This is a genomic window from Candidatus Merdisoma sp. JLR.KK006 (genome assembly GCF_036941035.1).
Classification (GTDB): domain Bacteria; phylum Bacillota; class Clostridia; order Lachnospirales; family Lachnospiraceae; genus Laedolimicola.
Genome location: NZ_JAYMNS010000021.1, coordinates 1 through 57,671 on the forward strand (window position 1 = coordinate 1; position 57,671 = coordinate 57,671).

The 57,671-nt window shown below is 46.0% G+C and carries 50 protein-coding genes and 4 pseudogenes (1 of these 54 running past the window's edge); 8 read left to right on the forward strand and 46 right to left on the reverse strand.

The window, feature by feature from the left end; translation table 11 throughout:
• The 6 genes and pseudogenes from VSQ61_RS15175 to VSQ61_RS22855 all read right to left on the reverse strand — a co-directional run.
• Positions 1 to 537, reverse strand: a pseudogene (locus VSQ61_RS15175) (PD-(D/E)XK nuclease family transposase); the annotation flags it as partial.
• A gap of 727 nt (positions 538 to 1,264) precedes the next feature.
• Entirely contained in the window at positions 1,265 to 1,735 is a 471-nt protein-coding gene (locus VSQ61_RS15180) for a DUF3021 domain-containing protein (protein ID WP_334345239.1), read from the reverse strand.
• Positions 1,736 to 1,745: 10 nt separating this feature from the next.
• A complete protein-coding gene (locus VSQ61_RS15185; protein WP_334345240.1) occupies positions 1,746 to 2,186 on the reverse strand; it encodes a LytTR family DNA-binding domain-containing protein in 441 nt (146 codons plus the stop codon).
• A 284-nt stretch (positions 2,187 to 2,470) separates the two neighbouring features.
• Entirely contained in the window at positions 2,471 to 3,088 is a 618-nt protein-coding gene (locus VSQ61_RS15190; RefSeq protein ID WP_334345241.1) for an SMI1/KNR4 family protein, read from the reverse strand.
• A gap of 170 nt (positions 3,089 to 3,258) precedes the next feature.
• Complete coding sequence (locus VSQ61_RS15195) at positions 3,259 to 3,705, reverse strand: DUF6756 family protein (RefSeq protein WP_334345242.1); 447 nt, start codon at positions 3,703 to 3,705, stop codon at positions 3,259 to 3,261.
• Between the two features lie 17 nt (positions 3,706 to 3,722).
• Positions 3,723 to 3,887 (reverse strand): annotated as a pseudogene (locus VSQ61_RS22855) (polymorphic toxin type 47 domain-containing protein); the annotation flags it as partial.
• 108 nt (positions 3,888 to 3,995) lie between these two features.
• Here VSQ61_RS22855 and VSQ61_RS15200 point away from each other — a divergent pair.
• A pseudogene (locus VSQ61_RS15200) lies at positions 3,996 to 4,115 on the forward strand (IS110 family transposase); the annotation flags it as partial.
• 83 nt (positions 4,116 to 4,198) lie between these two features.
• Here the strand turns inward: VSQ61_RS15200 and VSQ61_RS15205 are convergent.
• The 6 genes from VSQ61_RS15205 to VSQ61_RS15230 all read right to left on the reverse strand — a co-directional run bounded on the left by VSQ61_RS15205 (position 4,199) and on the right by VSQ61_RS15230 (position 10,031).
• The gene (locus VSQ61_RS15205; protein WP_334345243.1) at positions 4,199 to 4,405 is read right to left on the reverse strand and encodes a hypothetical protein; all 207 of its coding nucleotides are present in this window, start codon (positions 4,403 to 4,405) and stop codon (positions 4,199 to 4,201) included.
• Positions 4,384 to 6,258, reverse strand: coding sequence for a M56 family metallopeptidase (locus tag VSQ61_RS15210; RefSeq protein WP_334345244.1), 1,875 nt, complete (start codon positions 6,256 to 6,258; stop codon positions 4,384 to 4,386). Before VSQ61_RS15210 ends, VSQ61_RS15205 begins: the two co-directional genes overlap by 22 nt.
• A gap of 74 nt (positions 6,259 to 6,332) precedes the next feature.
• Positions 6,333 to 6,719: a BlaI/MecI/CopY family transcriptional regulator gene (locus tag VSQ61_RS15215; protein ID WP_334345245.1), complete on the reverse strand. Its 387-nt coding sequence runs from the start codon at positions 6,717 to 6,719 to the stop codon at positions 6,333 to 6,335.
• Positions 6,720 to 7,028: 309 nt separating this feature from the next.
• Positions 7,029 to 7,553, reverse strand: coding sequence for a nitroreductase family protein (locus tag VSQ61_RS15220; protein ID WP_334345246.1), 525 nt, complete (start codon positions 7,551 to 7,553; stop codon positions 7,029 to 7,031).
• 307 nt (positions 7,554 to 7,860) lie between these two features.
• A complete protein-coding gene (locus VSQ61_RS15225; protein ID WP_334345247.1) occupies positions 7,861 to 9,027 on the reverse strand; it encodes a hypothetical protein in 1,167 nt (388 codons plus the stop codon).
• A 152-nt stretch (positions 9,028 to 9,179) separates the two neighbouring features.
• Complete coding sequence (locus VSQ61_RS15230; protein ID WP_334345248.1) at positions 9,180 to 10,031, reverse strand: ComEC/Rec2 family competence protein; 852 nt, start codon at positions 10,029 to 10,031, stop codon at positions 9,180 to 9,182.
• A gap of 486 nt (positions 10,032 to 10,517) precedes the next feature.
• On the opposite strand from VSQ61_RS15230, the gene VSQ61_RS15235 reads away from it, so the two are divergent.
• Positions 10,518 to 11,147: a DUF4317 family protein gene (locus VSQ61_RS15235; protein ID WP_334345249.1), complete on the forward strand. Its 630-nt coding sequence runs from the start codon at positions 10,518 to 10,520 to the stop codon at positions 11,145 to 11,147.
• A 45-nt stretch (positions 11,148 to 11,192) separates the two neighbouring features.
• Here the strand turns inward: VSQ61_RS15235 and VSQ61_RS15240 are convergent, their stop codons facing one another.
• From VSQ61_RS15240 to VSQ61_RS15280, 9 genes are all read right to left on the reverse strand, one after another.
• Positions 11,193 to 12,461 (reverse strand): metal-dependent hydrolase family protein, encoded by a 1,269-nt coding sequence (locus VSQ61_RS15240; protein WP_334345250.1) that lies wholly within the window; start codon positions 12,459 to 12,461, stop codon positions 11,193 to 11,195.
• 184 nt (positions 12,462 to 12,645) lie between these two features.
• Complete coding sequence (locus VSQ61_RS15245; RefSeq protein WP_334345251.1) at positions 12,646 to 14,838, reverse strand: S9 family peptidase; 2,193 nt, start codon at positions 14,836 to 14,838, stop codon at positions 12,646 to 12,648.
• A gap of 17 nt (positions 14,839 to 14,855) precedes the next feature.
• Positions 14,856 to 16,382 carry an AbgT family transporter gene (locus VSQ61_RS15250; RefSeq protein WP_334345252.1) on the reverse strand — a complete coding sequence of 509 codons (1,527 nt, stop codon included), beginning with the start codon at positions 16,380 to 16,382 and terminating at the stop codon, positions 14,856 to 14,858.
• Positions 16,383 to 16,827: 445 nt separating this feature from the next.
• Positions 16,828 to 17,730 (reverse strand): ROK family protein, encoded by a 903-nt coding sequence (locus tag VSQ61_RS15255; protein WP_334345253.1) that lies wholly within the window; start codon positions 17,728 to 17,730, stop codon positions 16,828 to 16,830.
• 123 nt (positions 17,731 to 17,853) lie between these two features.
• Positions 17,854 to 18,174, reverse strand: a complete 321-nt coding sequence (locus VSQ61_RS15260; RefSeq protein ID WP_334345254.1) for a PTS sugar transporter subunit IIA — start codon at positions 18,172 to 18,174, stop codon at positions 17,854 to 17,856.
• 31 nt (positions 18,175 to 18,205) lie between these two features.
• Positions 18,206 to 19,522, reverse strand: coding sequence for a PTS sugar transporter subunit IIC (locus VSQ61_RS15265; RefSeq protein ID WP_334345255.1), 1,317 nt, complete (start codon positions 19,520 to 19,522; stop codon positions 18,206 to 18,208).
• Between the two features lie 36 nt (positions 19,523 to 19,558).
• Positions 19,559 to 19,873, reverse strand: coding sequence for a PTS sugar transporter subunit IIB (locus VSQ61_RS15270; protein ID WP_334345256.1), 315 nt, complete (start codon positions 19,871 to 19,873; stop codon positions 19,559 to 19,561).
• Positions 19,874 to 19,950: 77 nt separating this feature from the next.
• Entirely contained in the window at positions 19,951 to 21,387 is a 1,437-nt protein-coding gene (locus VSQ61_RS15275; protein ID WP_334345257.1) for a 6-phospho-beta-glucosidase, read from the reverse strand.
• A 266-nt stretch (positions 21,388 to 21,653) separates the two neighbouring features.
• Complete coding sequence (locus VSQ61_RS15280; RefSeq protein WP_334345258.1) at positions 21,654 to 22,412, reverse strand: MurR/RpiR family transcriptional regulator; 759 nt, start codon at positions 22,410 to 22,412, stop codon at positions 21,654 to 21,656.
• A gap of 158 nt (positions 22,413 to 22,570) precedes the next feature.
• Between VSQ61_RS15280 and VSQ61_RS15285 the strand changes: the two genes are divergently transcribed.
• A complete protein-coding gene (locus tag VSQ61_RS15285) occupies positions 22,571 to 23,299 on the forward strand; it encodes a MurR/RpiR family transcriptional regulator (protein WP_334345259.1) in 729 nt (242 codons plus the stop codon).
• A 258-nt stretch (positions 23,300 to 23,557) separates the two neighbouring features.
• On the opposite strand, the gene VSQ61_RS15290 is transcribed toward VSQ61_RS15285, so the two are convergent.
• The 3 genes from VSQ61_RS15290 to VSQ61_RS15300 all read right to left on the reverse strand — a co-directional run bounded on the left by VSQ61_RS15290 (position 23,558) and on the right by VSQ61_RS15300 (position 25,177).
• Entirely contained in the window at positions 23,558 to 23,890 is a 333-nt protein-coding gene (locus VSQ61_RS15290; RefSeq protein ID WP_334345260.1) for a putative quinol monooxygenase, read from the reverse strand.
• An 87-nt stretch (positions 23,891 to 23,977) separates the two neighbouring features.
• Positions 23,978 to 24,895 carry a diguanylate cyclase gene (locus VSQ61_RS15295; protein WP_334345261.1) on the reverse strand — a complete coding sequence of 306 codons (918 nt, stop codon included), beginning with the start codon at positions 24,893 to 24,895 and terminating at the stop codon, positions 23,978 to 23,980.
• Between the two features lie 90 nt (positions 24,896 to 24,985).
• Positions 24,986 to 25,177, reverse strand: coding sequence for a hypothetical protein (locus VSQ61_RS15300; protein ID WP_334345262.1), 192 nt, complete (start codon positions 25,175 to 25,177; stop codon positions 24,986 to 24,988).
• A 208-nt stretch (positions 25,178 to 25,385) separates the two neighbouring features.
• On the opposite strand from VSQ61_RS15300, the gene VSQ61_RS15305 reads away from it, so the two are divergent.
• Positions 25,386 to 25,592: a DUF378 domain-containing protein gene (locus tag VSQ61_RS15305; RefSeq protein WP_334345263.1), complete on the forward strand. Its 207-nt coding sequence runs from the start codon at positions 25,386 to 25,388 to the stop codon at positions 25,590 to 25,592.
• A 97-nt stretch (positions 25,593 to 25,689) separates the two neighbouring features.
• Here the strand turns inward: VSQ61_RS15305 and VSQ61_RS15310 are convergent, their stop codons facing one another.
• From VSQ61_RS15310 to VSQ61_RS15320, 3 genes are all read right to left on the reverse strand, one after another.
• Entirely contained in the window at positions 25,690 to 26,922 is a 1,233-nt protein-coding gene (locus tag VSQ61_RS15310) for an RtcB family protein (RefSeq protein WP_334345264.1), read from the reverse strand.
• 171 nt (positions 26,923 to 27,093) lie between these two features.
• On the reverse strand, positions 27,094 to 28,317 hold the full coding sequence (locus tag VSQ61_RS15315; protein ID WP_334345265.1) for a C-type lectin domain-containing protein: 1,224 nt from the start codon (positions 28,315 to 28,317) through the stop codon (positions 27,094 to 27,096).
• Positions 28,318 to 28,631: 314 nt separating this feature from the next.
• A complete protein-coding gene (locus tag VSQ61_RS15320; protein WP_334345266.1) occupies positions 28,632 to 30,227 on the reverse strand; it encodes a DUF6531 domain-containing protein in 1,596 nt (531 codons plus the stop codon).
• A gap of 259 nt (positions 30,228 to 30,486) precedes the next feature.
• Here VSQ61_RS15320 and VSQ61_RS15325 point away from each other — a divergent pair, with 259 nt between their 5' ends.
• Positions 30,487 to 30,693, forward strand: coding sequence for an alpha/beta-type small acid-soluble spore protein (locus VSQ61_RS15325; protein ID WP_160567303.1), 207 nt, complete (start codon positions 30,487 to 30,489; stop codon positions 30,691 to 30,693).
• Positions 30,694 to 30,885: 192 nt separating this feature from the next.
• On the opposite strand, the gene VSQ61_RS15330 is transcribed toward VSQ61_RS15325, so the two are convergent.
• From VSQ61_RS15330 to VSQ61_RS15345, 4 genes are all read right to left on the reverse strand, one after another.
• Complete coding sequence (locus tag VSQ61_RS15330; RefSeq protein ID WP_334345267.1) at positions 30,886 to 31,332, reverse strand: PHP domain-containing protein; 447 nt, start codon at positions 31,330 to 31,332, stop codon at positions 30,886 to 30,888.
• Between the two features lie 13 nt (positions 31,333 to 31,345).
• Positions 31,346 to 32,776 carry a 6-phospho-beta-glucosidase gene (locus VSQ61_RS15335; protein WP_334345316.1) on the reverse strand — a complete coding sequence of 477 codons (1,431 nt, stop codon included), beginning with the start codon at positions 32,774 to 32,776 and terminating at the stop codon, positions 31,346 to 31,348.
• A 51-nt stretch (positions 32,777 to 32,827) separates the two neighbouring features.
• Positions 32,828 to 34,723: a beta-glucoside-specific PTS transporter subunit IIABC gene (locus VSQ61_RS15340; protein WP_334345268.1), complete on the reverse strand. Its 1,896-nt coding sequence runs from the start codon at positions 34,721 to 34,723 to the stop codon at positions 32,828 to 32,830.
• Between the two features lie 136 nt (positions 34,724 to 34,859).
• Positions 34,860 to 35,693 carry a PRD domain-containing protein gene (locus tag VSQ61_RS15345; RefSeq protein ID WP_334345269.1) on the reverse strand — a complete coding sequence of 278 codons (834 nt, stop codon included), beginning with the start codon at positions 35,691 to 35,693 and terminating at the stop codon, positions 34,860 to 34,862.
• Positions 35,694 to 36,077: 384 nt separating this feature from the next.
• Between VSQ61_RS15345 and VSQ61_RS15350 the strand changes: the two genes are divergently transcribed.
• Both VSQ61_RS15350 and VSQ61_RS15355 read left to right on the forward strand, forming a co-directional pair.
• Entirely contained in the window at positions 36,078 to 37,322 is a 1,245-nt protein-coding gene (locus VSQ61_RS15350) for a WYL domain-containing protein (RefSeq protein ID WP_334345270.1), read from the forward strand.
• Entirely contained in the window at positions 37,309 to 38,319 is a 1,011-nt protein-coding gene (locus tag VSQ61_RS15355) for a WYL domain-containing protein (protein WP_334345271.1), read from the forward strand. The genes VSQ61_RS15350 and VSQ61_RS15355 overlap by 14 nt, the downstream gene beginning before the upstream one ends.
• Positions 38,320 to 38,422: 103 nt before the next feature.
• Here VSQ61_RS15355 and ftsZ read toward each other — a convergent pair whose 3' ends face one another.
• The 11 genes from ftsZ to VSQ61_RS15410 form a co-directional block, all read right to left on the reverse strand.
• The gene (gene ftsZ, locus VSQ61_RS15360) at positions 38,423 to 39,586 is read right to left on the reverse strand and encodes a cell division protein FtsZ (RefSeq protein WP_334345272.1); all 1,164 of its coding nucleotides are present in this window, start codon (positions 39,584 to 39,586) and stop codon (positions 38,423 to 38,425) included.
• 233 nt (positions 39,587 to 39,819) lie between these two features.
• Entirely contained in the window at positions 39,820 to 40,647 is an 828-nt protein-coding gene (locus tag VSQ61_RS15365) for a cell division protein FtsQ/DivIB (RefSeq protein ID WP_334345273.1), read from the reverse strand.
• A 279-nt stretch (positions 40,648 to 40,926) separates the two neighbouring features.
• Positions 40,927 to 42,168, reverse strand: a complete 1,242-nt coding sequence (murA, locus tag VSQ61_RS15370; RefSeq protein ID WP_334345274.1) for a UDP-N-acetylglucosamine 1-carboxyvinyltransferase — start codon at positions 42,166 to 42,168, stop codon at positions 40,927 to 40,929.
• Positions 42,169 to 42,273: 105 nt separating this feature from the next.
• The gene (locus VSQ61_RS15375) at positions 42,274 to 43,386 is read right to left on the reverse strand and encodes an FtsW/RodA/SpoVE family cell cycle protein (protein ID WP_334345275.1); all 1,113 of its coding nucleotides are present in this window, start codon (positions 43,384 to 43,386) and stop codon (positions 42,274 to 42,276) included.
• A gap of 132 nt (positions 43,387 to 43,518) precedes the next feature.
• A complete protein-coding gene (gene murD, locus VSQ61_RS15380; RefSeq protein ID WP_334345276.1) occupies positions 43,519 to 44,871 on the reverse strand; it encodes a UDP-N-acetylmuramoyl-L-alanine--D-glutamate ligase in 1,353 nt (450 codons plus the stop codon).
• Between the two features lie 103 nt (positions 44,872 to 44,974).
• On the reverse strand, positions 44,975 to 45,931 hold the full coding sequence (gene mraY, locus VSQ61_RS15385) for a phospho-N-acetylmuramoyl-pentapeptide-transferase (RefSeq protein WP_334345277.1): 957 nt from the start codon (positions 45,929 to 45,931) through the stop codon (positions 44,975 to 44,977).
• A gap of 82 nt (positions 45,932 to 46,013) precedes the next feature.
• Positions 46,014 to 47,771, reverse strand: a complete 1,758-nt coding sequence (locus tag VSQ61_RS15390; RefSeq protein WP_334345278.1) for a peptidoglycan D,D-transpeptidase FtsI family protein — start codon at positions 47,769 to 47,771, stop codon at positions 46,014 to 46,016.
• Positions 47,772 to 47,935: 164 nt separating this feature from the next.
• On the reverse strand, positions 47,936 to 50,803 hold the full coding sequence (locus tag VSQ61_RS15395) for a hypothetical protein (protein ID WP_334345279.1): 2,868 nt from the start codon (positions 50,801 to 50,803) through the stop codon (positions 47,936 to 47,938).
• A gap of 130 nt (positions 50,804 to 50,933) precedes the next feature.
• On the reverse strand, positions 50,934 to 52,985 hold the full coding sequence (recG, locus tag VSQ61_RS15400; RefSeq protein ID WP_334345280.1) for an ATP-dependent DNA helicase RecG: 2,052 nt from the start codon (positions 52,983 to 52,985) through the stop codon (positions 50,934 to 50,936).
• Between the two features lie 12 nt (positions 52,986 to 52,997).
• Positions 52,998 to 54,659 carry a DAK2 domain-containing protein gene (locus VSQ61_RS15405; RefSeq protein ID WP_334345281.1) on the reverse strand — a complete coding sequence of 554 codons (1,662 nt, stop codon included), beginning with the start codon at positions 54,657 to 54,659 and terminating at the stop codon, positions 52,998 to 53,000.
• A gap of 24 nt (positions 54,660 to 54,683) precedes the next feature.
• Complete coding sequence (locus VSQ61_RS15410; RefSeq protein ID WP_334345282.1) at positions 54,684 to 55,040, reverse strand: Asp23/Gls24 family envelope stress response protein; 357 nt, start codon at positions 55,038 to 55,040, stop codon at positions 54,684 to 54,686.
• Positions 55,041 to 55,302: 262 nt separating this feature from the next.
• Here VSQ61_RS15410 and rpmB point away from each other — a divergent pair, with 262 nt between their 5' ends.
• Positions 55,303 to 55,488, forward strand: coding sequence for a 50S ribosomal protein L28 (gene rpmB, locus VSQ61_RS15415; RefSeq protein WP_160567313.1), 186 nt, complete (start codon positions 55,303 to 55,305; stop codon positions 55,486 to 55,488).
• 618 nt (positions 55,489 to 56,106) lie between these two features.
• Here the strand turns inward: rpmB and trmD are convergent.
• The 4 genes and pseudogenes from trmD to rpsP form a co-directional block, all read right to left on the reverse strand.
• Positions 56,107 to 56,788 (reverse strand): annotated as a pseudogene (gene trmD, locus VSQ61_RS22970) (tRNA (guanosine(37)-N1)-methyltransferase TrmD); the annotation flags it as partial.
• Positions 56,788 to 57,297 carry a ribosome maturation factor RimM gene (gene rimM, locus VSQ61_RS15425; RefSeq protein ID WP_334345284.1) on the reverse strand — a complete coding sequence of 170 codons (510 nt, stop codon included), beginning with the start codon at positions 57,295 to 57,297 and terminating at the stop codon, positions 56,788 to 56,790. The pseudogene trmD and the gene rimM, both read right to left, overlap by 1 nt.
• Before the next feature lie 63 nt (positions 57,298 to 57,360).
• Positions 57,361 to 57,591, reverse strand: a complete 231-nt coding sequence (locus VSQ61_RS15430; protein WP_160563594.1) for a KH domain-containing protein — start codon at positions 57,589 to 57,591, stop codon at positions 57,361 to 57,363.
• A 78-nt stretch (positions 57,592 to 57,669) separates the two neighbouring features.
• Positions 57,670 to 57,671, reverse strand: partial view of a 30S ribosomal protein S16 gene (gene rpsP / locus VSQ61_RS15435; RefSeq protein WP_160563593.1) — a 2-nt sliver only. The gene runs 244 nt beyond the window's last position; only 2 of the gene's 246 nt are visible here; its start codon lies off the right edge, out of view; only part of the stop codon is in view: it crosses the right edge, with 2 bases visible at positions 57,670 to 57,671.

Consider the following 57,671-nt stretch of genomic DNA (forward strand, 5'->3'; position numbering starts at 1 on the left):
AAATTCCTTTGTACTGGTCTCAAAAAGCACAATTGTATAGACTGGTTTTACATCCCTGTAGCTGAACTTTTTTCTTCTTTTGCTTCTGACACGTTTATACTGACGCAGAAGCATATCAGATGAGTAACACGCACTGCGCTGTCCAGGAAACATATAGCCAATCTTCTGCACCTCCACATTTGCCAGACTTCCATCCTTAAGCTCCACCACCAAATCTGTAACCAGTAGAGAACATTCATCCGCAAGCCTGGTGGAATCGTTAGGAATCACCATGCGAATCCTCACCGGAAATCCCAGAAGCAGCGATAAAAGCTCGTCCAATCGCTCCGGTGTGCTTTCCGGATTCATAATCTCCTTAAAAAATCCGTCATAAAGCATCCGAATACCTCTCACACCCGTACACCAGTCCAAAAATTCTTCCTGCTGCTCTTCTGTCCAGGATGCAAACATCACCCGTAGACTGTCCTTCCTCCCTATTTCCTCCATAACCTCCTTCCGTTCCCGAATCATGGGAAAATACTCCTTCAAATCTGCCATACACCTTCTCCTTTCCGCTGCAATATTTTTTATACACATTTTGTCTCCATGGAACAAGCGGACATTTTTGAACTATAACCTTACCGGACGAAGTCCGCCAGCCCCGTAGGGGCATGCATTCATGGGATACCCGTAGGGTATACCTTACCGGACGAAGTCCGCCAGCCCCGCAGGGGCATGCATTCATGGGATACCCGTAGGGTCTACTTTTGTATCCGGCATATCCTCAGGCAGACAAAATCCGTTGCCTGAAAGAGACACAAAATGCATTATTCCTATTAGGGATACTTATCGGGTGTACCATTTCTTAGTTTGTTGAAAACCTCTCCGAACCGGAGACATTGACAAAAAGATATTTGACTGCAAAAGAATTGCAGATGGAAAAATATTCTTGTCCGTGGGTTTTATACTAGCACAAAATTTTACTTTCTGCAAGTACTAAATCAATTTTATTAACGGAATATTTGGGAGGAAGGTTACTGTTCACACCCATGGTGTTCACAGTAACGAATCCGGCCTATTTAAAGTTGCCTTACGGCAAGAGACCGGATTCCGACCCTGGTACTGTACTGGTCTGTGACCGTGCAGCGCAGTGCACGGTCCAGGAGTGAACAGTGACGGAGGAAGGTCACAATTTGCATCCATATCAGTTTTGAACTATTTTCATTCACTGCTGGTGCGAATTGTAACACTTCCGAGGGCATCTTTTCGGACACAACGATCACCATTACCCATCCCTGCCATCCTTCACCTGACACAGACAATCATTCATTTTCTTAACGGTCTGCCTGCCAATCAGAAATTGTATGACCCAGATAATCCCAAAGATAAAGACAAAAATTCCAAAATAGCTTAAAAATCCGCCTATGCTGTGCTCCATCCAATAGTTAAAGTAGGCAACAGGCATCATAACAATGGAAACAAGGAGAAAATAAATACCCGTCTGCTTCACAAGGCTCCATTCCTCCGCTTCCCATATAACGGAGCTCCCTCCAAAGCCTGCGCCCAGGATGCCGCAGAGCGCTGCCTGAAAAATAACTGCTTTAATCTCATTTCCCATCATCGCAATCAACTCCGGCTCACAGGGCACATAATAGCCCCTGGCCCATATGAGCGAAACAAAAATGCTGATTAAATATCCGATTGTAATTCCCAGCGGGAATCCCAAAGCCCCCCGTAAAAGGATCTTCTTTTTCATTTACTCCACCTCATATCCCTAATATTTTTTTGATTCTGGAAACATAGCGTCTGGAAGCATAGGTTGTAGTTCCATTGGAGAGACTGACGCAAATAGTACCTGTAAAGCTTAAATCAAAATGATCCACTTTTCTCAGATTAATAATCTCCGAATTGGAAATGCGGACAAACTGCCGGTCACCCAGCCGTTCTTCCAGTTCATAGAGCCGAAGCCGCAAAACATACTGGCCTTTTTCGGTCACTGCAAAGATTTTTCCGGCATCTGCATAGATCCGAATCAAATCCTCCTGATGAAGCACCTCTATCTTCTCATCTCTGCTGCCGGAGATAATCTGAGGCACATCCTCGGACAGCTTTTTTAATATGCGCTGAACCTCCTCTGTCATAGATGCGGTCATCAGGATTACCTTTGGTTCGGTATATGCACTGTCCATCTTAATTTCAACCTGCATAGGGCTCCCTCCTTTGTGACCTCATTATAGGAAAAATAGATTTTGCTTTCAATAGATTTGCTATAGTCGGTTGATATTGGGATATAAGTGGTAAAATGATGTATCTGAACAAAAGGGCACTGCCAGCTCTTTCATTTCCTCTGTAAAACGAATTGCTTCTTAAATCGAAAGCAGTTGCTACCTGATTCTTCTGTATTGTATAAAATCATTCCATTTGCCATCAATAAAAAATCCATGTACCCTTTTAGCAGCTTTATCGTTCTAAAATTATTTTTCGAATTCTTCTATTGGCAAATTCCACTCAAATGTACATTTATAATCATCTCTATAGCTTTTCCATATATAGGTTTATTTATATCAATGCCTTCTTCATTAACCCCCTGATACCAATCATAAATATCGACAAACAAAACTTTACTCCAATTTTCCAGTAAAAAATCTATAGATTTTGCTATAACTAAGCCATTCAAATTAATTCCAATATCAAATACATCATGTTCAAAAAAAACAATCATACCATTTCTTTTATCATAACAAAAAGCGTCACCATTAAGGAATTTAAATATCGGGTACCAATTTTTTATGTCATTTATCACTTTTTCTTGTTCTTCAATTAAATCATCCTCGATATTATCTATAATTTCACATATTTTTTCATGCTCTTTTAATAAATCTTCATATGGAACGAAATTTACAAAACCCTGTAATTTTTGCATACTGTTTTTCCAATAAATCAAAAATTTTTTATAAGTATTGTAAATGTGTTTTGTTTCATCAGATATACCAAATTTAAAAAACTCAAATGTATGATTCATTTTACATTCTATAACGTTCCTCTTCACAATTTCTATATTATTATCTTTATTACTAAGCTTTTTTAGCTCCATAAAATAATCAATCATAATACCTCCCAAACATCAATCAACGGTTCAAATGGTGGTTTGCTTCTTTCTGGCTCGCTGTTAAAAGTGTCTTTGTCTTTTTCTTCTTTCTACAATTCTTCAAATTACAATTAAATTTTTAATTAACTCCCAAAAATTAAAATTCTAAAATGTAACCTCAACTGAAACAATTATTCTGAGTCTATATTACCTCTTATTGTATTTATCCATTCTTCTGCAACTCCGCATCCATATAAAATATTATGATGATTAAAACATAATAGATATGAATATTGTTTATCAGTAATATAAAATTCAAAACCATATGTTTCTGACAAAATATAGTTTAAATCCTCACCTGATTGTACTAAAAACATTTCTTTTTCTTCTGCTTGATTAAAAAACATAACGCACTCATTATGTTTTACAAAATCTTTTATATAGCTCCATGCCATATCATCATTTAAAGTCTTATAATGAATAAATTTCTCCCATATCCAAGCACCTTTTTTATTTATATCTATATACTTTTTTAAAACTGAATCTAATACTTCCTTCCGTTCATTCAATCCAAGCTTTTTTATTTTCATTTCACTATTTTTTAATTCATCACAAATATGTGTTCCAATCTTGAACATATATCATTCTCCTCACATTACCTATTATACGGAACATCATCTATAAAAATATGTCCTCTTACAGCACCACCTGAATTTCTTTTTCCACCTGTTTGCCATCCAATATGTGGCACAGTAGCTGCATCTCTCTCTGGTAAATGACCAAGATCAATATTTACTTCTGCACTCCATTCCACCAGAAAAGATTTACCATTTTGTTACCATAAATATATCCATTTCTTTCGCTTTGCTCAAGACAAAAACGTAATGAAAATGGTTTCCCTGAGCGTATTTTTCTTTATAATTCTTCTTGTATGGAATCTACCGGTAAATATTGGATTTCAGTCTGCAACGTTTTAGAAAACAATTGTTCGATTATCCTTGCACATCCCAAATATGTTAAGGCTATCCGTGGTAAGAAAACTGACAAGAATCCTCCTGCTCAATATTTTTAAAAGCTCCTGTATCCTGGTATCCATTCATCTGTCAGTACGCACGACACAGGAGCATTGCATTACCTCCTGCCTTTTCCGTTCTGATTTCCCCTGTAGTTATTATGCGGCCTGTTTCCCCTCTGGTTGTTATTCCTGCTTCCGTTTCCATAATTTCCGTCTCGGCTATCTATTGGGGATTTCCATGCCACTTTCAGTCTCGGCTCCATGGGCTCCATATACTCTCTATATCGCATCTCCTCTTGGCCTAACTCAAATCCCAGTTCCATGGAATCTCATCAAAATATTCAAAAAATTCCTTGTTATCCCACACAGACACCGGACGGTAATCATAGTACACGCCATTTATTGCAAAATTCGGGCAGCTGTCCGTAGCAACTGACAATCGAACAACATTGCCGTCCGCCAGGGTCAGCGTAAGGCAGGCACACTCATTTCCGCAGTCCGCACCCCCGAATATATATTTCCCATTGGAAAACCAGTCTTCAAAGGTCTCTAACACCTCTTCTTCCGTTATGGTCTGGCTGTACGTGTTTCTGTCCGTAAACACACTGCACACATCCAGCCTTGCGGATATAATATTTTCTATCTTCGCAGCATCAAAGGATCGGTATTCCAGCTTTTCATCCAATATATTTTGAACATAATCACTCAGTTCCCCGCTTCGTATGAGATATTCCGCAAATCCCTCTGTTCCATCCTCATCATAATACAGATAATATCCGTCCTCAAAAGCCGTAAAGTGCCTGCTCCCATAAACAAGCCGCCACCCTGTCTCCTTCATGCCCTCCCATTTTCCGTCAAAGACCTCTCCTTCTGCGGGCAGCTCCTGAATAAGCTTCTTTAACTGCTCCTGCTCTCCCTTTTCAGGAATGTAGTAATAGGACAGGTAATCCCGCAGAACGGAGGGCTCTACCACGATGCATACCTCTCCCTCCTCCCTCTGCCGGGTTAAGATTACTTCTCTGTAATTCATATCATCTGGGTTCTGCGAAATCTCTCCCTGTTCCGTCTGGCCGCTTTCTTCTTTTTCCGTTTCCTCATTCTCGTCCTTTAAGCCCGCTTCATCCTCCCCGTATCCGTCCGTGAAGCTTTCCCCGGGCTCCGCCTCATATCCACCGGAATTTTCCGAAATTTCTGCCGCTTTTTCACCTGCCGGCGCTCCAAATGTACATCCGACAATATTTATGCAGATTATAAATAATAACAAAAGGGCAGAAACTTTTGTCCGGGGCTGTTCTGCTATCATTCGGATTCTCTTTTTCATCTCCTTTTTTCCTCCTGCCGCACTGGTGGCGCATCCCAACACCTGCATGGAAAAGGGCTGGCTTTGGGACTTTTTCGCTATTTCAATAAGTGCTTTTCCATATGGGAGATTATGTTCCTTTCCAATAAGCTTTAAGGTTCCCGCATCGCAGGCCAGCTCGCTGTCTCTTATGGCCGCCCATGCGGCAAGCCACACTAAGGGATTATACCAGTGAAGTACCACGCACATGCAGCGCACCAATGCCCAGATATGATCTCCATGCCTGTAATGGGTGTACTCATGAGCCATCACATAATTTCGCTGTTCCTTTGACAGTTCCATATTTTCCGGCAGATAAACAGCAGGGCTGAAAAAACCGAAAAGACAGGGGCTTGTGATTCCAAAAGCCTCATATATTGGAAGCCCGCCTCTCATTTTTCCAAGCCTCTTCCGGCTCCTTCTTAAGCCTCCGGCAAAGCACAGGCTGCTCCATACAAAGATACAGAAAAAGATTGCCGTTCCAATGAGCCAAATACTTCTGCATATTTGTGCGGCGTCTGCATTTGTTCTTATTCCTTTATCAATATTTCCTTCCTTTTCCCCCTGGAGATAAGCAGGTATCTCATTTTCGCTGCCGCTGTCTTCGAATGTTGAATGATCCACAAGGATATAGGACACACTCTGTTCCTCAATCTCATTTGTAAGATTCAGAATGCTCATATTGGATTCAAATTCCGGCAGAGGTACCAGTAGTTTGATTGCAGCCAAAAGCCATAACGCATATCGAATACATGGATTTACCCGTTTTTCTGACAGGCGTGAAGCAAACAAAACAGCTGCAATCAGAAGGGATGACGTTATGATGAAATCAATCATTTTCTGTCTCCTAATGTCTCAAGTGAATGTGCCTGTATGCTCATTTAAGACACAAAATCAAGATGGAAATTCTATTATTCATCTTTACCTTGTGACGCTTTTTCTAATATTGCATACAATTCACGAATATCGTCATTGGTTAAATTGTTATTTCTTATAAGTGTATTGAGCATCATGCTCACAGAGCCCTTATAAACTCTGTCAAGAAGGCTCTCTGTCTCTGTAATTGCCGCATCATCCCTGCTTACCTTTGGATAATACTGCTTTGCCTTTGCTCCCTCTTCATAAAAAATGATTTCTTTTTGTACCATTCGCCTCAGCAGGGTATTTACGGTACTTTTACTCCATCCGGGGTTTTCTTTCAATTCATGGTATAGCTGCATGATGGTTTTTGGATTACACTCCCACAATTTTTCCATGATAACCCATTCGCTTGGCTGCAGCATCATTACTTTTTTCATCTTTTTTCTGCTCCTGTGTTACTATTGTCAACCACTTATATACTAACCCTTTGCATTACTGCTGTCAACCATTATTTTATACAGAAAAAAGGCGGTTCTTCCCATACCGGAAAGATATCCGCCTCTGTGATACTTTACAACAAAAGATGCTTTTTTGCATAGCGGAAAACTAAGTTCAGGGATGCACCATGCGCCACTTCCGATTTTCATTTATGGTGGTGCGGCTAGGCGGCACATGTGGGTTTACAGTGAAAGATCCCTTCTTATCTGTTTTCCTTAGAAACCAATCTCATGATACAAAACAGCCCCTTAAAATATTTCCCGATGCACTTTCTCCATCGGCAGCTTTTCCAGCTCATATGCCGCCGGATGATCCTTAGGCATTCCCAGAGAAAGAATCGCCTCTAACCGATAGCTGCCGGGAAACTTAAGCAGCTCCCTTAAATATTCCTCAGTAGTTCTTCCTTCCGGCGCTTCACGAAGCCTTCCCTGAATCCAGCAGCTTCCCACTCCGAGACTGTCCGCCATCAAATGCATATTTGCCATTGCCACAGAACAGTCCTCCACCCAGACATCCGATTTTTCCTCATCTCCCAGAACAACAATTGCACAGTCAGCGGATGCAAGCATTTTGGAGCCTGCCACCCGGCACTCAGACATGATTTTTAAAGTCTCTTTATTCCTCACCACAATAAATTCCCATGGCCGGATCGCCTTTCCCGAAGCCGATAACAAGCCCGCCTGTAAAATGCCGGTTACCTTTTCTTCCGTCACAGCCTCCCCGGTATACGTTCTCACACTGCGCCTTTTCTGCATTACTTCTAACAAATTCATATAAAAAATCTCCTAATTTAGTTCTGGCAGTCCGCACCGAAATATTTACACAAGAGTTTTCAGTACGGAATTATCAACCGTTCTGGCACTGTTTTCGTACTACTGCCTTGTTGGTATCTCAAATATATCTGCTTTCAAGTCTATTACAAAATGAATTATCTGTCAAACAATAGCTTATATATTTAGCCAATCAGGGATCTGCTTGAAAACACATTTTTGTTTCTTAACTCTCATTAGCTGCATCACTTCAAAAAATAGTTGAAATATTTTCAGACACGATTCGCTCTTAATACGGCTTTGCCTGATTTTAATACTCAAAATCCTCCGGGGCCAGCAAAAACTCTTTCTGCTCCCCATGCTGCTCATACCAGGCATTGTGCTCGGCAATCCACTTCTCATGGTTCTCCACCCCGCATACGGTCCAGGCAAAGCCCATATTTCTGTCCGGGCAGTTCATGGGCACGATGCTGAAATAAACATCCAGACCGCAGCGGGCATCTCCCTTGGCGGTCACGCACACCTCCACAGACAAGGACGCCGCAAGTTCATAATCCGGCCTGAGCCGCATATAATCAAAGTTTAAGCCAGGCTCCAGCGGCAGATCCGGAAACCGGTAACGGTAGGCGTACCAGCCATTGGTCAGCCGGATTTTCTGAATGGGCTTTCTGGGATCGAAGCGCTGCCATTCCTCTTCTGCTTCCTGGCTGCCATTTGCACGCAGATGTACATCCGTAAAGGTCATCCGATCCTCCTCCACAAAGGGACCATAGATCATCAGCTCCACTCCCATGGAGGGACCTCCCCGGTTGATAAAAGACCACTGATATGGCTCGTCTACAAGAATGGGCCTGTCATAATAGCTTCTTCTCTCCAGGCACGGCATTCCCTCGGTAATCCGTTTGGGCGGCATATCTTTCCTGGCGAGATACATCACTTTGTCCGGTTCTCCTCCCGTCCCGCAGGCAGATGCAATCACAGCCGAGCCGTCAAAGCCCAGGGCATCTCCCAGATCCGCCAAAACATCCTCCGCAAACACACGCTCCTTTTCAAATATTTCCGCAAAATTCACGTCTTTCTTCCACAGGCCGGCCGCCTGCCACTTCTCCTGCTCCACCTGGGGCGGATCGCTTCCGTCATAGCTATGGCCCGCACGGGCATGTGTCTTTGTTCCATCTGTCGGATGAAAAAGCTCAAACTCCACAAAATCACTGTCACAGCAGCATGCCAAAAGGGTCTCTGCCTTATTTTTCTCCGCCAGCTTTTCCGCCAGACGGCAAATGGACGCCATATCTCCCGTCACCATCTGCCAGCCCTGCTCTCCAAAAAGATATTGGGAAAATGTCAGCTCCGCCTCCCTGGGATCCGAAACCGGCAGATACGCTTCCCCTTCCAGGCATTTTCCCAGATTGCCCAGAGTGTATTGATAGTTTGTACGATATTTGCGCAGCAGCAAGGCTGCAAAGGTTGTTCCCATGGTGATTCCTCTTTCTTTTTTCTCTGCTATGATTTCTATTGTAGCATAGGAAGCTGAATCTTTCTACTGACAATGTCCCCTATATAGCAGATAAATTAAAATCTCCTAAAAACTCTCCGTTTATTTACAAATCTAAATCCATATGAAATCCTTTACCCCTTTTCCTGGCGAATCTCCATTTTTTCCCCATCACACAGGCATGTAACGGTTCCCTGCGAGGTAAGATAAGTCTGAGCGCCCATCTGGCGAAGTATTCTGCGCACTTTATCATCTGCCGGCTCTTCCTCGGAGCAGGTGATAACAGCAACGTTCGGGGAAACTGCTTCCAGAAATTCCTCAGAGTTCTTTTCCTTTCTCCCATGGTGAGGGACCTTCAGAAGATCGTGCTCCAGCTCAAATTCAGGCTGATTCAGAAGCTCTTTTAAGCGTTCCTTCTCACAGTCACCGGCAAAAAGAAACCGCTGCTCTTTATAGGTCATACTGATTACAAGAGAGAAATCATTGTCCTCCTCCTCATATTCCTGCTTTTGAGGCGGATAAATAAGGCATTCCACTCCGTCAAAGGAAAGAATCCGAGTCTCTGTTACAAGCTCCGGCTGCTGTCCTGCCGCAGCAAGCGCCTCCTGGTATTCCGCATACTGGCCGCTGTCCGTCTCGTAATCCGGCTGAAAGATATGCTCTGCTCCCACTTCTTCCAGAACCCGATCCGCACCGCCTACGTGATCCTTGTCAAAATGGGTGATGACCATGTAGTCAAGAGACTTGTCATCCTGTTGCAGATAGGTAAGAATCACATCAGAGGTATCATCATAGCCTGCATCAATCAGCATGGAAGTGTTTTCTGTCTCAATCAGGATGGCATCGCCTTTTCCCACATCGAAAAAAGTGATTTTCAGATTCTCCTTTTCTTCGACGGGAGCGCTTCTTTTTTCGCATCCTCCTAAAAAAAATGTAAAAAGCAGAACAAATGCAACAGCTATTTTAACCTGGTTTTGTTTTCCCATTCCCTTTCCCCTTTCCTATATGGTTACAATTCATACCATACCAGATTTTATAAAGCTTTTATTTCACAAAATTCTTTCCGCTTATAGTATCATAGCATGAGAATTTTATTTTCTCAACGCTTTTAAAAATGCGGTAAAAGACAATTCTCACACCAGGTTATTGTTCACACCCACGGTGTTCACAGTAACGAATCCGGCCTATTTAAAGTTGCCTTACGGCAAGAGGCCGGATTCCGCCCCAGTACTGTACTGGCCTGTGACTATGCAACACAGTGCACGGTCCAGGAGTGAACAGTAATCAAACCAGACTTTGCTAAATTTTTATATAATTCCGCTCATAAAAAATATACCCAAATCCATACTTGCAATGTTATAATATCTGTGAAGTATTCCGGGGCGTCCCCCTTACGGAAAACAGATGGTGCGATTAATGAAAAAGGTTTTCTGCATTAAAACTTTTAATAAAAACGGGAAAGGTACATTGCTATGATTAACAGAGAAGATATGCTGGAGCTTACAAGGCGCATGACACCCGGACGGACATCCATGACAAGGATCGCCGGATGCTATGTAGATAAAGACGGAGATTTCGACGGAAGCTTCAATACCAATTTTCTGAAGCTTTCAGGTGCAGAAAAAGTAAAGAATCTGCAGCTTGCCAAGGCAGTTCCATTTTCCGGCACAAATAAAAATCTGAAGAAATATGAGTTTTCCCCCAATAGCCAAAAGCCCGGAACCCTGTGGCAGCTTCTTATGGCGCTTAAGGAATGCGGCCTGAAAAATGATGCGCTTATGGATACTTTTTATGATGTTGTTATGGAGCATTACCAGAGCAGTTCTCCATATGCCGTTTTGATGTTTCACGACCGATATGATATTCCTGCAAAGGCTTCTGACAAAGAGAGATTGTGGGAATCGGAGGAAATATTTGAATACCTTATCTGCGTTATCTGCCCTCTTGCGGGGGAGTATGAGCCGGGGGAACCGGAATGCGGATTTCTGTTTCCGGCATTTACGGATCGCTGCGGAGATCTGAACCATGTAAATGTGTTTCAAAGGAATCCGGATAAGCCACATGCGGAATTAACAGAAAAAATCCTAAATGTTTTCCGCTGAACAGTTGGATAAAGGGCTGCCGCTTTCATAAGGCAGCCCTTTTGGCTACTCCTCCACAGTCTCCGCAGGATAACTCTTCCCTTCCTTCATCACAAAAGCACAATCCAGCAATGCCTTTTTATCTGTCATCAGATCCCGTCTCCAGGCAGAGACATCCGCAAGCTTTCCGACCTCCAATGTGCCTATCTGATCTTCCAGCTGAAGAATCTCAGAGTTCGTCTTAGAAGCCGCCTTAAGAGCCGCAAATGGAGACATCCCGCTGCTCATCCAGGCTTCATACTCATATCCGCTTTCATAATTCTGATGATTTGCCACAAGGTCCGTTCCATAGCCTAAGCGAATCTTGCTGTGGCAGATAACCTCCCGGCCGGCCTTAAGCATATCCTTATAATATTCCAGCTTCCGCCTGAATTCCGGCTGCTTTTCTTTCATTTTCTCCCTGTCATAGTGAACGGCCTCCTCATAGGGACAGAAAGTGGGGACCAGATAAATTCCGGCCTCCTCTATCATAGCCGCCGTTTCCTCATTCATAAGGCTTCCGTGTTCCATGCCGTCGATTCCCATGCGAATCAGCTTCTGCATCAGCTCATTGGTATAAACATGTGCTGTTACCGTCTTTCCCAGTTCCTTGGCCGTTGTCATAATGGCCTTGAGCTCTTCGTCATTGAGCTGCTGTTGGATAGGATTATCATAAGGCGTAAAAAATCCTCCGGTAGCCATGATCTTTATAAAATCCGATCCGTACTTTACCTGCTCCCGAACCGCATTTACAAAGAAATCCTTTCCGCTGCCAATGGTTGGGGTCAGCTTCTGAAGCAGGCCGGACACTGCCGGATTCCTGGCAAAGCCCTGGCTTAGGTCTCCGTGGCTTCCGGCCGATGCCATGAACAAAGGAGAGGCAACAATCCGGGCCCCCTCTATATAACCGGCTTCAATAGCCCTCTTTACATCCAGCACTCCATATCCGCTGCTGGTAATACCGCCCGTATGGCGCACCGTAGTAAATCCCCGCTGCAATGCCTTTTTTGCACATCTGGCAATGGCCAGGGTCTTGGCCTCCTCTGTCTGGGAATATACTTCCTCGCGAATGGTGTGCCAGTCATAATAGTCCATATGCATATGGGCATCAATCAGGCCCGGTGTTACCTGATATTTTGTCAAATCGATAGTCTCTGCATGTTCCGGGACCGTCACCTGGGGACCTATCTCGGCTATCTGCTTTCCATCAATCAGAAGCTTCCATCCCTGTTTCCATTCCGCTGTAACTCCGTCATACAACGGCCCGCAAAGAATTACTTTATACTGCTTTTCCATTGCCATTACCTCCTATTAAAAGTCGCTTTGCGACAGCACTAAAGGGTAAAGCTGCTTTGACACACCGGTTATGAGAGAACCTTTTATTCGAAAAGCCCTCATAAAAGGTTCCTCTCGTGTGCCTTTGCAGCTTTACCGTCCAGCAGAAATTTTTTCTAAAAACACTTGACATTTCTTAACCGGACTATCTATCAAAACTGAATTCTTTCGGCGGTTCCTCCCCCAACAGATATTTCACAAAGAAATCCATCTTTCTTCGAATAAAATACATATCACTGGGTACATTATGGTTCATTCGGGGCAGAACCATCAGATCATAATCCTTATTGCACTCGTTGAGCTTATCGCACAGGCGCAGTGTCTGAGACATGGTTACATTATCATCCATCGCCCCATAAGCCAGAAGAAGCCTGCCCTCAAGGTTCCCTGCCAACGCCGTAATATCGCCTTGTTTGTACAGCTCCTCCTCATAAAGCCCGTAATACCGTTCTGTCCAGGAATGCTCATAAATTCTCTGATCATAATTTCCCGAAGATGCCACTCCCGCCTTGTAAAGCTTAGGATATTTGAGCATGGCGGAAACCGCGGCATAACCGCCGCCGGAATTTCCCCAGATCCCCACACGCTCCAAATCTATAAAGGGGAACTTCTTTTTTAATTCCGGCATACATGCCGCATGATCCGAAAGGCCGGCACAGCCATGGATATTGCGGTAGGAATGCTTATGAAATTCCATACCCCGGCCGGGTGTTCCTCTTCCGTCCAGAATAATTCCCACAAAGCCAAGCTGGGCAAATTCCTCAAGTCCCCCAAAAATCTCCCGATCCATACTATTGTCCCAGGTGAAATCTCTTGGCACATTGTAAAGCTGGGCGCCGCCATAGATATAATCAATCACCGGATAAGTCTTATCCGGATCAAAATCCGCCGGACGAAAAAGGATTCCACACAGATCCGTCACCCCATCCCCGGCTTTCACCGTAAATCGCTCCGGCATCTGATAGCCTGCGTTCATCAAAGCTGTCACATCCGCACGTTCCAGCTCCCGAACCAGAGAGCCGTCCGCCCGGCGCAGCAGGGTTACCGGCGGTAAATCTACTCTGGAATAAGTGTCCACAAAAGCATCCTCACCCATACTGACCGCATGTACCCCATCCTCCGGAGTCAAGCGCTTCAGGCCATTTCCGTCAAAGCCGATTACATATAGCTGGTAATAAAGGGGGTCAGAGCACTCCTTTGCATTATTTGCCATAAAATAAATCAGTTTCCTCTGCTCATCCACTTTTATAAGCTTCTGAACAATCAGGTTTTTTTCCGCCTTGCCGGCTTCTCTGAAAAGATCTGTCCCTCTCTCCAAAGAAACCTCTTCTTTTTCTAAATCAAACCGATACAAATGTGCATATCCGCTTTTCTCACTCTGCCAAAATGCATATTTCCTGTCCCTGGTAACAAAGTTGGAGAAAAGGTAGGTTTCGTATCCGTCCACCTGCCCAAAAGCTCCCAGGTTCAGAAAATCATTCGTTACCTCCCGAACCAGAAGCTTCGTTTTTCCATCCTTTGGACTTCCCAGGTAGAGCCTCCCCTCCTGAAATCCTCTCTTAATCCATGTAAAATAAAAAGCCGAACTGTCATCCAGCCATCTTACCCAGCTTCTGTCCTCATCTGTAAACAGCGGATAGAGAAAATCCGGTGCGTCCACGGCCCTTATTGTCTTTTCTTCCACATTTCCCACATACAGGGTATAATGAGGGATCTCCTCATCGGAATCCGTGGCAAAGGGACAGGGATATTCCCACAGCCCCGGCCGCAATTCTGAAGCGGAATCCCCATAGGAGGACAGAAGATACAGCTTCTTACAGGCTCTGCGATCCCCGCGGTAAGTAATAAAGTACTTTCCGTCTGGGCTCCAAAGCACATGGGGCGCCTCCGGCTGTCCGGCTCTTTTCACTGTAATCTGACTGTAAATATCAACATAACAGCCATACTCATTCAGCTCTTCCCCATCCCGGGTAAGCCGGATGATCTCTTTGCTTTTACGGTCAAGAAGCATCAAATTGTGATCCTCCGTAAACAGCGCATAGGCTCTGTCAGGGGAATAGGCCCTTTCTTCTTTCTTGTTATGGAGTTTTCTCCCTGTCTCCTGCTCATACCTTACTTCTTCCAAAGGGCCGTAAGTCTCCTTTGCCCATTCCCTGCCCGTTGCAGCATCTACCTGTACCCTCACCCTTTTCACACCCTCTTTGCCGGGTATCTGGCGCATATAGAAAAAACGGCTGCCGTCCACCCAGGTGATGGACGGACGGCCGTTCAGAACTGCGGTACGGGTATGCTGTGTCAAAAGCCGTCCTGCGGCTTCATATTTTGCATACATATCCATAGCTCACACCTCCGGATTTACAGAAAAACAGCTGCTCCCGGACCCAGCGGCAGTTTGAGCACGACCCAAACAATCAACTGAATAATCCATACCAGCAAAAATGCAATGGAGTAGGGGAGCATCATAGAAATCAGGCTTCCCATTCCAAAATCCTTGTCATACTTTTTCGCCATACCGATTGCAATGGGAATGTAAGGATAAATCGGCGTAATGGCATTTGTGGTAGAATCACCGATTCGGTAAATTACCTGGGCAAATTCCGGGCTATATCCGAGCATCATCATCATCGGAACAAGAATCGGCGCAAATATGTACCATTTTGCAGTTCCGCTTGTCATAAACAGGTTGACAATGCAGCAGAGAACAATAAAGAAAAGCATCAGCGGAATTCCCGTAAAGCCTGCCGCTTCAAGGGCTCCGGCACTCTTCACCGCAATAATCATACCCAGATTGGTGTAATTGAACATGTTAATAAACTGTGCAATCACAAAGATCAGCACAATATAGCTTGTCATGCCCTCTAAGGATTTTGCCATCATCTCAGGCACATCGGAGCTTTTCTTCACAGTACCTGCTTTTACGCCATACACGATGCCAAGCAGAATAAAGAAGATAATCAAAATAGGCACAAGACCTGTGATAAAGGGCCCATTTAATACAGAGCCGTCCTCGCCCCGAAGAATCCCGTTGGGAGGTATTACCATAATGGCAAGCAGCAGAATAAACACAAGGGTAAAAATCCCTGCCGCCCGAAGCCCTTTGCTCTGCTCCGGCGTAAGCTGCTTCTTATCCTCAGCATTGTCTACTATCCCGCTCGGATGATAGGTTCCAAGGCGGGGGGCAATAAATTTTTTATTTACAAATACGCCCGTGACAGTCAGAATAAATACGGATGCAATCATAAAATACCAGTTAGCCGTTGCTCCCACCGTAACGGCCGGATCAATTAACCGTGCGGCCTCCTGCGTTACACCGGCCAGAAGCACGTCCGTGCCTGCAACAATAATACATGCGGTAAATCCGGCGTTCGTTGCCGCATAGCCTGCCAGAAGTCCGGCGATCGGATGCATCCCCGCCGTCTCAAATGCCACGGCCGCCAATGCCGGCACTACTATAATCGATGCCTCGGAAGCAATACTTCCGTTAATTCCAAGGAACAATACCGTACCGGTCAAAGCCCACAGGGGCACGCCTAAGATGGCTTTCCGAAGTGCGGTTGTAAGAACTCCTGCTCCCTCCGCAAATCCAATGGCCATCTGCATAGCCAGCACCAGTCCCAACGGGGCAAAGCTCTGGAAATTACTCAGCATATTCTGCAGCAGCCAAACCAGCCCGTCCCGGCTCAGCAGATTATTCGCCGCAACCGTATCCCCGGTTGTAGGATTTACAACGCTTACACCCGTAAGACCGCAGATACAGCTTATCACAGCAAGTATCAGGCACAGCCACAGAAACAAAATATAAGGATGCGGAAGCTTGTTGCCCACTTTTTCAATGGCATCAAGCACATGAAAACCTTTTTTCTTTGCAGTCGTTTCCTGCATAACACTTTCCCTCTCTTTCTCACTTTATTATATTACTATTATAGAGAAAAAAAGTGTCCGGTGCAACCTTATTCTTTCAAGCCACAGAAACTGCTGCGGGAGTTTGACACATTGATATACAAAAAAGTATTGCAAAGCCTTCCTTGAACCTCCAGCTTATGAACTTCATGACGTAAATCGTGCACTTTCTGTTTTTACTACAGAAATGGATTTCATTCAATCAGAAGTTTATAATAACAGTTCTTTCTCGGAAACTGAAATGACCTACGGACTCCATGAAATCTGCGAATTCAGAACAGATTATCAATTCATAACCAAGCGGAAAACGAAAGGAATTCAGGCAAAAAGTAAACAAGGATAAAACAGCAATGCCTTTTTGAAAAATGCTCTTGCTAATTATGGCACTCAGCAGCAAGCCTCGTGCCATAAAAAAACTCTTTGAAAATCATTCTCCCCCAAAAGTCCTCAGGTAATTGCGATAAGCTCCCATAAGATTCGCCTCATTAAAGAACTGACAAACCGCCAGATCCACCGGCGGCGCATCTACGGGATAGATTGCATAAAAATGATCCAGATTCTTCTGAATACTCTCAAGGAGCTTCGGCTGCCTGCTGATTCCTCCTCCGATAGCAAATCGGTCCGGATCATAGATAAACTGCAGGTTCATAATCATCCTGGCAAGAGGTCTGGTAAATTCATCCAGAACCCCAAGCATGACCTCATCCCCCTCGTTGATCCAGCGGAAAATATCTTCTCCGTTAATCGTGTCCGGATCGATTCGTCTGGCTCTGGCCGCCATCTGCAAAAGGCGCGGATTCCCATTGACAAGCCCCCAATGGCCAGCCTCCTGATCCACCCATTCTCCCAGCATGGCAAAGCTGAATTCTCCGGCCGCAAAATGAGCTCCCAGATGAACCTCCCCATCCTTTACCAAAGCTCCGCCCACGCCGGTTCCCAGAACCAGAACCACGCCATCCTTACAACCTTTCAGTACTCCCCAGGCAGCTTCGGCCAGGGCCGCAGATTTTGCGTCATTCATAATTGCAACCGGTATCTTACAGCGCCGCTCCATTTCCTCCACCAGATGAAGCCCTGCCGCAAATCTCAAATCTCCGGCAGTAATACAGATCCCATTCGTACTGTCGATAATTCCCGGCACAGACATGGAGATTCCCTCCACCTGCCCTTCAAATTTCTGATAGATCTCTTGCAGCTGTGACAGATATTCTTGGGTTCCCTCATGGGGCGTAGGAACCTTTCCATAGTCCATCAGAGTCCTTTTCTCATCCAGCTTCGCATATTTAATAGAACTTCCGCCCACATCCATGCATAAACAAGCTTTTGCCATCCCTATATCCCCCTGTTTTTATTTTGAAAAGAGAACTGGGAATCTGTTATCAGATCCCCGGTTCATTACCTTCAGCTATTTACTTGTATAAGCCTCTGGCTATCCGTTTTTTTGCCTGATAACTTATTTTACTCCGTCCAATCTCTTGTAAAGCGCAATAAACTCCTCAGCAATGGTCTGGAAGCCTTCTGCACTCATCAGCTGATCCTCTGCATGAATCAGAAGCAGGCCGCTCTCGTTCAGCTCGCCGTTTGCCTCTTTCGCCAGCAAATCTGCATGACCGTCATGACCCTGAACAAAGGCATCCCTTCCCTGCTTCATCAGAGCCTCTGCCTCATCATACTTTCCTTCCTTGGCTTTCTGAATGGCATTGATATAACAGGAACGCGCCGTTCCCACATATGTAATCAATTGAAAACATGACATTACTAACTCTTCGCTCATAGGATTCACCTTTCCTTTTTATTTGTGTTTTTTACCAGTCATCGTCCTCGTCATTTCCTTTGGCAGCATCTTCCTCCATCTTCAGGTTCATTTTATCCACCTTGCGGATAAATGGCAAGTATACGAAAAAGGAAATAACAAAGATCACCACCTGGAGCAACGCACTTCTCCATCCGCCAACCAGAAAGCCGGAAATAATCGGCGGACAGGTCCACGGTACCGTAATCGCAGAGTAAAGAGGGCAGAGTCCCGTTGCCAGAGCAAAATACTGGAGCACGCAGGCGATTACCGGCATGGCAATAAAGGGAACCGCCAACATGGGGTTCATAACAATCGGAATACCAAACAAAATCGGCTCATTAATGTTAAACAGGGCCGGTACGGCTTCCAGACGCCCCAAAGTCTTCAACTGTTTGGATTTTGCGAAAGCCACCATGTAGATGACAACTCCGATGGTCAGGCCGGCACCGGTTACATTGATAAACTGATCATAAAACTGCTGGGTCACGATATGGCCGCCATTTGCAAGAGTCAGCTCCATCCCACTGTCAATAATTGCCTGGTTTGCCAGAGAGTTCGCCTGCAGAAGTCCGGACATAATGCCTCCCACAATGGTAGAACCGTGAACGCCGAACATCCAGAGAAACGGTCCCATAAAGCACATCAGTATGGCTCCTCCCAGAGAATCCGTCATGCCCTGCAGCGGAGTCTGGATAACCTTGTAGATAAGCTCCATAGCTGTAGTGTGCAGCCCCATATCACAGATACCATGGATAACCGTTGCCACTATCACAATGGCTCCTGCCGGAATCAGAGCAGAAAAGGCATTTGCAACACCTCCCGGTACGCCCGCCGGCATCTTAATACGAATGTTTTTCTTTAAAAACCAACAGTAGATAAAGGCCACAATCCAGCCGATGAGAATTGCACCGATCATCCCCTTGCCGGCTGTCCAGTCCTTATTGATAATATTGCTGACGACATCACCGCTTTCCGTCACAACGGATGAAGGCTGAAGCAGCAGGAACACTGCCAGGGCAACAATGCCGCCGCTTAAAGGCTCCTGGCCTTCCAGCTTAACATAATTGTAAGCGATACCGACAACGGCGATCATTGCGCTGATGTTAAAGGTAGCTCCATAGGCTTGGTTCAATATGGCCGTAATTCCAGAAGCTGCCAGAGCATCGGACACTGCCTTAATCGGGAAGTTAGCCAGAATCAGGAAAATGGAACCTACAATCAGCAGCGGCATGGAGTATACCATACCATCTTTCAAAGACTGAATCGCCTTGGTATTAATAAAGGCCATGATTTTTGGAATAACCTTCTCATTCATATACTTACCCATTTTTCTCCTCCTGTTAACGATATTTTTACGGCAAATTTATTTATTCTTTGCCAGCTTATAGGCAAATTTGAGCACATTCATGCCATTGCACATTCCATAATCTGCCATGGGGATCACGTCTACCGGGATTCCCTTAGGAGTACAGATAGATTTCGCTTTCTCCAGCTGAAAGCCTACCTGGGGTCCCAAAAGAGCTACGTCAATATCACCGGCCTCTACCATACGATCCAGATCCTGAATCGGGAATGCTGCAATATCCGCTTCCTTTCCTTTCTCCTTTGCCGCCTCCTGCATCTTCGTCACCAGTAAGCTTGTTGACATACCTGCCGCACAGAACAAACGAATAACCATATTTAATTCCTCCTTATCATAAATTTTATTTATCGCCATTTCCCTTAAGGGAAATACAGCACATGTTAAAAAATCACTTAAAGCTCTCTGCCATTACTCTCAATCACTTTTTTATACCAGTAGAAAGAATCCTTCCGCTTTCTCTCCAGGGTTCCGTTTCCCTGATTGTCCTTATCTACGTAAATAAAACCATAGCGCTTTTCCATCTCTCCTGTTCCTGCACTGACCAGGTCAATGCAGCCCCAGGGCGTGTAGCCCATCACCGGTACGCCATCCTCTGACATAGCCTTCTTCATCTCGTCAATGTGGAGCTTCAGATATTCAATCCGGTAATCATCATGAATTCCGTCCTCCTCTACCTTGTCATAGGCCCCAAAGCCATTTTCCACAATAAACAACGGCACATGGTATCTCTGGTGAAGCAGGTTCAGGGAATAGCGCAGGCCCTTGGGATCGATCTGCCATCCCCAGTCGCTTGCTTTCACATAGGGATTCACCGCAGCATAAATCCCCTCGGCCCGTTTCTTGCTGTTCTCCACCTCCACGGAACTGATGGTTGAACTCATATAGTAGCTGAGGCCAATATAATCCACACAGCCTTTCTTAAGCCATGCCAAATCCTCCTCTGTGATGTCCAGCTCAATACCGTTCTTTTCCCTGAAAGCATTCATATAAGCGGGATATTCTCCAAAAACATGAAGATCTCCATAGTAGAAAAGCCGATGCTCCATAGCCCTCTGAGTGGCCAGCTGGTCTTCCGGCGAGCAGGTTCTCGGATAGTAGGGCACCATAGCCAGCATACATCCAATCCGAAAATCCGGATTGATCTTATGGCCCAGGGCTACCACTCTGGCACTGGCTACCATTTCATAGTGAACCGCCTGCTGCAGAACCGTCTGCACGTCCTCATCCTCTCTATAAAGGATTCCGGAATTTGTCCAGGCAGACCACGGGAAAAAGGAGCTTCCCTGGTTATTGATCTCATTGAAAGTCATCCAATAGGTTACCTTGTTCCTGTAGCGCTTCATGACTGTCTCCGAATAGTGCACAAAGAAGTCAATCAGCTTCCGGCTCCTCCATCCTCCGTATTCCTTTACCAGATGATAAGGCATCTCAAAATGGCTCAGTGTAATGACCGGTTCAATGTGATACTTCCGAAGCTCATCAAAGAGATCATCGTAAAACCGAAGCCCTTCCTCATTGGGCTCTTCCTCATCCCCGTTTGGAAAGATTCTGGTCCAGGCAATGGAGGTGCGAAAGCACTTAAATCCCATCTCGGCAAACAGCCGGACATCCTCTTTATATCTGGAATAAAAATCAATTGCCTCATGGTTGGGATAATTCTTCCCCGGAAGAATTCCTTCCGTGATCTGTCTGTCCACTCCATTTGCCCCGGCTGTCATGACATCGGCAATGGAAATACCCTTTCCGCCCTTGTCATATCCTCCTTCCAGCTGGTGGGCTGCCACAGCTCCCCCCCATAAAAAGTCTTCTGAAATTTCTTTGTTTTTCATAATATAGATACTTTCCTTTAAACTTATTTTTTGAACTCCTTGTTTTTGTGACATGTGTTTGCATTTGCGCATATGCTTTGTTCACTCAGCATCCAAATTACATCACATTTTCATGATATTTTCAATTATTCTGTTGATTTTTGACAATGGTTTATCCCTTTGACATTTGTCACATAAAAAAACAGACAAGAGAGCGCTTTCAAAAAGACTCCTTTTGTCTGTTTTCACTTTGCGACCGCTTTTTACGCAATCATTGTTTATCATCGTCAGCTTAAGCCGTCTCTTTCTGCGAGCTTTCCAGCCACAAGCTCCAGAATGCAAACCACCGGAATCTGGGTGGTCAGACTGGCTTCCCTGACCTCTGGCCAGGCATAGATTAAAGGCATATAGCAGGAAAAATTCAGTCTGGAGATTCGTGCAATCGTACACTGATCGGTATTGGTAATACTGATAAGCTTGACACGCCTTTTTTTATAACTATTGATTAAGGAAAGCATATGGGCATTTTCTCCGGATATGGATAAGACAAACACCACCGTGTCCTCCATGTCCTTCCCCGGCGGCGGATAGTAGGGATCAGTAATGGCAAACGCCTGCACGCCTGTGCTGGAAAACAGCCTGGCCCCATACGCCCCTATGGTTCCGCTGGCTCCCTCCCCCAAAAACAGAATCTGCCTGGCCTGGGCACACCACTGGGCAGCTCGTTCAATTTTCCCCTGAATCTCGCTATTCCCTGCCAGATTCTGCAGATACTGGATTGCCGGAATACTGGAGGAATCATAGACTATGGCTTCCCACTTCTTCTTCAAAACCTGCGAAAGCCGATATTTGAATTCCGTGTATCCGTCACATTCCAGCTTGCTGCAGAACCGCAAGACCGTAGTGGTCGAAACCTGACAGACCGCCGCCAGCTCCCGAATATTCATTCTGCTTGCCTCATCCAAATGGGAAGAAACGTAATTATAAACCATCAGCTCCCGCTCATTCATCTGTGTAATCTGCTGGTGCTGAAATAAATTTTCCATTGCATGCCTTCCTTTCTCTGTCTGCAGGTTATTTCTGAATTTGTGCTGATATCTTTGACAAATCCGCCGATTACTTTTATAATTATACCATATTTATAAAAGAACTGTGTAACTGTTTAAAGCTGGATCATCTCTGTTTTATAGACTGGAGGACAACTATGTTCACACCGAAATTGCTTGCTGACTTCAACGAACTGGAGTTTTCGATCTACAACTGCATCACCCGCAACAAAGAGCGTGTTCCCCATATGAAGATCAAAGAGCTGGCAGACGAAGCCCATGTTTCCACAGCCACGGTTCTCCGCTTCTGCAAAAAGCTGGGCTGCGAGGGCTACAGTGAATTCCGCCTGCGCTACAAGGAATATCTGAAAAATCAGCAGATTCTTCTGAATGACACGGTTGAAACCACCTTTAAGGGCTTTGTATCCAGAATGGACTCCCGAGATTTTCAGGAGAGCATTGACAATGCCTTCCGGCTTCTGAAGGACTCCCAGCATATTATATTTATCGGCATCGGTTCCTCCGGAATTCTTGGAAAATATGGAGCCAGATACTTTTCCAATATAGGACGCTTCAGTCTCTATGTGGAAGATCCCTTCTTTCCAATCCTTCAGGATATGACAGATCATACGGTCACCATAGTACTTTCCGAATCCGGCACCACTTATCAGATGCTCAAGCTGGCTAACCAGCTAAAGCAAAAGGGCAGCCGTCTGCTTTCAATCACCAATAAGGCCGATTCTCCGCTGGCAAAGCTGGCAGACTGCAATATCTTCTACTATGTACCGCAGCTCATGGCAAACGGTACCAATATCACGACCCAGATCCCGGTTGTCTACATTCTGGAAACCCTTGCAAGGAAGCTGTACACCGCCACGGAAGGATGAGCCTTCGGATGCTTTGTCTCTATTCTAAAAATTATAAATGGCTTCGGAACTCCTGTAAATTCATTTGAAAATTCTGTAAAAAATATGACCGTTTCAAATATGTTACATCAAAAAAACTGGTTTCTGCAAAACAAACAGATTACAAGGCTATCCTCTATTGCAGTAGAAGATAGCCTTTCCCGTTACTTGCTCTGATCTGACTGATAAGATTATATCATGTTATGTCAATCAATACCATGAAAATTTTATCATACTCTTTTATTTCTTTATAAAATGACTGTCAGTCTCCGGTATCCCGCCCTCATCGGACAGATACCGCTCCACCTTCATATGCAGATCATACTTTTCTCTCAGTGCCGTGATGGCCTCCATCATTGGAGAGGCATGGTGCAGATCGATGGCCTGTTGATCTTCCCAACAGTCAATCAGCAATACGGTTTCCGGGTCTGCCATAGGGATGAAATAATCATACCGCAGATTTCCTTTCTCCTTTCGGATCGCCTCCGCCGTCCCGCTGCTTTCCATCTCCTTTGCAAATTTCCGTGCGGCTCCATTTGTCCCTGTATAATAGATATTCACAGTAATGCTCATACTTCGTCCCTCCTGTTTTTAGATGAAAATGAAACTTGATTCCGGTATAGCCAATAAACAATTGCACCCTAAAACAAAATGGATTTCTTATCTTTCTATTAACTTTTCCATGTTTTCATTAACCCACACAACCCTGTTGCGTCCCAGCTTTTTTGCATCATACAGCATGGCGTCCGCAACCTTCAAGTGAAAATCATAAGAGCTTTCCAACTTAGGAATAATGGTAGCGCCTCCGATGCTGACCGTTACCCACTGGGATTTGGATGGAGCATGAGGGATGTGCAAATCCTCCACTGCCTGACGGATTTTTTTGAAATGTTCATATGCTTTGCGTGAATTATCCCCTACCATAAAGGCCACAAACTCTTCTCCTCCATAGCGGGCCAGAAAATCGGTGCTGCGTTTCACAAAGGAAGAAACTGTTTTCGCAACGGCGGCAATCACCTTATCTCCGGCAGGATGCCCGAATGTGTCGTTATATACTTTGAAATAATCAATATCAAGCATACAGACTGAGAAAGGAACCTGCAGGCGGGCAGCCTCGCTCCATTTCGTGCGGCTGTAGCGATCATGCTGCCGCCGGTTTGGAATACCGGTGAGCTGGTCCGTTCTGGACTGGTATTCCACCTGCCTCCGGTAATTGTAAAGCTTAATATGTGTATTAACCCTGGCCTTTACAACCAGCGCATTAAAAGGCTTCGTAATATAGTCTACCGCACCCAGGACAAGCCCATACTGCTCATTTTGCGCATCGGAAAGACTGGTGATCAGTATTACCGGAACACTCTGGGTAATAATCTCCTCCTGCAGTTTTTTCAGCAGTTCAAAGCCGTCCATCCCCGGCATAATAACATCCAAAAGAATTAAAGAATAATTATTGGTGCTTGCAAGGCGAAGCCCTTCTTCCCCTGTCTGGGCAATGGTTATCTCATATTCATCCTCCAAAATGGATTTCAGCTGTGCCGCCTGCAGGTAGCTGTCATCAACAATTAGTATTTTTTCCATAACCGCACTCCTTATTTGGGCTGTTGAAACGCCCTGTTTGTTATTGGTTTTTATGCTTGACTCTTCCGGTTTTAGTAAATAAACGTTTATTTACCAGGAATTAAACAACACCCTCTTTATACTTTTTTCTTTTTTAGGCTTCTCCGGCTTCAGATAACTGTTCAGTCTCATGGTCAGCAGCCGAAATACCGCCTCTTCTGTCTCCTGGTTATTCGGAAGAATTCTCTCCACCACATATTTAGCATACACTTCTCTTTTTCGGTTGACAATATCTTTTTTCACTCCTGCGCCATAATTCATTATTCTTTTATTAATTTTTTACATTTTATTCAAAAATGCCCATTATACTTACTGAAAAGTGGCATAAAAAGCGATTTTAACCATCCTGATTCTGAAAGAATAACTCCTTCATTTTCCGGGTAAATTTAATAACAGGCAAATGATTTGCCAAACAGATGCTGCAATTCAGATTCTATCAGGAGGTGTTGTTATGAATAAAACGTTAGATATTTTAGCTCTTACAATCGGCATTATCGGCGCTTTAAACTGGGGACTCATTGGTTTTTTCAACTTTAATCTGGTACAATATATTTTCGGTGCCGGAGGACTGGCACGCATTATCTATGCGGCAGTCGGTATTTGCGCAGTATATCTTCTGACATTTTATGCAAAAACAGGTAAAGTTTCTTACGATTAAAATCCGGAGAGCTAAAAGAAAAAGGGACTTCGCATGACTGCGAAGTCCCCTTCTTTCCTAAACGCTTGTCACATAAAATACTTCAATAATCTCTTTCCTACCCTTTCACCACACCAATGGTCCGCAAACGCTTCACAGGAATCACCAGATCCTTCTGATTTGCCATCACCTGATCAATATCCTTATAAGCAAACCGGCTTTCCTCTGCCACGTCCCGCTTATTCTTCTTCCCAAGAATCACGCCCTGATCCTTAAGGTCCACCATAACCTCCTCGCAGGAAAAGGCTGCCATAGCCCCTTTTCGGGAGTAAGCACGGCCTGCACCGTGGGAGGAAGAGCAAAAGCTCTCCGGATTGCCAAGGCCCATAACCACATAGCTGTAGGAGCCCATGGCACCGGGAATCACGGTCAGCTCTCCGTTTCTTGCACGGACGGCACCCTTGCGGTGAACCCAGACATTTTCTCCGTAATGATTTTCCAGAGCCGCATAATTGTGATGGCAGTTAATCTCATCCTGATATTCCAAGGTCAGCTCCGTATATTTTCCAATCCATTTTTCCAGAACCGCTTTCACGGCCAGCATCATTTTCTCCCGATTTTCCCGGGCAAAGGCCATGGACAGGTTCATCCAGTCCAGATATTGACGTCCCTCTTCTGTATCCACCGGCAGGAAAGCCAATCGATACTCATCCGGCACCCTGCTGTACCACTGCGCATTTAACTCCCTTGCTTTCTGATGAAAATAATCACAGACGGATTTTCCAAAATGCCGGCTTCCGGAATGAAGCATCACGGACAAATAACCCTTATCATCCTCCTGAAGCTCAATGAAATGATTTCCACCCCCCAAGGTCCCAATCTGAAAATAGCCTGCCTCCAATTGTCCCAGGAGTTCTTCGTTTTTCTCATACCGGAACAACTCTTCCATGGCCAGATCCATGGTATAGCAGGGCATCGGTGTCTTGTGATGGGCAAAGCCTACCGGGATGTTCCGCAGAATATCCCCCACCATTCCCTGTACCAGATTGCCGTTTCCTGTCATAGTCTCTTTTAACACCTTGACCGGAATATTTGTTCCCACATAAGCCATGCCGCAGCCGATGTCCACGCCTACCGCATTGGGAATCACCACGCCCTTTGCGGCAATGACGCCGCCGATGGGCATTCCCATGCCTGCGTGGGTATCCGGCATCAGGCAGACCCACTTATGCAGGAAAGGAAGCTGCATCAAATGATATGCCTGCTCCATACATGTATCTTCCAGGTCTTTGTCGCTCTCCAGCCATACCCTTAAGGGATAGTTCCCAAGCTCTTTTTGTAACACGAACATGATACACACCTCCTTGTTTTTTTCTTTCCTGTTACAACCATATGATACAAAAAAAGGAAGCCCGCATCATGTAAAAAAAGTTGCGAACTTCCAAAAATACTGTTTTTATATTACAGATTAGCTGTCAGGAAAAACAAATTCCGTTTAACAATTCAAAATTCAAGCATCTGCTCACTCATCATATTCACAAATATAACCGATTCGTCCTGCATAGGAGGGCGCCGCAGATAAGATATCCTCCGGCACATCATTGAGGTAACACCTGCCGTCCGCCGTTCGGTAAAGGATGGATACATATTCCTCTTTTACCTCTCTCCCGTCCTCCGTAAGTCCCTCGTAGCTTGGCTCGCCAGCCAGCCAGAAATCGGCAAACAGAGCATTATACAGCTCTAACATGGAGTATCCCTCCGGCGTTCCGGGCTCCAGCCAGCCAAATCCAAACCTGTCGACCCTGTTAGCGCCCACAAAAAATGTAACTCCTGTTTTTTCCTCTGTAATAATCTGTTCCTGAACCCGATCAAATTCCTCCCGTGAAGTGAGGGTTGCCAGATAACCGCCTTTTTCCTCACATGCCTTATACGCCTCTGTCCATGTAAGATCAGCCACAATCAGCTCATAGCGATGCGCTGCCGAGGCAGTTTCCTTTTTTTCCAGGATGGAGCGCATCTCATCCTTAATATAATACGCTCCCGGTGTTTTTCCATCCTTTTCCGGATAAATGGCATGAAGCTTCTGTTCATATTCTGATTTTTCCACCGGCTGCTCCAGCCAATGGTACTCATAAATAAAATCATCATTTTCATCAAACTTCGGCCCATCTGCCGGATCCTGGTAGGTTCCGCCGCCAATAAAATCCCAGAAGCCGTCTTTGATGGTATATACATTATCGTAATAAAATCCCATATTTCCTTCCGAATTACAGAGAAGATTCCCCTTTTCAATATAGGTAAAATACAGCCGGGAGGTTTGAAGAACATCCAGAACCTCATCATGCCAGGTCAGGATCTGGCAGCCTCCTGCCTCAACGCCGGAATCTATCACAAGCTCCGGAATCTCATCCTCATCCACATAAATCAGGCTGTAAGTGCAGGAATTACTTGCTTCAAATGCATCCAGATAATCCAGGTACGCTTTCTCCCAGGGCTCCATATGGGAAGAACTTTCCCCGTTCGTTCCTGTTTTTGAAGCATCCTTATTGTCTGAACTGTCTTCCTCTCTCTCTTGGCTGCTTTGGGGCTGCTTTTCTTTCGTTTTTTCATCCGGCATCGTTATTGTATCACTTTTTCCGCATGCCATAAGAAAAAGGATTGCAAGACTGCACAAAACAGCCAGCAGTCCGTACCGGAAATATGCATAAGTTTTTTCAATACGGACTGCTGGCTTTTGTCTTTTCATTTAACATCTCACTTTCTGTATTTTAATCAGGGATCTTGTTTCCACTGCTTTGCTTAAAAATGATGGTTCCTGTTTCCTTTATTATAATACAAAAACATACATTTTCAATGGATTTGCCAACTTTTACACTTTTGAAACAATTCCCCTTAATATAGAAAGCAGTTATTTACGAATGACATGCTTTGCTTTCTTATAATCCTCTTTTTTCACAAAAATTCCATATTCATACACGGCCTCCTGCCTTTGTCCAAGACTTCCTGTGTATGCTCTCCTACCGACAATAGCTCCGGAATGACCGCTGCGGACTTTTACAGTTAATACACGGTCGTTTTTCCTGAGTCTTCTGTCTCCCGAATCAGCTTTCCTCTTTTATTGTAAAGAGACCATTTATTCTGTTCCGGCCAATATGTATCCGTAGAGAATAACACGCGTGTGCCGCCGCCTCTTTCCTTTTCAGTACAAGTCTTTCCCTCTCTGTCACTGTTATACGAATAAGTCCGTTCTGCCCTTCCTGCTATCTGGAAAGAATTTACCAAAGAGACACGGCCTATGCTCATGCTTCTTTCATAGGAAACTATAAGCTCCTTCTCTCCATTCCCGTCTGCTGCAGTTAAAAGATTGTGATACTCATCATAAGTATAATGAAGTGTATTCCCGCCCTCTGTCCTAACTCCAGCCAAGTCCCCATTTCCCTGATACTGGAAAGATATGCTCCGCCCCTTCTGGTCTTTAACTTCACTGAGATACTCTCCATTATATAAAAAGGTAAGACTTTTTTCACCTTCTGATACCTTGGAGAGATAATTTCCCTCATATTCCAATTCCGTAACAGTTCCATCTGAGGACACAATCTGAACGGCATGTCCTTCCAGATCAAAAGTAACCACATCTCCATCAGGCTCATAAAGCAGGAAGCATTCGTCCCCTTCTTCCAGGAAAAAAGGATCGCCCGGATATGTCTGCCACCCTTCCCGATACACTTTTGTATAATTCAGTCTTTCTCCGCCTGCTGTATAAATCACCATATCTGTTCGATAGATTTCCGCAAAATACGAATATGTATGTGTCCATCCGTTTCCAAGGCCTACACAACTTCTATTTTCCAAATCAAATTCCAGTGAATGATATATCCTCTCAAATTTCAGCTCATTCTCTTCCTCTGCCTTCAAATCGGTCTCTCTCCACCAAAGAGTTCCGTTTTTCATATCCACAAATCCTTTTTCTATATCTGGAAATAAGTCCTCCACATGCACAGGCTCATGAGAAAAATCCGTAAGTTCCCGCTCTGTAACCCGTTCCACATCTTCTTTTGTCAACGCTCCTTCTTCACCGCTTCCTGTTACCACAATCTCCATTTGAATCGGTTCCCAGACATGAGCCGGTTTTAAAGGAGAGAGCCGTATCACATATCGGCCCGGCTGTACATATCTGGGGTATTGTTCTTCCTCTGGTATATACTGTCCCTTCCAAATAAGATAATTGGAATCCATCCCTGAAGGCAGCCCCGTCTCGGGCTCCCCAATCCCCTGAAATCCATACATTTTTTTATAAGCAGGACGAAGCTCAAGACCTTCCATCCCTTTCAAAAGCTCCTCACTGTGTCCCTTCTTCCACTCATATCCATCAAGGCCGTTATCACTCACGCAGCCATAATAAGAAATCCCATATAACGTTCCCATTCGAACGCCGTTGGAATAATACATCTCCGCTTTCATTTTCCCATCTTCCGGAAGTGTAAAAGCCAAACATACATAGGAGCCATATTTCAAAACAGTCGGCTCTCCGGCCCGTACAAAAGGCAGATGCGGTTCTTCTGGTGCAGCCCACACCTTTTCCACAAAAACAAACAATACCAGACATACAATCAGAAACACTCCCCCCGCAAACCCTTTTCGCATCTTATCTCTCATAGGATTCCCCCCATAAAAAATTATCATATTTTTAATTTATTTTTATTTTATCCTCCACCAAACACTCTGTCAAATATTATCAAAATAACAAGCAACTGCCAGTGTATTGAAAAAAAAATCTCACATACTATTCTCGTAACAAACGTAACAGTTCAGCCTTTGACTTTACCTTGATGTTAAATAAAAGGCTGAATTATTACGGAAACCAACTATAGACAGCAGATTTTATTATAAGAATCTGCATTAAGGAGGCGTTATTATGGCAAACAAATCATCTAACACTGCGGCTGTACCTGAGGCAAAGGGCGCTCTGGACAAGTTCAAGTATGAGGTGGCAAGCGAGCTTGGCGTACCTCTTACGGACGGCTATAACGGAAATCTGACTTCTAAGCAGAACGGTTCCGTAGGCGGCTATATGGTTAAGAAAATGATTGAAGCACAGGAAAGACAGATGGCAGGTAAATAAATAACCGCAAAAGCCAAATTCCTGTAAGAATCCGATAATTAAGGATCCAAAAAAGACATGAGAATGCCGATCCACAATCAAACCTGTTATGGATCGGCATTTCTCATCCCTTTACATAATTCATGCATGCCCCTTCGGGACAGGCGGACCTCGTCCGTTAAGGTATCCTCACATACGCGGCAGACAGAAGGCCTACGCCAAACTATGAAAAATCGGCCGCATTTTCTCATAAGTACAGAAAGCCGTAAACCCCAAATCACTAAGCAGCTCCTTCGCCTCCTGCACATAAGCCCCCAGATGCTCCGGCCTATGACTGTCACTTCCAATCGTAACAATCCTTCCCCCAAGATCCCTATAAAGCTTCAAAATATCCCTTGACGGCGTTGTATCTTTCAGGCCATATCGATGAAAGGAAGTATTAAACTCAATCCCCTTTCCATCCTCTATCACCCTCTTAAAAATCTTTTCCAGATACGGCTTTATCTTCTCAAAAGGATAACTCCCCCTTTCATCATAACGTGCAATCAGATCCACATGCCCAAGCACACTATAATGTTGGTAATGATTCACCAGATCAAGCATCTCCTCATAATAACGCTCATTATACTCCTGCTGCGTCCGTCCTCCACTCAAATTCATTCAGAGCCCAATGCTAAACCTCCGCCCCATTCCCAACAATCACATCCCGATACCAATAAAAACTATCCTTAGGAATCCTCCTATAAGTCCCGTTCCCCTCATCATCCTTATCCACATAAATAAACCCATACCTTTTCCGCATCTCCCCCGTCCCAAAGGAAACCGGATCAATACACCCCCAGACCGTGTATCCCAGAAGCTCCACGCCATCCTCATCCACAGCCTTCACCATCTCCCGAATATGATTCCCCAGATACTCAATCCGGTTCCCATCATGAATCTGCCCATCCTCAAGCCGATCCTCATACCCAAAACCATTTTCCACAACAAACAACGGAAGCTGATACCTGTCATAATACTGATTCAACACATAGCGAAGCCCTTTCGGATCAATCGCCCATCCCCAGGGTGTCATCTCAAGATACGGATTCTCCACCGCATCCGGGCTTGCGGCCAGATCATCCCCCAGTTTCTCCACCCCAGGGTCCGCACTCATGACACTGCTTAGATAATAACTAAAGCCAATATAATCCACACAGCCCTGCTCCATAGCCTCCAGATCCTCCGGCGTTATATCAAAGACATAACCCCTGCGCTCCCAATCCTTTTTCACATAAGACGGATAACGGCCTCTGGCATGAACATCCGTAAAGAAAAGATTCTTCCGATCCTCCTCCATAGCCAGCAGCACATCATCCGGATTGCACGTCCGGGGATAAACAGGCGTTGCCGCAACCATACAGCCAATCTTAAAATCCGGATTTATCTCATGCCCCAGCTTCACCGTCATAGCACTGGCCACAAACTCATAATGAGCCGCCTGGTAAACCGTCTTAAGCCGGTCCTCCCCCTCCTCAAACAAAATGCCGGAATTGGTAAATGCATAAATCCCATTGGATAAAATCATCTGATTATTAATCTCATTAAAGGTCATCCAATACTTCACCTTATCCCGATACCGTTCCATAACCGTCCTTGCAAAACGGACAAAAAACGTAATCATCTTCCGATTGCGCCAGCCTCCATACCCTTTCACCAGGCCAAAAGGCATCTCAAAATGGGACAGCGTTACCACCGGTTCCATCCCATGGGCAAGAAGCTCATCAAAGAGTTCATCATAGAACCGCAGCCCCTCCTCATTGGGAACCTCCTCATCCCCATTCGGGAAAATTCTGCTCCAGGCAATGCTGGTGCGGAAGCATTTAAATCCCATTTCCGCAAACAAAGCAATATCTTTCTTATAAAAATCATAAAACCGAATCCCCTCATGGTTGGGATAATACTTCCCCTCCACAATCCCATCGGTGATCTCTCTCGCTTTCGTCCGGCTTCCGGCCGTCATCACGTCCGCAATGCTAAGCCCCTTATTTCCCGTCCGATAAGCGCCCTCTACCTGGTGGGCGGCCACAGCGCCGCCCCAAAGAAAATTCTTTCTCATGGCAATCTCCTTTTCCATAGCGAAATATTTTTATATCCTGAATTCTGCGTTCCCGATTCACCCGATTACCTGATAAATCACCTCTCCGGCCTCAACCTGCTTCTTATCCAAAACCCGAATTTCCCGATAATCATCCCCATTGGTCACCAGCACCGGCGAAATCAAAGAATATCCCTGCTTCTCAATAAAATCCATATCAAATTTCAGCAAAACCTGCCCCTTTGTAATCTTGTCGCCCTGCTCAACAAAAGCTTCAAAGCCCTCTCCGTCCAGCATCACCGTATTCAGACCAATGTGAATGAGACGCTCCGTTCCATCCTCCGCCGCAATTCCAATGGCATGCTTAGAGGGAAACAGTACGGAAATCACACCGTCACAGGGAGCCTTTACCTCGCCCGCCGAGGGCTTTATTGCAATTCCCTGTCCCGCCACGCCGCTTGCAAACACCTCATCCGGCACATCTTTTAACTCCACGGCCTGCCCCGACAGGGGAGAACAAATCTCCATCGTCTGCCCTTCCTTCAAAGCATCGTCCGCTTTCACACGCTCTTCTGCCACCGGCTCCTCATACTCCGTTTCCTTAACCTCCGGCTCAAAATCAGCCTTATCATCCTCCGTAATTCCCCAGAAATAAGTCAGCACAAGTCCGGTAACAAGCGTCACACTCACGCCCAGGAGGTAGCTCAGATAGGGAGAATAGGTCCGCATTGCAAGAGAAAATATATTATGGAACACATAAGCGTCACAGGTTACGCCAAGGGCTCCATTGACAGCCCCTCCTATACCCCCGGCAATTGCCACCACAGCCATCAGCCTCTTATAGTTCATAACGATACCGTAAAGAATCGGCTCCGTCACACCGGCGCAGATTCCTGTGATAATCGTCGGTCCTGCCACCTCACGGATTTTGGAGTGCTTCTTTCCTTTCAGATAAGCGCCGATAGCAATGCCGATCTGAGCAAATACAGAGCAGACCGCCACTCCCTCAATGATGTCTCTTCCAAAAAGCTCCAGGTTTTGAATACTTACCGGTGTAAACCCCCAGTGCAGCCCCAGCATGGTAAGGAAAGGATGAGCCGCACCCAGAATCAATCCTGCGAAAATACTGTTAAAGTTAAAGAGCGCTACAACTGCATCGGAAATAGCATTTCCGAGAGTAGTTCCAAAGGGTCCGAAGAGGATCACCGTAAAGGGAACCATCAGCATAAAGGACACCATAGGAACCAGAAATAGCTGAAGCTCCTGCTTAATGATCTTTTTCAATCCTTTTTCCAGGAAACTGTATACAATAATTGCAATGAAAATGGGAAAAATAGTTGACGCATAGTCAATGGGCGTGACCGGTATCCCAAGAAAGTTCACACCCTCTGCCCCTAAAAGTCCCGTAAAATTCGGATCTAACAGCGCTGCTCCAATCGCTCCGCCCACGTAAGGATTTGCATCAAACTGTTTTGCCAGAGTAATCCCCAGGAACACCGGCAGAAAATAGAATACCGCATTTCCGGCCGCTGAGAGAATCAGATACGTAGGATCCTCATATCCCATAAGATTAAACTCGATAAATACAGTCAGAAGAGCTTTCACCATACCTGCCCCTGCCAAAGCCGGAATCAAGGGAGAAAATGCTCCGGAAATCACTTTCATCATCCGATTCAGAAAATTCTGCTTCTTTCCGTCTTCTTTCTTCGACTCCCTGTTTCCTTCGCCGATATGGGCAACAGACAAAATCGCCGTATAATAATCATGAACCGCAGGCCCGATCACCACCTGGTACTGTCCGCCGCTTATGACCACCTGCAGTACATAGGAAAGTTTATTTAATGCCTCCTTATCCGCCTTTCCCTCATCTTTCAGTTCAAAACGCAGTCTTGTGGCACAGTGCACCAGACTGTTAATATTATTTTCGCCGCCTACTAAGGCCGTAATCTGTTTTGCTTCCTCTAAATATTTCATAGCACACTCTCCTTATTTCTCTGGATATTTAACAACCGCAGGCACTTGCGCCGGCCTGCCAGCTTCTTACAGATATTCTTACCTTTGAATCACAGAGTACAAATCCGCATTTGCGCCTGTCTCTCCCGTTCCGGCACTATGAATGTACATTCATCCGGTTCAAATGAAGGGTCAGATAAAGCTCCTCGCCCTCACTGACCTCCCACCCATAGGTCTGATGCAAAAAACGGGAAATCTTTTTGGCGCATTTGTGATCCTCGGGACATTTCTGTGCAATCACTGCTGCAATGGATTCGTCGATCTCCAGCCGCTCCCCGCTCATCTGCCGCTTTACAAAATAGCGCACATGGGTGACAAACCGGCTTACATCAAAATTATCCTCTCTGAATTCCCGTCCATAGTGCAGCTTGCTGATATTCAGAATATTCTGAATAATCCTGGTGTACATCATGGTTTCCTCCATGCCTTTCCCACTGGAATTGGCATTGATAAAATGTAAAACAATAAAGGCTGCCTCCTGCTCCGGAATCTCGCAGCCCGTCTTTCTGCTCAGATCCCCTACGACCTTCCTTGCAAACTGATACTCTTTCGGGTAGATCAGCTTAATATCCCACTCCAGAGGCGTCCCGAAATGAATCCCCTCCTTCATGCGTTCCAGCAGCATTCCCAGGTGATCCGATAATGTCAGCAGAATACTGTCGTTGCAGCGGTAGCCAAGGCATTCCTCGCCCTCCCGGATAATACCGCTGGCCAGTTCGATATCATCCACGGTGATGCGCTTTAAGAGGCTGTCAAAATCCTTTTTTCCGCCGTCTCCGTTCAGCACGAAATGCTTTTCAATGAGAGCTTCCCGCACCGGGTCGCCGGGCTTTGCATGAAAAGCAACGCCCTTGCCCATGACAACCGCCTCCTGTCCTTTCCTGTCCCGCACCAGCGCCACATTGTTGTTCAGTGCCTTAATCAGCTTCACGGCTGTCTCCTCCCCCTTTATTTTTCTTCTGCTTTCTGCTTTGCATGATTCTTTTCCTGCAAAACAAAAAGGCACGACTTAAAAAATGTACCTCGTACATTCCTTTAGTCATGCCTGCATTACCAGTAACACTCTAAGAATATTCTAACCAGCTTAAAGCCGCTTGTCAAGTAGAATTTTCAAAAACTTCAGCCGCTTGCCTTTTTCTGCAGATTACTGTGCAGGGTCCGGAAGTGACAGTAGCTTCTGCAGTTACTTTATCCAAATTATACTGACACTTGTATTGACATTCAGCCAAATAGTATAATAAGCTTATTCATGAAGAAACCCCTTTATCCTGCTGTCAGGAACATCAAACATCTTACAGAAAGGTAAGGACCTCCCATGTCCAATTATCAAGAGCTTATCAAAAATTTCGAACGCATCCGCGACTATATGCGGCAATTCTTTCTCTATGGATTTAAGGTCCGCAGCGAATTTGGAGAGAAAAGCGGCCGCACCTATGACAATGAACGCCGCCGGATTGAAAGCTATCTGGCTGGGTATATCCATACGGATTACACTCCTCGGGGAAAGCAGGTATCTGTCCACATGGACAGCAAGCAGATTTCCTCCAATCCCCTCTACGCTGCATGGAAGTCAAAAAGTTTTACGGATAACGATCTGCTGCTCCATTTCTTTCTGCTTTATTTTCTTGGGAACGGTCAGTCTCTCACTGCTTCCTCCCTCTGTGACCTTTTGGCCGAGCATCTGGAAATTGTTCCCGATCTGCAGACAGTACGAAATAAATGCCGTGAGTATGAACGACTGGAGATCCTGACAGCTGAAAAAACCGGAAGAGCATACGCTTACCGCCTGTCCCCTCCTATGACCCTGGAATCATCACCTGTCTATGATGAGCTAATGCATGCCGTAAAGTTCTGCTCCGAGGTTATGCCTTTTGGCTTTGTTGGGAGCACTCTTTTAGATCGGGAATTTCTTCACAATGATCTGTTCTGCTGGAAACATTATTTCCTTGTACATACGCTGGAGGATCAGGTATTATTAACCATCCTGAATGCCATTCGGGAACATCAAAGCATCACCTTCGAGAACCACAGCGCCCGTTCCGGAAGCCGTACCCAGATTACCGGACTTCCTTTACAGATCTTTGTCAGCACTCAAACCGGAAGACGCTACCTATGTCTCTATTTCTTTCCAAGGCGGCGGTTTAACTGCCTGCGTCTGGACTGCATCTCCAATGTAAAGCCTTTGGAGGTCTGCCCGGAATACAGCCTTTATAAAGAAAAACTTCAAAAAAACCAGTCTTCCTGCTGGGGTGTCTCTTTTGGAGGCCGCAGCCGCATGGAAACACTGTGCATGAAGCTGTATATTGACGAATGTCGGGAGGGCCATATTTTAAACCGACTGCAAAGAGAAGGACGGGGCGGCGAAATTTTGAAGGTTCGGGATAATGAATTTCTGTATACAGGCACTTTTTTTGATACCAATGAAATGCTGTCCTGGGTAAAATCCTTTACCGGAAGAATTCTGGATCTGCAATGTTCCAACGAGACAGTTCTCAATAAAGTCACCCGGGATCTGGAAATCATGTATCAAATGTATGGAGAGAAAAATGGAATTATTTGAAGAAATCTATGGAACCTATTTTCAGGCTATACGAAAAACTTTATTAGATGCTAACGAGAAACCTTTGACCAAAAAAGAGATTGAGGCAGACATCCTTCGCGTATGCTCTCTGGAAAGCGCCCTTGCGATCATTCCCAAACTTTTCACCGGTTCCTGGAGCCCCCTTCTCACTTCCTGGCAGGATGGACGTTTTTCCTGTGCTCTTTGCAAAGAAGACAAGAAAACCCATAAAAATTTTTTAAAGCTGCCTCTAACCAGGCTTCAAAAATCCTGGCTGAAGGCTCTCCTTGAAGATCCGCGTTTCCGCCTCTTTTTTTCGGATACTTCTTTAAGCCAGCTCGAAGAAGCCTTCCACGAGATTCCGCCCTTGTATAACATGTCAGACTTCCACTATTTTGATCAATATAAGGATGGAGATCCTTATGAGCAGCCGGAATATCGTAAAATATTTCAGACCATCTTAAAGGCCATGACAGAACATCGCCCTTTATTTGCTGCTTATGAAAGCCGTACAGGAAATGAGCTGACTTTAGAGGTTCTGCCCTGCCGCTTTCAGTATTCCCAAAAGGATGATAAGTTCCGGCTGCTCTGTGTTTCTCTGTATCATGGACGCCCTAAAAAGTTTCATGTGTTAAATGTGGCACGGATTCAGGCCTGCCACATTTCCAAAAATCCTGTTCCGGCCCGGTTTGACTGGGATATTTCCCGTTATCAAAAGCAGGCAGAGGAACCGGTAGAAATTCGAATCCATAATGAGCGCAATGCTCTGGAACGGTGTATGCTGCGCTTTGCCAACTATGAAAAACAGACCGTTTATGAACCGGAAACAGACACTTGGCTCTGTGCTATCTACTACGATCCGGCAGACGAGACAGAACTTTTGATAGAGCTTTTATCCTTTGGGCCTGTAATTCAGATTCTTGGCCCGGAGGACTTTCTTGCCGAAGTACGCCGGCGGGTAAAGCGGCAGCACGAGCTTTTTTATTCTGCAGAGTAAAATTCTGCATATCAATTATTCAATTGGATCCAAAAAACTGCCCCGCAAGCTTCCTTTCTCATGGGGCAGTTTTTCATTGTATTTCTTGAAGGATAAAAAATACTTACTTGTTTTTTTGAAGAAACTCTGGAATCTTAATCTCTGTCTCTGGAATCTTGCTCTCCGGACGTTTGGGCATATTCAATCCCGGCAGCGGTTTGAAGGCTGGTGTCTCTGTACGGCCGCTGTTCTGTCCCAGATTGGACTCAAAGGTCTGCTTAGCTACGGTGCTTGGAATCTTGCTGAAATTGCTCTTAGGAAGTACTTTTGTGGGGCTCTTCTCATCCAAACCTGTGGCGATAACCGTAATCGTCGCCTCATCGGTGTATGTATCATCATACATCGCACCAAAGATAATATTGGCATTGTCGCCTGCCATATCCTGCACATAGCTTGCAGCATCATTGGCATCCATAAGAGAAATATCTCCGGAAATATTAATAATTACATGGGAAGCGCCCACAATCGTTGTCTCCAGAAGCGGACTTGCAACTGCCTGCTTCACTGCATCCAGAGCCTTCTCGTCTCCCTTTCCTGAACCGATGCCGATATGGGCAATACCCTTGTCTGTCATAACCGTCTGTACATCTGCAAAGTCCAGATTGATAAGAGCCGGCAGATTAATCAGATCTGTAATACCCTGTACTGCCTGCTGCAGCACTTCATCCGCTTTCTTCAAAGCGTCCGGCATACTTGTCCGGCGATCTACAATCTCCAACAGCTTGTCATTCGGAATCACAATAAGGGTATCCACGCTGTCTTTGAGCTTCTGGATCCCCGTGATTGCATTATTCATACGAGTCTTTGCCTCAAACTTAAAGGGCTTTGTCACCACACCTACCGTTAAAATACCCATATCCTTGGCAAGCTTTGCCACCACCGGCGCTCCCCCTGTACCGGTTCCGCCGCCCATACCGCAGGTAACGAATACCATATCCGCACCCTGAATGGCCTCCTTAATCTCCTCGATGCTTTCCTCTGCCGCTTTCTCACCAACCTCCGGCTTTGCTCCTGCGCCCAAGCCCTTGGTCAGCTTCTCACCTATCTGGATAGCCCTCTCTGCCTTACAAAGCTGCAACGCTTGTCGATCTGTATTAATTCCGATAAACTCTACTCCGCCAATCTGTTCCTCTATCATTCGATTCACAGCATTATTCCCGGCGCCGCCAACTCCAATCACTATGATTCTAGCAGCCGCCTCTGTGTCATTCATGGTAATCTCAAGCAAATTCTTGCCCTCCTTATGCATAGCATACTATTCCAAAACTAATCTATCTGCGTAAATTATATCCTTTTATCTTAAGAATACATACAAAGCCCAAAAATCTCATACAATATATGATAACTTTTTTTCCAAAATTAATCAACCCATATTTATAAGTTTTCCAAAAAAATTATTTCCTATACAAATATACTGGCAGATATGGCGAAATATCATGCAGGCTTTCTTATAAGAAGCTTCTACTCCTCATTCTCCTGCTGTTCCTCATTTTCCTGCCCTTCCTTGTTTTCTTCACTTTCTTCCCCCTGGTTATCCCTATCGGTCTTTTCATCCTGCTCAAAGCTGATAAACTTTGAATCTTCTGTATAATTTTCCATTCGAAGCACGCCGGATCGGCCTTCCAGATCCGGATACAGTTCATACAGTCTTCCTACTTTCTCGTCCAGTGAACCGCTGTTTCCCAGAGCAACCCGCATTTGTTCAAAATATAAGGTAAGATGCAGATTTGCTCCAAATTCAATTCGATCCGGGGACAATTCGTATTTTTTCACCAACTGTGTAATGTCCAGGATGCGCTCAAAGATAGAATCATCTTTTACATTAAGCTTCTGATATAATGCCAGAGAGTCAAATTTCAATCCGGAAATGCGGGGAATTCCCTCCGTCACCTCTGAAGAACTCTCCACTACAATTCCATCCTTGTCAAAATAAAGGTTAGCTCCCATGTAGGTTACATAGCCTACAATGCTCTTTTCATAGACCCGAAGCTTTACTTGCCCGGGTGATGCAAGGCTCACTTCTATCTTGTCCACAAAGGGGATCGCCTCTGTGTCCAGATATTGGTATTTAAAATAGAGGTATAGGGAGTTGGTACTGTACTTATCTGTGATGACTTTATCTATGATCTCCTGAGCTGAATAGTGGCTGTTGCCTGTTACTTCTATGTCGCGGATCTGGAATATGGTTACTGCTAAGAGAAGTCCAAAGGCCAGGACGGCCGCCAGAACAGCGGCGATTAATAAGCCTTTGGAGCGTCGTTTCGGTTGTGATTCTTTGTATAATGCCATGGAATGTCCTTTGGATTGTATGATTTGGGTTTCTTGGCCTTCGGCCAATTCACCTTGTCGCCCTATGGAAACAAGGATAAGCTGCTGCTTACGGGCTAGCACGACGCAGCTTCGCTTCTTTTATTAGTTTCTTGGCTGTGGCCGCAGTGCAAGCCTGAGAGCACAGCCCTCAGGCTCACGGGCTTCGCCCTATGGAAACAAGGATAAGCTGCTGCTTACGGGCTAGCACGACGCAGCTGCTTATCCTTGTTTCCGCACTGCTCATTGCCTACGTGTACATCATACCACAACGCCTAGAGATTGCAAATCCCTAATTATATTTTCATAGCCTCTTGCAATATAATGGTACTGATAAACTCTGCTTGTTCCTTTTGCGGCAGCGGCGGCTATAACCAGGGCGGCTCCGCCCCGCAATTCATGGGCTGTCAGCTCTGCTCCCTTTAGCTGTTTTACTCCCTGGATAACGGCATGCTGTCCATCCACATGGATATTGGCTCCCATCCGGCATAGATCTTCAACTATCTTAAAGCGTGCCTCAAATATAGTCTCCCGTATGACACTGGTTCCCTCTGCCAGGGCCAGTGCTGCCAAAAGGGGGGACTGCAGATCGGTCGGAAATCCGGGATAGGGTCTGGTACAAACTTCCTGTACGCACTTTGGACGCCCCATGCTCTGAATCCGCAGCCCTTCCTCTTGGACCTCCTGCCTGACTCCCATTTGCCAGAGCACCTTCTGAACACTCTCCAGCTGCTCCAAAGGCGCTTCTTTAAGCAGCACATCCCCTCCGGCTGCCGCTGTCATCAGCATATAGGTTCCTGCTACGATTCGATCCGACATAATGGTAAAATCTGTGTCATGAAGTTCCTTAACCCCGGCGATCACAAGCTTTGAGGTTCCCATACCTTCAATTCCTGCCCCCATGCTGTTCAGAAAACGGCACAGCTCTCCGATCTCCGGCTCCTTTGCCGCATTTTCCAGAATGGTTGTTCCCTCTGCCAGAACTGCCAGCAAAATCACATTTTCTGTTGCCCCCACGCTGGGAAAAGGCAGCCGCAGCATGGTTCCCGCAGGTTTTTCGCAGACTGCTTTCAGACCTGCGGGAGTCTCTGTAAATACAGCTCCAAGCTTTTCAAGGGCAGCAAGGTGAATGTCAATGGGTCTTTCTCCTATCACACATCCTCCCGGATAGGATACGGAAGCCTGTTTCATTCTTCCCAGGAGGCTTCCCAGCAGCATAATAGAGGAACGCATCTGCCTTCCATAGCATTCCGCCACCTGACTGTCACAAAGTCTGGAAGCATCAATAACAAGAGCCGCCCCCTCCCAGCTCACACAACAGCCAAAGTCCTTTAGAATCTCCAACATATAAATCACATCTATGATTTTGGGACAATTTCTCAATACAGTAGTTCCGTGATGCAGGATGACTGCCGACAGAATAGGCAGTGCGGCATTTTTCGAGCCCTGAATACAGACCTGACCACAAAGCGGATTGCCGCCCTCGATCTCCAGATATTCCACAACTCTTTCCCCCTAATTCCCGACTATATACTAAGATATGCGAGAATTGGCATTCCGTTCGCCCCAGGGACATAAGGTGCGGCATTAACAGGGAAATATCTGCTTTTACTTGGTCACATGACGAGACACATTTAAGGCCAGCCCCATTTCCGACAGGAGAAACAAAACCGAAGTACCTCCATAGCTGATAAACGGCAAAGTAATGCCTGTGTTCGGAATGGTATTGGTTACTACGGCAATATTCAAAATCACTTGAATCATCATATGTCCCATAATTCCCACTGCAATCATGCACCCGAACAGATCCGTCACATGAACAGCTATCATCAACAGACGCCAGCCCATAAGGAGAAACAGAAGCATCAAAAGGACCGCCCCCACAAGTCCGAACTCTTCACAGATAATGGAGAAAATCATATCATTTTGAGCCTCCGGCACAAAGCCCAGCTTCTGCATACTCTGCCCATAGCCCACACCGAAAAGGCCGCCGGAGCCAATGGCATACAGTCCCTGAAGTGTCTGATATCCCTTTTCATATGCCTCCGGATTTCTCCAGATGGCCAAACGCTCCAGGCGGTAGGATTCTACGCTTAAAAAGATAGCCAGAAACCCTACTCCCAAGCCGCCCATAGCGACAAACTGCAGATATTTGGGGCTTGCAACAAAAACGAGAATGACAGCAATTCCCATAATAATAATCGCTGTACTTAAGTTATTCGTTCCAACCAATCCTACAATGGGCAAAATCAAGAGCATCACCAAAAACATTTGCTTCAGGGATTTCATTTTCCGCACCCTGCGGCTGATCACTGACGCCAGCAGAAGAATCACCGCTACCTTGGCAAACTCTGAGGGCTGAAACGAAAGGGGGCCCAGGGAAAGCCAGCGCTTGGAGCCGTTGTATTCGTCTCCAAAAAACAGAACCGCCGTGGACAGCAAAATAGATACCAGATAGCCAAGAGGAGCCAAGCGCTCCCATTTGTGATAATCAATCCGGGAAACGGCATACATAGCCGCCAGACCGAGGGAGGTAGCGAAAAACTGCTTTTTCAGATAATAAGCACTGTCCGCAAACTTTACCCGCCCATTGTAAGCACTGGTACTATAAAGCACAACAAGTCCGAAAACCACCAGAATCAGCACACACAGCAACAACCCATAGTCAAAAGGCTCACGCCCCTGCTTTTCTGCTTTCCCGGAGGATTTCGGACCTGCCATAAAATCACCTCAAATGACCCATATATTATTTTTCTCCGCTGTACTCTGCAATACCTAAACGAAATAAACCAGACTTCTTGCCTATTTGCTCAAGCATTGTTATAAAGCTTATAAAGGGTTCATGCACCCGGCTTACAGCTTTCTCACCAAGTCCTTAAAAATCCTTCCTCTCTGTTCGTAATTATCAAACATTCCCCAGCTTGCACAGGCAGGAGACAAAAGCACCGCATCACCCGGTTCCGCTTTTTCGGCACAAAACCGAACCGCCTCCTCCATATTTTCCGCAAAGGCAATCCGATCAAAGCCGTACTGCTTTGCCGTGTCCGCAATCTGGCGGGCCGTAGCTCCCATAAGCACCAGCCATTTTACTCTGCCCTCAAAGGTCTTAACCCACTCGTCAAACTCCACATGCTTATCATAACCGCCTCCGATTACAATGGTGGGCCTTGTCATAGCTTCCACCGCCTTGATCGAAGCATCCGTATTCGTCCCCTTGGAATCGTTGTAGTAGGCAACTCCATTTTTCTCTTCCACAAACTCAATCCGGTGCTCCACTGCCGTAAATCCAATGACAGCACTGCGGATACAGGAGAGCGGCACGCCCATGGCTGCGCCTATGGCAATGGCCGCCATAACATTTTCATAATTGTGAGCCCCCAAAAGCTTCAGCTCCGAGATCTCACACACCTTCGTCTTTTTATCTCCATCCACATAAATAATTGATTTCTCATCCAAATATACGCCTCGATCCAATATATGCTTCCGGCTGAAATAAAGAACCGATGCTTTTACCTTCTCTCCAAACTGCCTTGTGACTTCATCATCATAATTCAGCACACAGGTATCTGATGCATCCTGATTTTCCGCAATCCGCTCCTTCGTCCGAATATAACATTCCATCGTGTGGTGGCGGTTTAAATGATCTGGTGTAATATTAAGAATTGCACTGACCTGAGGATGGAAGCTTTCAATCGTTTCCAACTGGAAGCTGCTGATCTCCGCCGCCGTAACGCTGTTCTTTGACATCTTCAAAGCTTCCTTCGTGTAAGCATTTCCAATATTCCCCACTACAAAGACATCCTCATAATAACTCCGAAGAATCTCTCCCACCAAAGCAGTTGTCGTAGTCTTCCCATTGGTTCCCGTAATGGCAGCCATGGCCCCCTTGGCAAAATGAAAAGCAAGCTCCACTTCCCCCCATATAACCGTACCATTTTCACGCATTTCCTCCACCAGAGGAAGATCTGCCGGCACTCCGGGACTTAAAATCACCACTTCCGTCTCATTTTTTTCTTTCTCCGGAAGCTCCCCAAGCAGAATCCGGATTCTGCTTCCTTTTGGCAGACGGCTGCGCACCTCCGTCTCCGCCAAAGAAGAATTGCTGTCATACAGCACCGGGACAGCCCCTGCTTTCTCCAAGAGCTCCGCCGCTGCCACACCGCTAATTCCGCTTCCAATAATCAAAATCCTTTTATCTGTGATCATCCTTCATTTCTCCTATTCCCATTCCTCAGAATCCAAATGGTACATCTTCATACAAATACTGCTGTATAAAACCTTCCAGTGTCACCAGTGCCGTCCTGCCGCACTACAACGCCATAATACCAATCAGACAGAGTATTGCAGTCACAATCGAAAACACTGCAACCACTCGTGTCTCAGACCATCCCCCCAGCTCAAAATGATGATGAATCGGCGCCATCCGAAAGATGCGCTTCCCCCCTGTCATTTTGAAATACGTTACCTGTATCATAACGGAAAGAATCTCAACCCAGTAAATCAGAGCCACAATCAAAATAAACATAGGCATCTTCAGCATATAGGCCGTGGAAGCCACAAAGCCTCCCAGCGCCAGCGAGCCCGTATCTCCCATAAACACACTTGCCGGATAGACATTAAACAGAAGAAATCCCATAAGACTTCCCACCACCGCACAAGTAATCGGAGAAATTCCGCTGTGAGTTCCAAAAGCCACCACCGTAAAAAAAGTAGCAATCAGCACTGTCACACTGGATGCCAGACCATCCAGACCGTCCGTAAAATTAGCCCCGTTTACTGTGCCGATAATTGCCAGAAACGCCACCGGAACTGCAAGCCGCCCTAAATGCAGGTAATGCTCCGGCCAGAAGGGTATCAGCATCTCCATATCCCCTCCGGTCAGGTTATAATAATAGTAAATAAACACACCTGTCACAAGAATCTGTCCCAGCATCTTCTGCCCGGGAGTCAGCCCCTCGGAACGGTGAAGCACAATCTTAATATAATCATCCAGAAAACCGATAATCCCAAAACCCACTGTCACAAAAAGAACAGGAATTATCTTCGGATAGTCCTTCACATACAGCAGAGATGTAATCACAATCCCCGCCAGAATAATCAGGCCTCCCATAGTGGGCGTTCCGGTTTTCTTCAAATGGCTCTGAGGCCCCTCCTCACGAACCGTCTGTCCAAACTTCAATCTGCGCAGCAGCGGAATCACGATTGGCCCCAAAGCTGCACTGATGGCAAATGAAATTAATACCGGCAATATCATTGAATAGTTCATATAGCTACACCTCTCACGCTTCTTTGGTCTGTCCCTAGTACAGCATTATAAGTCTTTCCCCGAAATTATTCAACCTTTATCTCTACTCAATGGGAATTTCTGTAACTACTTCACTCTTTTCGATTCCCAAATAAGGCAGAATATTGGAAAAAATGTCCTGAATCACCGGAGCCGCTATCGTTCCCCCATAGTAAATACCCTGTGGATTGTGAATAATGGCCATGGCCAATACCTGCGGATCATCTGCCGGAGCAAAACCCACAAAAGAAGATATGTATTTATTTGTGCCTCTCGGCAAGGTCTGGGAAGTGGCCGTCTTTCCGCCGATACGATAGCCTTCAATATATGCTTTATGCCCGCCGCCCTCAGCCACTACCTGCTCCAGCAGATAACGCATGGTATCAGACGTTTCCTTCGACACAATGCCTTCCTTCTGTTCATATGCAAGCTTTTTTAATAGATTTCCTTCTCCGTCCCGGATTTCCACACCAAAGTGCGGTGTCACCCGTGTTCCCCCATTGATAATAGAGCTAATGGTTGTCGCCAACTGAATCGGCGTTATCTGAAAGGACTGTCCAAAGGAAATCGTCGCCAGCTCTACAGGGCCGATATTTTCTTTTTTATGAAAAATAGTTCCCGCCTCTCCGGGCAGATCCACACCTGTTTTCGACAGCAGACCAAACTGTTGAAAATATCCGCAGAAGTCATCCACGCCGATTCTCTGACCTATATCGATAAATACCGGATTACAGGAATTCATAATCCCCTGCACAAAGGTCTCCGTTCCATGTCCTCCTACCTTATGACAGCGGATTCTCCGATCCTCCACCATCCGAAATCCCGGGCAGCTGAAAGTCTCATTTAAGGAAACCACACCTTTCTCTAAAGCGGCAGCAGCAGTAATGGTTTTAAATGTGGATCCGGGCTCATAGGTGTCATTGATGCTCTGATTTCTCCACATTTGATTCAGCAAATCCTGCTTCTGCTGGTCAGTAAGCCCACTGGTATCCACATCTACATTCAAAGTAAAGGGATCATTTAAATCAAACTCAGGTACATTGACACAGGCATAGATTTCCCCATTCCTGGGATTCATAACCAAAATTGACACATATGTGGCCTGTTTCTGTTCCAGCGCTTTCAATGCGGCCTGCTGAGCATAAAGCTGAATATTATAATCCAGACTGATGTACAGATCGCTTCCGGCCACCGGCTCCACACGTTCTTCCCCTGCATCGGCAATCTCCACCCCTCTGGCATCCGTCTGTGTCAAAATGGTTCCGTTGATTCCCTGAAGATATTGATCATAGACAACCTCCAGACCGATAATCCCCTGATTATCACTCCCCGTAAATCCCAGCACCTTGGAGGCCAGACTTCCGTAAGGGTAATACCGTTTAAAATCTTCATCAATTTTTACCCCCTCCAATTGATAGGCGCGGAGCCGATCTCCAACCTCCTTCTCCACATTGGTTTTAATCCGCTCAATGGAACTGTATTTTTCCACTCTTTTGCGCACAGTTTCTTCCGGAAGCTCCAGCTCCCTGCACAGTACCTCAATAACCCTCTCCGGCTCTTTTATTTGACTGTGCACTACGGAAATGGTGCAAACTGTCCGATTGGTAGCCAGAACCGTACCAGAGGCATCAATAATCTTTCCCCTGGCCGCCTTAATACTCCGCTCACGCTCATGGAGATCATCCGCCAGTTCCTGATAGTATACAGATTCAAAGACCATCAGCTTCACCAGACGCCCCGTAAGCACGCAGACCCCCAAAAGGCAGCAGGTAAAAATCAGAATAATTTTCTTTCTATTATATGTCTTACATTTTGGATACATAAAAAGACCTCATAATAGCTTTGTATTAACCTATTATGAGATCTAATTAATTATACCTTAACGGACGAAGTCCGCCTATCCCGCAGGGATATGAATTAATGGGGTACCCGTAGGGTATACCTTAACGGACGAAGTCCGCCTATCCCGCAATCCTTTGGCCGGCTTTAAGCTCTAAAGTCGATATGCTTTGGAGGCTTCTCTTTCTTTTTTCTCTTCAATCTCGGCAGGATCCCAAGCCGTACAATCACAATCAGCGCCGCCACTGTCAGTACTGCCATCAGAATACATACCGCCGCAAAAATCGTATCTGCCGTAAACAGTTCTGAAGCCTCCGATTCTCCGCCTGCTGTCCCTGCTCCGCTTGCTCTCCAGCCTATGGAAACGGGAGACAAACTGGTTGCACGGAACTGTATTCCTTCTGCTGTCTGCGTAATCTCAAGATATTCAATATCCCCGGCCGCATGGTTTCCCTTCTTCTCCGTATACATATGGGCCACTATAAATTCATAGGGTCCGCCTTTATTGGTATTGCCGGGATATGGCAGGGTGACTGTAATGCCTGACTCCGGAAATGCCTCCTGATCAGCCTTCTCCCATTTATTATCTTCCTGCTGAACCAGCAGACGAATATCGTAGACATTTGTATTGGTGATCAAAACGCCAGAATCCTTCTCCGTAATGGCCGTTCGCATCTGCGTTTCGATTCCCTTGGGGCTGTTCAGCTTTGGGAGCTCCATAAGCGTATCCGGCACATGGGAAATGCCAATCTCCATCTCCTGCCGATAATTCATTCCTGTTTCTGCAAGCTCTTCCGCCTCCGGAAGTGCCTTTACATCATTGATATTTCCGGTAATCACCGGCAGCTCCTTAGGCAGGCAATAATTTTCTCCTACAGAGGGTTCCCGTCCTGTCTTCCATGCCAGGGTAATCTCCTGCTCTCCCGGCTCTGTTCCCTCGTAATATCCCTCCAAACGGCTGGCTGGCCACTGGCTCTCCGTCTCCTCCTGATCCTGAGACAGAATTCCTGTTACCCCGAAAGTTCCATAGAGGGAAATGCTCTTATCAAGGCTTTCTCCTGCCTGGCCTGCTGCAGACAGACCGGTCGTATCCCATGTGAGCTCCTTGGGATCAATCTTCCATTCTGCCGTCATGGGATTGGGCCCTACAATGGTATAGTGCTCCTTATCCAGACTGCCGCTCAGAGAAAAATATACCTCAGCCTTGTAGCTCCCGGCCTCTGTACCGCTTGAAGTTGTCCGGCTGGCAATCACACCCTCCGGCAGCTTTCCCTCCAGTGAGACGGTCTTTTCTGTTCCGTCATAGACAAAATCCGTAATTTCCCAGTGCATGTTGGAGACATCAATCTCCTTTGCTACAATGGTAATCCCCTCCAAAAGACACTGCAGAGCCTGCCTTTCCTCATCTCTCTGGCAGGTAAGCTTCACTGTATGAACTCCAATATCAAAGTTCTCCCACTCTATGCGGACAAGAGATGTCACATTTCGGATGGTGCCGTCCTCATAGGTTCCCACTACAATAAGATCTGTGCTGTCAAAGTCATCCCCGTAGCTGTATACCATTTTAAAAGGCTTCTGAAAAACCCTTATAGATGCGAGACCTGTTCTCTCAGCCTCCCCCGGAGAGTACACCATAAACCGCTTGGACAGGGATTTTTCTCCGGCTTTTGAATAAGTAACCGTATACTCTCCCGGCTCCATCACCGGCCAGTCAATCTCCTTCGTATCCCAGCCCGTAAAATCAGGAATCACTGTAAACTCCACGCCGAAAAGTTCCTTGTGCCCCCGCCTTTTCCGGCTCAGCTCAATCTGCTCCAGAATGCTTTCTGTAATATCTTCCCCTTCCTCATTGTCATAGACCAGATTATCCGGCACAGAGATCATATCCGCCGTAATTCCGGGAACCGTAAACTTTCCTCGTCCGCTAACCCTTCCCTCCTTGCCCTGTTTCATGCATTCCTCCGACGCCAGCCGCAGGCTTCCTTCATTTATCAGTTCGCCGTTCACAGTCAGGGCTGCTCCCTCACGAATCTCAAGAACAGTCTCTGCATCTGCTGTCAGTGTGCTTCCTGCCGGAATCACTCGATCCTGCTCCAGCACATAATTCTTATTTCCGTAAAACTGTCCTTTGCCTCCCGAAAAAAGAACGCCGGAAAAGCCGCTGATTTCGGCTCCTGTCTGATCCGTTTCCACCCAGGAAACGCCCTCATCCGTTCCGGACAGCACATCCCCTGCAGTACCCAGGCTTCCGTTTACTTTCACAGTGCCGCCGATAACCTGTATCTTCCCGGCTTCCTCCTTATTCTCTCTAAGGGGGCCGCTTCCCATGCCGATTCCCGTAGCAGAAGCTGAGGCCGTAACAGAACCTCCCGTAATCTCTATATTTCCTCCGGAGCCCTTCACGGCTCCTCCGATTCCGCTTCCTCCTCCGCTGCCGCCTGTTGCGGTAATGATTCCTCCATGGATGGTTATATTTCCGCAGTTCTCCGGATTCGTCCCCTCCAGTGCGCCCGTTCTGCCCGAACCGCCGATTCCTGCTCCCGTTCCGGAACCAGTCACTGACAGAGAGCCTATACTGTCCTCAAATACCAGAAATGCGCCCTCCGGCACAAAGATTCCTGCATGATCTCCCTCTGTACTCTGAAGAATATTGGTACCGTCAAGATGCAGCCTCACCATGGCATGATCAAGACTGCTTCCCAGGGAAATCGGACTTTCCTTCGAGGCTGCATTTACATTCTTCAAAGTGATATCCACCAGATCACTTTGTATGGTAATGGAGTGAGAAACAGACTTTGAACTGGAGCTGGTGATCACATAGCTTCCGTCATGAGAAACCAGATTGCCCTCTCCCTGGGTGTAGCCTGCATTGGTAATCACTATATCCCCCTTCGCCAGATCAAGCTCTGCTGAATCTGTATCGGCATAGGAGGGGACGATCCGCAAAGCCGCCAGTAAGACTGCCATAAGCAGAGCATTCATTATCCTTCTTCTGTTCCTTATGTTTCCTTTCATGCTGTTCTCCACATCCCGTCTATATATAATTCCGCAATATCCCTGCGATTCCTTCCGGCACTGCAGAGATATTGCGTTTCAAAACTCTGTATCAGTTTACCATAAAACCTGTAAAAGTCAATGTGGGGGATTACAGGCTCATATTTCCGCTTCCTGCCATCCGGTAAGCTGCAAGCTTTTTTTGCAGCTCCTTATGCTCTTCCTTAGACAATACAGGATCCTGCTTCATCAGCTTCGCCGCCTCTTCACTGGCCGCCTTAAGAATTCCGGCATCCGTAAACACATCCCCGATTTTAAACTCCAGAAGTCCGCTCTGGCGGATGCCAAAGAGATCCCCCGGCCCCCGAAGCTTCAGATCCTCGCTTGCAATATAAAAACCGTCATTGGACTTATTCAGAATCTCCAGACGTTTTTTCGTATCCGGGTTGTCATTTCCACTGACAAAGATGCAGTAAGACTGATGCTTCCCTCTGCCCACTCGGCCCCGAAGCTGATGAAGTTGCGCCAATCCGAAGCGCTCCGCATTCTCCACCATCATAACCGTAGCATTGGGCACATTAACTCCTACCTCCACTACCGTAGTTGACACCAACACCTGAATCTCCCCTGCCGCAAAGCGTTCCATAATGGAATTTTTTTCGGAAGCCTTCATTTTTCCATGAAGATATTCAATGGCAATGGACGCATCCATAGCGCCTTTCAGCTTCTCGGTATAATCTACCACATTTTCCAGTTCAAGCTCCGGATTGTCCTCCACCATAGCGCAGATTACATAGACCTGCCGTCCGGCTGCAATCTCCTTTTCCATAAACCGGTAAGCCGTTGCCCGGCAACTCTCATCCACCACACAATTCTTGATGGGAAGCCTGCCTCCCGGCAGCTCATCCAACACGGAAATGTCCAAGTCTCCATAGAGAATAATAGCCAGGGTCCTTGGAATCGGTGTGGCGCTCATAACAAGCACATGAGGAACGCCGCCCTTCGCTGCCAGTGTCTCTCTCTGACGCACACCAAACCGGTGCTGTTCATCCGTCACCACCAGACCCAGCCGCTTAAAATGCACCTGACTCTGTATCAGAGCATGAGTACCTACCGCAATTCCTGCCTGTCCGCTCTCAATCTGCTCGTATGCCAGCCGTTTTTCCTTTGCAGACATGGACCCTGTCAAAACTACTGTATGAATGGGAAGTCCTGCTGCCTCAAGCATCTCCTGAATGGACTGTCCGTGCTGTCTTGCCAGAACCTCCGTTGGTGCCATCAAAGCCCCCTGATATCCGTTGCCCACAGCACAGACCAGAGCCAGAAGAGCAACTACCGTCTTTCCGGAACCCACGTCCCCCTGAATCAGGCGGCTCATAGCCCGCTCTCCTGCCAGATCTGCCTTAAGCTCCTCCCAAACCTTTTTCTGCGCCCCCGTAAGCTCATAAGGCAGAGACTTCAAAAGCGCCTCCGTCTCCCTGACCGTTGTCATGGGACACTCATTCTTCTGAACCTCCGCCGCCTCCTTCATCTGGCGCAGAGACAGAATGAACAGAAAAAATTCGTCAAACACCAGCCGCCTTCTTGCCAGGAGCAGATCCTCCCATTTCACCGGAAAATGGATGGTACGAAGAGCAAAATTGTACTCCGCCAGCTCCTGATCCATACGAATCTCCTCCGGCAGATATTCCGGATTCAGATCTCTCTCATCCAAAGCCTGCCTCACGGCTTTGGAAACGGTTTTATTGGAAAGTCCGGCAGTCAGTCCATAAATGGGCTGCATGGTATCCAGCTTTTCTCTATAAGCCTCTGGTGTGAAATATTCCGGCTGCTCCATAACGAGCCGTCCCTTTTTCTTTTGGACGCGTCCCCGGAAAATATAAGTACTTCCCGGAGAAATGATATTTTTCAAGAACGGCATGTTGAACCAGGTAAGATGAAGATACTCCCCGAATTCCTCCAAAACCACCGTTGTCACCGCATAGCGTCTCGTCTTCGACACTGCCGGCACCTTCCTGACAAAACCTGTGACAGCCTGTATCTGCTCCTTTTTCAGATTCGCAAAGGTTACCGGTTCTTCATATATATCATAATTTCTGGGATAATATGACAACAGCTCTCCCACCGTGTCAACACCGACACGATGAAAGAGCGCAGCTGTTTTTTCTCCAATTCCCTTAATACTTGTAATTGGTGAATCCATATCTGTATTTCCTTACTCTACTGATACAACATAATAGTAAATGGGCTGGCCTCCGAAATGCACCTCAATATCGCAGTCCGGATAGGCTTCCCCAAGCTTCTCGCCCATAGCCTGCGCCTCATCCTCGCTGACTCCCTCTCCATAGTAAATACTGATAAGCTCGGAATCCTCATCTACCAGCTCCTTAAACATATCAAGGGTTACGCCTGCAATCTCACTGCCTACGGACAAAATGGAATGATCGCCGATTCCCATAATGTCGCCCTCTTTGATCTCCTTGTCATCCAGATGGGTATCCCGGACTGCATAAGTCACCTGCCCGGTCTTTACATTTTGAATCTCCTCTGCCATCCTCTCTTCATTCTCCTTCGGAGACATATCGGGGATATAGTTGATCATGGCCGTGATTCCCTGGGGAACCGTCTTGGTGGGAACTACAATAATGTCCTTATCCTTACACAAGGCCTGTGCCTGATTTGCCGCCAGAATAATGTTCTTATTATTCGGCAGGATAAAAATATGATCTGCATGAACCTGCTCAATGGCATTCAGCATATCCTCGGTGCTGGGATTCATGGTCTGGCCGCCTTCAATCAGGTAATCCACTCCAAGTCCCTTAAAAATCTCTCCGATTCCTTCTCCAATGGACACGGAAATGAAGCCCATCTCTTTTCTGGGCTGTGCAGCCTTCTTCGCAGCTTCCTCCTCTGCCTGCCGGGCAGCAATTCGGGAAGCATCCTTGATTAACTTTTCTTCATGTTCTTCACGCATATTATCAATCTTCAGCCGGGACAGCGAGCCGTAGGTCAAAGCCTTTTCGATGGCCTGCCCGGGATGATTGGTATGTACGTGGATCTTAACAATGTCATCGTCTGCCACGCACACAATGGAATCACCAATCGATTCCAGGAACTGCTTGAATTCATGCTCTGTCTCAGGGGAAAATTCTTTATCCAGCATAATAATAAATTCGGTACAGTATCCGAACTTAATATCTGCTTCCGTCTGGGCGCTGATCTTCACCGGCGCTGCCTTGGGCGCTTCGAAGGTGTAGTCAATCTCCTTGCCGAGAAATGCATCATAAGCGCCTTTTAAAACCTCTACCAGACCTTGTCCGCCGGAATCCACCACGCCGGCTTCCTTTAATACCGGAAGAAGGTCAGGTGTCTTCTGAAGCACTGCCTCTGCTTCTTCGATAATTCCCAAGAAGAATACGTCCAGTTCGTCCTCTGTCAATGCCAGCTCGGATGCCTTGTCTGCCGCACCTCTGGCCACAGTGAGGATCGTTCCCTCCTTAGGCTTCATAACTGCTTTGTAAGCGGTCTCCACTGCTTTTTGAAATGCATTGGCAAACTTCACGGTATCCAGTGTCTCATATCCCCGGATTCCTTTGGTAAATCCTCGAAGGAGCTGAGAAAGGATAACGCCGGAGTTGCCTCTTGCCCCTCTTAAGGAGCCGGAAGATATTGCCTTTGCCACGGCTTCCATGGTGCGCACTGGCAGGTTATTTACCTCGGAAGCGGCTGACATAATGGTCAGGGTCATATTGGTTCCTGTGTCTCCGTCCGGAACGGGAAATACATTCAGCTCATTGATCCATTCCTTTTTTGCCTCCAGGTTCTTGGCACCGGCCAAAAACATCTTTGTCAGTGTTTCTACATCTATGGTTTTCATAACTCTGCTAAACTCCTCCTGCTATTAGTCTATTACCCTTACACCTTCTACAAAGATGTTGATTTTCTCTATGGACATACCAGTGAATTCTTCTACCTTATACTTTACGTTGCTGATCAGATTATCGGATACTGCGGAGATGCTCACTCCGTAGGACACGATAACGTGGAAGGACAATGTGATTCGGTTGTCATTTATCTGTACGTTGACGCCTCTGGTCAGATTGTCTCCCCGAAGCAGCTTTACAATGCCCTCTCGAACATTTACCATAGCCATGCCTACAATGCCGAAGCATTCTACTGCTACCGAGCCGGCGTACTTGGCTATCACTTCCGGGTCGATAATTACTGCACCTAGTTGTGTATTCATAAGTCCCTTCATTATGATTACCTCCATTTATGTTTTTTAACATGCCCGGCCTTTCGTGCCGGTATGTGAAAAGCGAATTACTTGTAAAATACACTATATGGACAGTATACCCTCTTTCCGTTAAAATTCAAAGTAGTTTTTCAAATTTTAACCAGTTTCTCAAAAAGTTGCAATATTTTCAAATTAATACTTGCAAAATATAGTACTTTCTGCTAGAATAACATTTGTTGCGAGCCCATATATAGGGTTCACTAAAGATCAAGGAGGTGCTAAGATGGCTAAATGTGCAATTTGTGAAAAAGGCGCTCACTTCGGAAATGCTGTAAGTCATTCACATAGACGATCCAATAAGATGTGGAAATCCAATGTTAAGTCCGTTCGAGTTAAGGTTGATGGGGGATCCAAGAAGATGTACGTTTGTACTTCTTGTCTGAGATCCGGCAAAGTGGAAAGAGCGTAGAATTTGAGAGTGAATGTTTAAAAGAAGCTGTTGCGGTTGCGACAGCTTCTTTTTTTCTATGAAATACCCTTTTTTGCGCAGCAGAAAGCTGGGTTCAGGGATTCCCAGGCGCCATTACCGACTTTGATTCATGGCGGCACGGCAAGCTTGTTTTTTTAACTTAAACCAACCGCCGCAGAACCGCCATTCCTTCCAGCAGATCCGAAATCTTCCTATAATAAATCAGTTCCTTTGGCTCTTGTTCCTCAGTATCTGCCGGGAAATAAATCGTCCGAAGCTTGTCCTTTCGTGCCTCAAGGACTCCCTGAACCGAAGATGTGAATACTAAAACCTCACGTTTTCCCGCTTTTTCTGTCTCCAAAGCTTTTCGGAACCTCTCTGGCTCCTTACCTGATACAAGCTTAAGCTTCAAGCCCAATTCCTGAACCAGCTCCTGAAATTCCTGTATCCGGCAGCTTTGCAGATCATCTTTTCTAATCTTATTTTCTGTCCCTTCCTCTTTTATTATTTCTCCTTTTATTGGTTTTTCCTGAAATACACTTTCTTCCATCAAAACCACTTTCAGTCTTTTTCTAGGCAGATTTTTTAGGTTTTTGATGGATTTCTGTTCTTTTTGGTACTGTCCATAGAGATCCGGACGCCGCTCTTTGGTCCGCAGAATAGACTGCTCTCTTCGCCAATCCTCAATCCGGTCATGATCTCCGCTAAGAAGAACCCGGGGAACCGGCTTTCCATTCCAAACCTCCGGACGGCTGTACTGGGGATATTCCAGCAGGCTGTCATGAAAGCTCTCAAACTCCGCCGACACCTCATTACTTAAAACTCCCGGAACCAGACGGGAAATGGCATCAATCATCACCATGGCAGGAAGCTCTCCGCCGGTGAGCACATAGTCTCCAATGGATATATAATCCGTGACCACTTCCTCCAGCACACGTTCATCTATGCCCTCATAATGTCCGCAGAGGAAAATCAAATCTTCTTCCTTTGAAAGCTCCTTTGCCATAGCCTGATGAAACACACGGCCCTGAGGGGTTACATAGATCACTCTTGCCCTCTTCCCCACTATCCGACTTTGCACCGCTTCACAGGCCCGAAAGACCGGTTCAGCCTGCATGACCATTCCTGCGCCGCCCCCATAGGGATAATCATCCACCTTTCTGTGCTTATCCTCCGTGTAGTCACGAATGTCCACGGCCTCCAGATGAATCGTGCCTTTTTCTATGGCCCGTCCTAAAATACTGGTGTTCAGCCCATTTATAATCATTTCGGGAAACAGAGTTAATACATGATAGTTCATCACTCCAACAATCCTTCCAGTATGTGTACCGTCATTCGTGCCTCTTCTACATTTACCTCTAAAATACAGGAAGGAATGGCTGGAAGAAGTACTTCTTTCCTTTCGTCTGTCCTGACTACATAAACATCATTTGCTCCCGTCTGCAATACATCTGTTAAGCTTCCCAGACGCTCGCCCTCGTCCGTGTAGACCTCCATGTCTATGAGATCTGTGATAAAATTCTCATTTTCCTCCAAAGGAACTGCCTGATCCCGTGTCACCAGCAGATCCTTTCCCTTATATTGCTCTACTTCATTGATATCATGAAATTCCCGAAACTTCAAAATGACCTGGTTTTTGAAAAATTTCACACCGGCCACATTGAGGGATTTATATTCATTTCCGGTATCCAGAAGCACCTGCTTTAATTCTCGAAAACGCTCCGGATTGTCTGTGGTGGGAAATACCTTAACCTCACCCTTTAAGCCGTGAGTGGATGCGATAACGCCTACCCTTAAATATGACTCCATTTTCATCTCCTCTGATTGAAAAACAGCGGGTGTCTCCACCCGCCTGTCTGTTTTGTGTAAATTCTACTGTAGAATCTCCACTACAACCTTTTTTTCTTCCTTTGATGCTGCTGCTTTTACCACACAGCGGATCGCCTTTGCGATACGGCCCTGCTTGCCGATCACCTTTCCCATGTCGGACGGTGCCACCCGAAGCTCAACGAGAATGGTTTTCTCATTCTCCGTCTCTGTCACAGCAACTTCTTCCGGATGCTCTACCAGTGATTTTGCAATCACCTCTACTAATTCTTTCATATCTTTCCTCCGAATGCGTCGCCGCTGCCCATTCTATGAGCAATAACAACGCTGTTGCCTTTTTTAAAGCTTTGTGGCTT

Excerpts from the sequence above, each read along its gene's own strand:
- VSQ61_RS15405 (WP_334345281.1), bottom strand. The coding sequence starts at position 54,659 with ATGAAAACCATAGATGTAGAAACACTGACAAAGATGTTTTTGGCCGGT.
- VSQ61_RS15325 (WP_160567303.1), top strand. The coding sequence starts at position 30,487 with ATGGCAAACAAATCATCTAACACTGCGGCTGTACCTGAGGCAAAGGGC.
- VSQ61_RS15255 (WP_334345253.1), bottom strand. The coding sequence starts at position 17,730 with ATGGCAAAAGCTTGTTTATGCATGGATGTGGGCGGAAGTTCTATTAAA.
- VSQ61_RS15210 (WP_334345244.1), bottom strand. The coding sequence starts at position 6,258 with ATGATTGATTTCATCATAACGTCATCCCTTCTGATTGCAGCTGTTTTG.
- VSQ61_RS15275 (WP_334345257.1), bottom strand. The coding sequence starts at position 21,387 with ATGAAAAACAAAGAAATTTCAGAAGACTTTTTATGGGGGGGAGCTGTG.
- VSQ61_RS15245 (WP_334345251.1), bottom strand. The coding sequence starts at position 14,838 with ATGGATATGTATGCAAAATATGAAGCCGCAGGACGGCTTTTGACACAG.
- VSQ61_RS15430 (WP_160563594.1), bottom strand. The coding sequence starts at position 57,591 with ATGAAAGAATTAGTAGAGGTGATTGCAAAATCACTGGTAGAGCATCCG.
- VSQ61_RS15290 (WP_334345260.1), bottom strand. The coding sequence starts at position 23,890 with ATGAGCATTACTGTGAATATCTATTATACAGGGACAAATGGAGCCGCA.
- VSQ61_RS15240 (WP_334345250.1), bottom strand. The coding sequence starts at position 12,461 with ATGGAAAAGCAGTATAAAGTAATTCTTTGCGGGCCGTTGTATGACGGA.
- VSQ61_RS15330 (WP_334345267.1), bottom strand. The coding sequence starts at position 31,332 with ATGAATTTGAGTGGAGGACGGACGCAGCAGGAGTATAATGAGCGTTAT.
- VSQ61_RS15350 (WP_334345270.1), top strand. The coding sequence starts at position 36,078 with ATGTCCAATTATCAAGAGCTTATCAAAAATTTCGAACGCATCCGCGAC.
- VSQ61_RS15305 (WP_334345263.1), top strand. The coding sequence starts at position 25,386 with ATGAATAAAACGTTAGATATTTTAGCTCTTACAATCGGCATTATCGGC.
- VSQ61_RS15230 (WP_334345248.1), bottom strand. The coding sequence starts at position 10,031 with ATGGGAAAACAAAACCAGGTTAAAATAGCTGTTGCATTTGTTCTGCTT.
- VSQ61_RS15365 (WP_334345273.1), bottom strand. The coding sequence starts at position 40,647 with ATGGCATTATACAAAGAATCACAACCGAAACGACGCTCCAAAGGCTTA.
- VSQ61_RS15410 (WP_334345282.1), bottom strand. The coding sequence starts at position 55,040 with ATGAAGGGACTTATGAATACACAACTAGGTGCAGTAATTATCGACCCG.
- VSQ61_RS15235 (WP_334345249.1), top strand. The coding sequence starts at position 10,518 with ATGATTAACAGAGAAGATATGCTGGAGCTTACAAGGCGCATGACACCC.
- VSQ61_RS15270 (WP_334345256.1), bottom strand. The coding sequence starts at position 19,873 with ATGGTTATTCGTTTGTTCTGTGCGGCAGGTATGTCAACAAGCTTACTG.
- VSQ61_RS15320 (WP_334345266.1), bottom strand. The coding sequence starts at position 30,227 with ATGAGAGATAAGATGCGAAAAGGGTTTGCGGGGGGAGTGTTTCTGATT.
- VSQ61_RS15225 (WP_334345247.1), bottom strand. The coding sequence starts at position 9,027 with ATGGGAACAACCTTTGCAGCCTTGCTGCTGCGCAAATATCGTACAAAC.
- VSQ61_RS15395 (WP_334345279.1), bottom strand. The coding sequence starts at position 50,803 with ATGAAAGGAAACATAAGGAACAGAAGAAGGATAATGAATGCTCTGCTT.
- VSQ61_RS15295 (WP_334345261.1), bottom strand. The coding sequence starts at position 24,895 with ATGGAAAAAATACTAATTGTTGATGACAGCTACCTGCAGGCGGCACAG.
- VSQ61_RS15250 (WP_334345252.1), bottom strand. The coding sequence starts at position 16,382 with ATGCAGGAAACGACTGCAAAGAAAAAAGGTTTTCATGTGCTTGATGCC.
- recG (WP_334345280.1), bottom strand. The coding sequence starts at position 52,985 with ATGGATTCACCAATTACAAGTATTAAGGGAATTGGAGAAAAAACAGCT.
- VSQ61_RS15215 (WP_334345245.1), bottom strand. The coding sequence starts at position 6,719 with ATGAAAAAAGTAATGATGCTGCAGCCAAGCGAATGGGTTATCATGGAA.
- VSQ61_RS15260 (WP_334345254.1), bottom strand. The coding sequence starts at position 18,174 with ATGAGCGAAGAGTTAGTAATGTCATGTTTTCAATTGATTACATATGTG.
- murD (WP_334345276.1), bottom strand. The coding sequence starts at position 44,871 with ATGATCACAGATAAAAGGATTTTGATTATTGGAAGCGGAATTAGCGGT.
- VSQ61_RS15285 (WP_334345259.1), top strand. The coding sequence starts at position 22,571 with ATGTTCACACCGAAATTGCTTGCTGACTTCAACGAACTGGAGTTTTCG.
- VSQ61_RS15390 (WP_334345278.1), bottom strand. The coding sequence starts at position 47,771 with ATGTATCCAAAATGTAAGACATATAATAGAAAGAAAATTATTCTGATT.
- VSQ61_RS15355 (WP_334345271.1), top strand. The coding sequence starts at position 37,309 with ATGGAATTATTTGAAGAAATCTATGGAACCTATTTTCAGGCTATACGA.
- VSQ61_RS15315 (WP_334345265.1), bottom strand. The coding sequence starts at position 28,317 with ATGAAAAGACAAAAGCCAGCAGTCCGTATTGAAAAAACTTATGCATAT.
- VSQ61_RS15205 (WP_334345243.1), bottom strand. The coding sequence starts at position 4,405 with ATGGAACTGGGATTTGAGTTAGGCCAAGAGGAGATGCGATATAGAGAG.
- VSQ61_RS15340 (WP_334345268.1), bottom strand. The coding sequence starts at position 34,723 with ATGAAATATTTAGAGGAAGCAAAACAGATTACGGCCTTAGTAGGCGGC.
- VSQ61_RS15190 (WP_334345241.1), bottom strand. The coding sequence starts at position 3,088 with ATGATTGATTATTTTATGGAGCTAAAAAAGCTTAGTAATAAAGATAAT.
- mraY (WP_334345277.1), bottom strand. The coding sequence starts at position 45,931 with ATGAACTATTCAATGATATTGCCGGTATTAATTTCATTTGCCATCAGT.
- VSQ61_RS15310 (WP_334345264.1), bottom strand. The coding sequence starts at position 26,922 with ATGTTCGTGTTACAAAAAGAGCTTGGGAACTATCCCTTAAGGGTATGG.
- VSQ61_RS15180 (WP_334345239.1), bottom strand. The coding sequence starts at position 1,735 with ATGAAAAAGAAGATCCTTTTACGGGGGGCTTTGGGATTCCCGCTGGGA.
- VSQ61_RS15220 (WP_334345246.1), bottom strand. The coding sequence starts at position 7,553 with ATGAATTTGTTAGAAGTAATGCAGAAAAGGCGCAGTGTGAGAACGTAT.
- VSQ61_RS15265 (WP_334345255.1), bottom strand. The coding sequence starts at position 19,522 with ATGGGTAAGTATATGAATGAGAAGGTTATTCCAAAAATCATGGCCTTT.
- rimM (WP_334345284.1), bottom strand. The coding sequence starts at position 57,297 with ATGGAGTCATATTTAAGGGTAGGCGTTATCGCATCCACTCACGGCTTA.
- VSQ61_RS15375 (WP_334345275.1), bottom strand. The coding sequence starts at position 43,386 with ATGGCAGGTCCGAAATCCTCCGGGAAAGCAGAAAAGCAGGGGCGTGAG.
- VSQ61_RS15195 (WP_334345242.1), bottom strand. The coding sequence starts at position 3,705 with ATGTTCAAGATTGGAACACATATTTGTGATGAATTAAAAAATAGTGAA.
- VSQ61_RS15280 (WP_334345258.1), bottom strand. The coding sequence starts at position 22,412 with ATGGAAAATTTATTTCAGCACCAGCAGATTACACAGATGAATGAGCGG.
- VSQ61_RS15185 (WP_334345240.1), bottom strand. The coding sequence starts at position 2,186 with ATGCAGGTTGAAATTAAGATGGACAGTGCATATACCGAACCAAAGGTA.
- rpmB (WP_160567313.1), top strand. The coding sequence starts at position 55,303 with ATGGCTAAATGTGCAATTTGTGAAAAAGGCGCTCACTTCGGAAATGCT.